Here is a 57,287-nt window from a genome sequence, read left to right on the forward strand (position 1 = left end):
TTGCTCCACCCGCGCCAATCGGCGTAAAACCCACTCGGACTCTAAACGCCGCTGGATGAAACTTCAGTGGCAGGTCAGAACAAAACCAATCGGATATGCACTCCTTTTCGAATTTCCGCTCATTCTTGCGTTCGGTAGCCCTTTGTCTGTTGGAGCGTAAGAGCTGAACGCGCTGCGGCCCCTGTGAGATATCGTAGTTTGATTGGTGTGCGGGGAAAGGCGGTAGAGCTCGCTCGCCACCAAGCTGCCCGATTTTGCTGCGCCATTTAGTCCGATCAGCACCGCGCGGCCGGCCTCAATTCCACCATAGGGAAGTTCTAGAGCGTTGCTTTAGTATCATATAGTTGTGTGAGTGATACTATGCTTCCCAAAGTTTTAGTCTTGCTTACGATTGTTCCTCATTTCCATCTCGCCCTGCAGAGCACGGTTTTCGAGTGGTTGGCTCCCGAGAACAGAATGGCGCGTTTGAGCGAAGGAATGCTAGCGGACGCGATGCCGAGCAACACCCTCTACAACGTCTTTCTGCTGACCGCGCTGATCCTCGCCTTCTTTTATCCGGATCCGCTGGTCGCCAGAAGCTTCGCCTGGTTCTGGCTGATGGCGTTTGTGATCGGTTCGGTCTGGAATGCTGTCACAAGTCGCATCGATGGTCGCTATCATGCATTTCTTGTGGCAGCGCTGAGCATCGGTCTGCTGGATCGCAGCCCAGAAGTGGCATCGGCCTTTTCCGTGTTCGGGCTCGCCTGCGTCATTGCCTCGGGTCTTCGCTGCGCATGGAATGACATGGAGCCCGGCGGTCTGATCAATTGCTCGATTCCTGCCGCCCTCGCGCTCGCGGCCGTGGTTGGCAGACTGTGACCACCTAAAATGCTTGCGCTGGCATCTCGGCAGCGGCCGGCTGCGGAAGCGTGGTGACGGGGCACATCAGCCGAGGCTGTGCTCGGCCAATCCTTTGATGAGCAGGTGGCAGGTGCCCCTCATCCATGCGTTGGCCTTGTCCGGAGCGACGCGTAGCCGCCCATAAAGATACTGTGCGGTGAGGCCCTGCATTGATGCGATGTAGACGCCGGCCCTGGCGACCACCAGGTTTGGCGCAATGCCCGTGCCGGCGAAGCCCACGACAAATATCTGCAGTGCCTCGGTGATCGCGGCCTCGAGCCGGGGGAATCTGACGCCGAGACTGGGGTAAGCGCCGGTCGCGAACAGAAATACGTTCCTGTTCTTGCGCCCAAACGTAAACACCGCGAGCCCCGCAGCCACCAGCATCGGTTCGCCGGGAGCCTCGTTGGCAACGGCTTTGCGCAGGTGCTGGATGAAATCCCGCCAAATTCTCTCCGCAACTTCGGCAAGGAGCGCCTCCTTGTCGGGGAAATGGCGATATATCGCGCGATGGTTCACGCCAGTATCCTGCGCGAGATCGCGCAGGGTTATCGAGCCGCCGCCATGCTCCTCGATCCTTCGGATCGCAGCTTTAATCAGCGCGTCCGGCAGATTGCCGTGGCGAAATGTGGCTCTCTTTGTTGCCGCTTTGCGGGGCATCTAAAGGTTTCTCGCGACTCCTAGTCTCCATTGGAGACTAAGTAATATTGTACAGCGACGCAAGCAAATTGCGGTGGCTAGCTACCGCCAAGCAAGAGAATGCATTCGCAAACCGACGTTTTTCTGCGGGAATTCGGCTCATTGACTAATGCCGTAGATGCGATGGAAACCGTATTGACTCGTCCCTGGTGATACTTATATGTCTCCATAGGAGACTTATAGTCAACTCGTTGTTAGCTGAACCAAGAGGAGATCAAACCCGCCCCCGCGCCTTCACGGAAAGAAGCGACTGATCGTTTTGCTCCAGATCGCAGGCTCCGAAGGCACAAGGTTTTGGGAAAAGTCTCCAATGGAGACAAGTGGTCGACGGTGCGCCAGATTCAGGAGGCGATTCGAGTGGATATTGTTGAAAACGAGCATGGCGTGATGTTTCCGCGCCTGATCCCGACGTCGGTTCTGGTCGTGTTCCTCGCAGGTCTGCTGCAGTGGATGCTGCCGCTGCCGTACGGTCTGTTCACTGACTTTGCGTCACCCGACGGCGTCGGCGTCGTATGTTTATTCTCCCTCGGTGCCCTGCTTGCGGCGGCCGGCATCGCGACCAGCTTTGCCGGATATCGGGCCCTGAGGCGACACCGCGCGGAGGTTGAACCACGGCAGCCGGTGACTGTCCTGGTGACCGATGGCATCTTCGCGTGGACTAGGAATCCCTGCTATCTCGGCTGGCTGGTTGCACTGTTCGGCCTCGCGCTGATGCTGATGCTGGATTGGCTGCTGATCCTGCTCGTGCCAACCTTGATCCTGCTGAACCTGGCGGTTGTCCGGTCGGAGGAACGGCATCTTCTAAAGCGGTTTGGCGGGACCTACGAAGTCTACCTGCGACGCGTTCCGCGCTATTGGTTTATCCACTGAGGAGCTGGTTCGTCCGCGCCAAAGCGACCCGCCAGCCCTGCTCTGGACGGTTCGCGGCACGGATGTCCTCAGCGGTCCACAACACGGTGTCTCTTCCGGATCGTGCCTAAAGTTAACAAAACCTTGCCTTTTAAGCCGCGGTAGCGCCGTGCGGCGCTGGCCCTCCCAATGCCGCGCACATCGGCGCGCTCAGCTGCCGTATGCCGAGAGCACGCGCGCGATTGCCCCCCAGGGCCTCCAGACGTAGTCTGCCTGCGCGGTGTGGTGCGAACCTGTTGCGGAACGCCTTGAGATTTCCGCGCGCACGCCGGTCCTCAATCGCGCCGATCGGCATTGCTAGGAACTCGGCTTCGATCAAGGCAGGGTACCGATCGTAGGCGTGCTTGCTCTTGTCACCAAGGCTGGTGTACTCGCTCTAATCCTTGAGGTAATCGATGAGTGAGCTGAGCGTTTCCGCGCTTTTCTTCGGCTTCGCCGCGACTGCCTCACTGTAGCGGCGAACGAGGTCTGTCGTGCCCCGGTCTGCATCGATGCGTGGACCTCCTTTCCAAGCGTACCATACGTTTTGACCGAACCATCACCGGGTGTTTGTGAGGCTGTTGACGCCTTTGAACGGCATCTGCATTGCCTTTCTGTCCCATTTGCGCGTTTCGGGGATCGGCCTCGGCATAATTCCGCGCCGACCCACTCGTTGAATGGCGGAAGCGATTGGCAGCCGGCGTAAGCTGAAGCCCGTTCTTTTGACATGCCGTGAGGCTTAACGCTTCCACTAAAGCCGTTCGAACGATGCCGAATTTCGGCAACCCTGTTCTTGGAAGACCCAGTTGTCGCTGCTCTTGTACCCGCGGACGTGGTAGGCGGCTTCATTGCCTGAATTCTTGAGAGGACAGCGGTTCATTTCCGGATTAGCGGCTTAGCCGATTAGACGATGTCTATCGAGCTCGCCACCTTTCGCGGTGTCCCGGACCGTTTCAGGTAGGCCGGTGAGGCCACTGCCGTCCGGCCGAAGTCCCCAGCTTTATGAGCCGATTCGCTTGAGTGTATTCATCGCGCCCTCCCGAAACGGCGATGGACGACGTCCTGCGCCGCCATTCCGGCGTCTGCGACCTCGTCACCAACGGCCGGATAATGCTGCCTCCTCGACGAGGGCGGCTCGACGATCCGCCGCTGCGAACGGCCTGGGCCTCTGGATCTCCGCATCGTTCACTGAATGCCGCGGCGGCTCGCTGACCATCCCGATCACCTTTCGAGCGGTGGTCCGCTGAAAAATCATGCCAAGACCGCCCATATGATGCATTCGACAAGCGGATATTGCGCGCAACCATACGACCAGCCAGAGCAAGATGGTCAATTCGATTCCATCCGGCTGCCTAATCCTCCTTGCAAGCGGCGGCGCATCGCCGCTGCCGTCTGATATTCCGGATGGCGCCGCCGGGCGGTTTTCCGGAGCTTCGGACGGATCGTCCCTGCTGAAGCCCCAGAGCTCCGTGGACGCATTGGTATTCACCAGCGATGAGGTGCAGGCTGGTACGTACAGCGCCGCCATGCATTTCCTGAAGTCCGTGAAGGCGGCAGGCACGAAGGATGCAAAGGCCGCCATGACCAAGATGAAAGAGCTACCGATCAGCGATTTCATGACGAGGGATCGAGCTATTCGTAATGATGGGCGCGTGATCAGGAACATGTACCTTCTTGCGACCAAAGATCCTTCCGATTCTAAGGGCGAGTGGGACCTTATGAAAGTCGTTACAACGATACCCGGCACGGACGCGTTTCGGCCGTTGGGCAGATAGCGAGTGCCCTTTGGCTGAGCGAAAGCATAGCTTGAGAGCTGTCTCACGCTCCGCTTCGTCCGATACAACAGAACCTGTTGAATCTGGACAACTCTGAAACGCGCGTCAGCACCTTGCTAGCCGAAACGAGGTAGCTTCTTGCCGGCGGGTCTCTTGGAAAGCGGGGGTGTCGTTCGGCGATCGAAAATCGAAGAGATGGCGCCGTACTGATGCTAGCGGCGGAGTCGCCGCGCGGTCTTCATGGCTGCTTGAGCCGCAGCCGGAGAGGCGAGAGACCTTATTAGAGACGACTTGACGCCGGCCACATGGTCTCGCATCAGCACCTCGGCGCGCCAAGGCTCGCGCCCAACGATCGCCTCGAAGATGCGATGGTGATCCTCGTGCCGGCGACGAACGTCCACTTCTTCAAAGGCCACGACGTTCCGCGGCGATGAGACCGGCACCTGCTGGCACAAATAGACCATGTCGTTGAGGAGTCGCGAGCCGGCGGAGGCGTGGATCGTGACGTGGAAACACGCATTGATCCGGCTGTACTCAGATCGATGCTCGTCGTTGATGTGCCCATTCCGAAGCAAATCGTCGCCGTCCCGGAGCGCCTGTTGTAAGGTCCCGATCTCGCTGACGTTAAGCCCGCGCTCGGCGCTGAGTCGCGCCGCAAGGCCCTCGAGCACGGCGCGAACTTCATAGGCGCTGATCACTTCGTCGATTGAGAATTCCCGCAGGGTGTAGCCGCGGTTTGGCGTGTAATCGAGCAACCCCTCCGATGCGAGCTTCTGAAGCGCCGCGCGGACGGGTGTGCGCGAGACGCCCAGCAGTGTCGTGAGCTTGACTTCGTGGAGGCGTTCGCCCGGTTCAAACTCGCCGGCAAGGATGGCAGCGCGAACTGCCTCGAGCACGGATTCGAACCGGGTGGAGGATGACGTTTCTGGGGCTGGCAGGGCGGCCATACGAAAAGGGTCCGAAACTTTGTTTGTACACAATCTAGCGAAACGTCAGTGCCTTTCAAGCGGCGTCTGTCGTTACATGTGAAGGCAATCTTGTGCATATTGGCATATTTCTGAGCCGATTGAATATGGATTGACCGTGCTCCGCACAAAACCAAAGCATAAAATGTATACATTATCTTTGACTCACCGCCAGAATGTATTGCAGAGTTGGGGGCACGCGAGTTTGTCTCCTGCCCAACAATCCGGATGCCAAGGAAGCGGCACATGAATCTCGGCGTCGACCACCCCAAGGCTGCGATCGTCGCGATCGATTTGCACCGCGGTCATCTGGATATGGACGTCGCGACCATGCCAACATCGCCGGAGGTTGCACAGCGGGTGATCGCGGCCAATAAGCGCCTGTTCGATTGGGCCCGTAGCGCCAAGATCCCGGTCATCCACCTGCTGACGCAGTATCGCGATGTCGCTGAAATCGCCTCCAATCCGTTCTGGCGAACTCGCGCTGAGGATCCCAAGGCGACGCGCAAGAATGTACTGCGGCACAATATCACCGGGATGCCAGGTGTTGCCATCATCCCGGACCTCTATGACACCGAACGGGACCTCGTCGTCGACACGAAGAAGCGCTACGATTGCTTTCTCGGCACCGATCTCGATTTCACGCTGCGCGCGCACGGCGTCAACACGCTGCTGGTCACGGGCGTCAATACCAACTCCTGCGTGCTCGCGACGACGACTGCGGCCAATGTGCGCGACTATGCAGTAATCGTAGTTAAGGATTGCGTTGAGACCATGGACGGTCCGGTGCTGCATGAGGCGGGCCTGCTCTGCATCCGCACCGCGTTTGGTTTCGTGCTCGACACCGGTGAAATTCAGCAACTCAGCCTCTTCGGCCCGGTCGTCAAAAGCGCCGCTTAGGAATCCGGGATGACGTCGTCTGCGTATGCTTCGGATCTTCCGGTTCCCGTCGTAGCGGCGGCTTCGCTGCCAATCGCAGGCTCGCCGCAGCGCTTTCCGGTACGCCGGATCTATTGCGTCGGCCGGAATTATGTCGAGCATATCCGCGAAATGAAGGAAGGCGACGAGCGCGACCCGCCTTTTTTCTTTCAGAAGCCGGCGGACGCACTCGTTGAAGACGGAGCTGTCGTGTCCTATCCGGCCGATACGGACGATTTTCAGTTCGAAATCGAGCTCGTGGTTGCGCTCGGCGCCGGCGGTTGCAAACTGTCGCGCAACAGTGCGCTGGAAAGCGTTTTTGGTTACGCGGTGGGCATCGACCTCACGCGCCGCGACCGGCAGCGCGAGATGCGCGCGAAGATGCTGCCATGGGAACGGGGGAAATCGTTCGACGCGTCAGCACCCTGCGGCGCCATTCATCGCGTTGCTGAAGTGGGGCATCCCGCGCGCGGTGCTATTACGCTCGACGTCAACGGGCGCGAACGGCAGCGCGGCGATCTTTCGCAGATGATCTGGAACGTGCCTGAGATCATCGCCAACCTGTCGTCGTCCTATCGCCTCGCGCCTGGTGACCTCGTGATGACGGGCACCCCAGCAGGCGTCGGGCCTCTATTGCCCGGCGATCAGGCCGCCGGAGCGGTCGAGAACGTCGGCAGAATTGCCATCACCATTGGAGCGCGCGAGACGTGAACGTGCTGCCAACCGACCGTCTGGCCTATTCGTCGATCGCGGACCGCCCGCAGCTGGTGCTTCCGGATGCTGCGCGCGTCGCCGTCTGGGTGATCGTCAATGTGGAGGAATGGGACCCGAAAGAAACGATGCCACGCACGGTGCTGACCCCGCCGGCCGGTGGCGCGCCGATGCCCGATATCCCGAACTGGGCCTGGCACGAATACGGCAATCGCGTCGGATTCTGGCGCATGCTCGATGTGCTGGACGGCTTCGGTATCAAGGCTGCTCTTGCCATCAATGGCAAGGCGATCGGCGCGTATGAGCCGATCGCGAAGGCGGCGCATGATCGCGGCTGGGAATTCATTGGTCACGGCTTTGGCCAGAAGAACATGCAGAAGGTCGCTGATGAGCGCGAGGATATCCGCAAGACGCGCGATGCGATCCGCGCCTTCACGAGCAAGAATCCGCGCGGCTGGCTGGGTCCCGGGCTGACCGAGACCTGGGAGACGCCAGATATCCTGGTGGAGGAAGGGTTCGACTACGTCTGCGACTGGGTGCTCGACGATGAGCCCGTGGTCCTGAAGACCCGCACGAAGCCGATCGTGAATGTGCCGTACACCCAGGAATGCAACGACGTGGCGATGATGCTGATCCAGCATCATAAGGCGTCGGAATACCGGGATCGTGCCATCGACCAGTTCGACCAGATCTATGCTGATGCAAAGACCTCATCCCGTATCATGGCGCTGGTGGTTCATCCTTACATCATGGGAGCGCCGCATCGGCTCAAATACTTCGCGGCCGCAATCGAGCATATCAAGCGTCATCCCGATGTGACGTTCTGGACCGGAGAGCAGATTTACGACTGGTACCTGTCGCAACGTCCGAACGCACTGAAGGATCAAGCTCCGGTATGATGGGGATCAACCTCTTTCAGATCCTGAACGGCCTGACCTTCGCGGCGCTGATCTTCATCGTCGCGTCCGGCTTCACCTTGATTTTCGGCTTGCTGCGCATCGTCAACCTCGCTCACGGAGCACTCTATCTGGTCGGAGGTCTCGCCGGCTATTCGGCGGCAAAGGCCAGCGGAAGTTTCGTGCTGGGAGCGTTGGCTGCAATGGCGCTGGTCGCAGCGCTGGGGGCGGTGCTCGACCGCGGCCTGCTGAGCTTCGTGCGCGGCGTCGAATTGCGCGAAGTGCTGCTCACACTCGGCGTCGCCTTCGTTCTCAACGACATCTCGCTCGTGATCTGGGGCGGAGACACGTTCTCGGTGCCAGTCCCGGAGGCCCTGAGAGGCGCCATGTGGATCGACGGCGTGATGTATCCGAAGTATCGCATCTTCGTTCTGGTTCTCGGCCTGCTGGTGTTTGCCGCGCTGTGGCTGCTCCTCAATAAGACGCGGCTCGGTGCGCTGATCCGCGCAGGTGTCGACGATCCCGAGATGGTCGAGGCCATGGGCATCAACATCCGGCGGGTCTTCCTGGGTACATTCATGCTCGGGGCGGCCCTGGCAGGCCTCGGCGGGGTGGTGGGTGGTGCCTTCCTGACTCTTTACCCGAGTGCCGACGCCGAGATCCTGGTGTTCTCGCTCGCGGTCGTCATCATTGGCGGACGCGGCAGCCTCGTGGGCGCTGCGCTCGGCGCGTTGCTGGTGGGACTCTTGAACGCGATCGGGCAGGTGATGTTTCCAGAACTCGCCTACTTCGTCATTTTCGGACCGATGGCGGTGCTCCTGGCGTTCCGGCCACTCGGCCTGTTCGGGAGGCCAGCGTGAGGTCGGCTCCGTTGACGCCGGCTGCATCGTCGCCGGCTCCCTTGCTCCGCCGGCCCCGCGCCGTCGGCTGGATCGCGATGGTGCTGCTGGCCCTCGGCGTCCTGCCTGCTGTCTTGCCGAGCTACCAGGTCTCTGTCGTCACGCAGGTCCTGATCTTCAGCGTCCTAGCGATGTCGATCGACATTCTCGCGGGTTTCGCGGGACGCACCTCGCTCGGTCATGGCGCAATTTTCGGCGTCTCCAGCTATGTCGCGATCTACTGGACCTCGACGCTTGGCGGCGACATTTGGATCGGCATCGCCCTCGGCATTCTGGCGGCAACGGCGCTTGCCGGCGTGTTCGCTGCGCTGGCCATCCGCACGTCAGGCGTCTATTTCCTGTTGCTGACGCTGGCGCTCGGCATGATCGTGTGGGGCGTCTGTTTGCGCTGGACGGCGGTCACCGGCGGCGAAAACGGGCTGCGCGGTGTCGGTCGTCCCGCTTTTATCGCAGACCATGCCAGCTTCTATTACGCCGTGCTGATCATTGTCGCGCCACTGACCTGGCTGATGTGGCGGCTCGTTCACTCGCCGTTCGGGCTGACCTTGCGCGGAATCCGCGATTCCGAGAGTCGTATGCGGAGCCTCGGCTACAACGTTCCGCTCCACCTGTTCGTGGCGTTCGTATTGTCCGGATTCTTCGCAGGCGTCGCCGGCGGCCTCTACGTCCTGTTCAACAATTTCGTCAGTCCCTCGACCGTGCAGCTGTCGCAGTCGGTCTCCGCGCTGCTGATGGCCATCACCGGCGGCGTCGGCACGTTGCTCGGTTCCTTCGTCGGAGCCGCCGCCATCATCGTCCTGGAAAACGCCATCAGCGCCTACACCGCGCGGTGGCTGAGCGTGCTCGGGATCGCCTTCGTGCTCATCATGATCTTCGCGCCGGAAGGCGTGGTCGGCCGTGCGCGCCTTCTGCTCGCACGGCGTCGTTCCCGTTCCTCGAAACCAAATCATTCCGGAGGTTAGACGATGGACCGTAGACGCTTCCTGAAAACGACCGGCCTTACGCTCGCGGCCGGTACCGGCGTTCTATCCGCCCCCTTCGTGGCGCGTGCCCAAGCGGCGCCGATCCGTATCGGCCTGATGGCGCCGCAGACCGGCGTCGTCGCGGCCGGCGGCCGCGAGATCATCGACGGCTTTTCGCTGTTTTGGGAGAGCGCAGGCAACGAGGCGAGCGGCCGCAAGGTCGAGATCATCGTCGAAGACGACGCCTCCAATCCGGACACGGCGCTGCAGAAGGCGCGACGCCTGGTCGAGCAGGCCAAGGTCGACATGCTCTTCGGCAATCTTCTGGCCAACACCGGCCTTGCCGTTGCCAACTACGTCAAGGGCAACGGGACGCCGTACTTCATTCCGGTGATCGCGGCCGACAATCTCACCCAGCGCGCCAGGATCAAGAACGTGATCCGCGCCGGCGGTTACAGCGCCAGCCAATTCTCGCGGCCTCTTGCGGACTGGGCGCTGAAGCAGGGCTACCGCAGGGTTGCGATGATCTCCCAGGACTACACGTTTGGCCACGAGCAGTGCGGCGGTTTCGCGCAGACTTTCACGGAAGGCGGCGGCACGGTGGTCGGCCAGTTCTGGCATCCGCTGAACACGTCCGATTTCAGCCCCTATCTCGGTCAGCTGGCGGGTGTGAAGGCCGACGTCGTGTTCGCGATGCAGACCGGCGCAGACGCCACGCGCTTGATCCAGCAATATGCGAGCTTCGGTCTGAAGGATCAGATACCCCTGCTGGGGTCGCAGAACGCGACCGACCAGTCCGTCATCCGGACGATGGGCGCCGAGTGCGAGGGGATCGTCACCTCAGCCCATTTTGCCGAGGGCGCCGATCTGCCGGCGACCCAGACGTTCGTCAAGACCTATTCCGACAAGTTCAGCAAGATCCCCTCGCTTTACGCCTTTTCGCATTATGTCGGCGCGATGTGGGTGGCCAAGGCGATCAACGCGATCAACGGCAAGGTCGAAGACCGCGATGTCTTCCTCGGCACCGTGCTCAAGACCGACCTTCCGGACAGTCCACTCGGCAAGCCGGTTCGCTTCGATGATTACGGCAATCCCGTCTACGACGTCGTCATCCGCAAGACCATGAAGAACAAGGACGGCAAATTCTGGAATGTCCCGATCGGGGGTTATCCGCAGGTGTCGCAGTTCTGGAAGTACGACCCCGCCACCTACATGAAGCAGCCGCCCTATTCGCGGGATTTCCAAGGCATCAAGAAGACCTGAGATCATCAAGGCGGCCGGCTCGCCGACCGCCACGGTCTGTCTGTTGACGAGAAAGCGCGTGCCGGACACCATCCTCAAGCTTGACCACGTCGGCGTCTCCTTCGATGCGTTGAAGGCGGTTGACGATGTGACCCTGCGAGTCAAGCGTGGCGAGCGACGAGCGATCATCGGCCCGAACGGCGCCGGCAAGACCACGCTGTTCAACGCCATCACGGGCGTGGTACCGCCGACGTCCGGCCGCATCGAATTCGATGGACGCGACGTTACGAGGATGCCGCCGCACCGCCGAGCCGCTTGCGGCATCAGCCGCACCTTCCAGATCACCAACCTGTTTCCGAGCCTGACCGTCGAGCAGAACATGCAGCTCGCGCTTTGCGGCCTGACGCCGCGCAAATTTTCGCTGCTTGGTTCGGGCGGGCTGACCGATACCGAACGCGGTCAGGCTGACCGCGCCCTCGGTTTGTCGCGGCTCGGTCCACGTGCAAGATCGCTGGTGAGCGAATTGTCGTATGGCGAGCAGCGCCAGCTCGAGATGGCGCTGGCGCTGGCGCCTAGTCCCCGGCTGCTCCTGCTCGATGAGCCCGCCGCCGGCCTCTCGCCAGCCGAGCGCGTCATCGTCGCCGACGTCATCCGCAGTCTCCCGGCGGAGATCACCATCGTTCTGATCGAGCACGATATGGACCTGGTGCTCTCCCTGGTGGACTGGGTGACCTGCCTCAACAACGGCCGGTTCCTGGCCGAGGGGGCACCGGCAGAGATCCGTGGTAACGCCGAGATCCAGGACGTTTATCTCGGCAAGGCACACCGTCATGCTTGAGATCCGCGATCTTCACAGTTTTTATGGCGAGGCCCACGTGGTGCAGGGCGCCTCGCTCACGGTGCGTGACCGCGAGGTGGTGGCGCTCCTGGGCCGCAACGGCATGGGCAAGACCAGCCTGATCCGCTCGGTGATGGGCTTGTCTGCGCCGCAGGTGCGCCGGGGCAGCGTGGAGTGGAAGGGCGAAGTCCTGACCGGGATGAAGTCGCACGAGATCGCGGGGCGCAAGATCGCGCTGGTGCCGCAAGGACGGCGGCTGTTTCCCTCGCTCACCGTCACCGAACATCTCACCATGATCAAGTCCGTCAGAGTTCGCGACGGCTGGACCGTCGATCGCGTCATGGAGCTGTTTCCGCGGCTGGCCGAGCGGTGCCATCACCGCGGCAACCAGCTCTCGGGCGGCGAGCGACAGATGCTCGCTGTGGCGCGCGCGCTGATGATCGACCCTGAGCTCATCCTGATGGACGAGCCCTCGGAAGGCCTGGCGCCCGTCATGGTCCAGCATCTGGAAGGCATCATCGCGCGGCTGAAGGAGGCGGGTCTGGCGATCCTGCTGGTCGAGCAGAACCTCTATAGCGCGCTTGCGGTCGCAGACCGCGTCTATGTCATTGAGACCGGCAAGATCGTCCACGAGGCGGATGCGTCGGCTCTGGTCGATAATCCCCAATCGCTCATACGCTTCCTCGGCGTGCACTGAGGCCCGACTGCATGAAGATCGATATCCACAGTCACGTCATCCCGGATCGCATCGTCAGCGCCATCGCCGCGGATCCCAAGCGCTTCCGCGCGCGCATCGAAGGCCATGGATCTGCGCGCAAGATCATTCATGACCAGGGCTATGTCTATCCCTTGTTCGATGAGTTTCGCCAGACAGAGGCCAAGCTTGCCGCCATGGATATCAAGGGCATCGACGTCTCCGTGATCTCGCCGGCGCCGCCGATGTTCTATTATTGGGCCGATGCCGATCTGGCGCTCGAAGTCGCCAGACTTGTCAATGATGGCGTGGCGGACATGGTCGGCGTCAAGCCCGCCCGATTGCGCGGCATGGCGACCGTGCCGATGCAACATCCGGATGCCGCCGTCGCCGAACTCGAGCGCGTCGTTCGCGCCTACGGCTTCAAGGCCGTGGAGATCGGCACGTCGATCGAAGGCGCGCAACTCGCCGAGGAGCGTTTTCGTCCGCTGCTGCGCCGCGCCAGCGAGCTCAACATCTTCGTATTTGCCCATCCTTATTATGTCGGGGCCAAGAGCGGGCTCGAAAACTACTATCTGACCAATCTCATCGGCAATCCGCTGGACACGACGGTGATGCTGGCCAATCTCATGTTCACCGGCCGGCTCGATGAACTGCCCGACCTGAAACTCGTCCTGGCGCATGGCGGCGGCTTTGCGCCCTACCAGATCGGGCGGCTCGTCCACGGACACGCGGTCCGCAGCGAAGCCAACGGCATCAGCAAATCCTCGCCCAAGGACCTGCTCAAGCGGATCTATTTCGACAGCCTCGTTTTCGAGCCGCAGGCGCTGCGTTACCTCATCGACCTCGTCGGCGCCGATCACGTCTGCATCGGAACCGATGCGCCCTTCGATATGGCTGATGCCGATCCCGGTGCGACGATTGAGGCGGTGCCGGCGATCACGCCGCTGGAGCGTCAATGCATCTGCTGCGGCACGGCGCTGAAGCTGCTGTGCGAAGGTTGAATGAAAGAGAGGAAGAGATGTCCGAGCCCGTCGGCAACAGTCTCCGCAACCGGCTGCCTTATGTCCCGATCCATCGCAGGCCGGCGCTCAAGCTGCCCAACGATGCGCGGGTGGCGGTGTGGACCATCGTCAATGTCGAGAACTGGAGTCCGAACGGTGCGATGCCCCGCGCAGTGCTGCCGCCGCCGATGGGACAGCCGCTGCTCCCTGACGTTCCCAACTGGGCCTGGCACGAATATGGGATGCGCGTCGGCTTCTGGCGCTTCCTGGAGGCGCTGGGCGGCCGGAATCTGAAGGCCACGTTCGCGCTGAACGGCTCCGTCTGCGAGCTTTATCGCGAAGCATGCGAGGCGGCGCGCGACGCGGGATGGGATTTCATGGGCCACGGCTTCGTGCAGAGGCCGATGCACAAGGTCGAGGATCAGAAAGCAGCGATCGCCGACACGATCGCGGCGGTCACGAAATTCACCGGGAGGCCGCCCCGCGGCTGGGAAAGCCCGGGCCTCACCGAGACCGACGAGACGCTGGACCTGCTGGCTGAAGCCGGCATCGAATATGTCGCCGATTGGGTGCTGGACGAGCAGCCGATCGCGCTGAAGACGCGCCACGGCGACATCATCTCTGTTCCCTACACGGTCGAGATCAATGACGTCGTCATCAGCGCGGTACAGCAGCAGCCGTCGGACGAGATCCTGCGTCGCGGCCGGGATCAATTCGACCGGCTCTATCTCGATGGCGCCAAGGCGCCGCGCGTCATGGCCATTTCCATCCACCCTTATCTGACGGGTGTGCCGCACCGTATCAAATATCTCGAGATGCTCTACGACTACATTCTCGGCCACGACGGTGTCGTGATGTGGACCGGGGCCGAGATCCTCGATTGGTACCGCTCGCAGGTGCCGGGATAGGACGGCGCCGCCGCGGGCGTGTCACGACAGGAAATCTTATCGACCGAATGAAAGCTTCCGGCTGCTCCAGCGGCGGGCAGTGCCCGCATCCCGGCAATTCACGAGAGGACGCGCCCGGGATCTTGTCCGCCAGCAACCGGCAGCGACGTCGGAAAGGCCCAGCTTGCCGAACTTCGCGCTGTACCGCAGCGCCATCCCGACCGCGACCGTGCCGCCGGCGCGTCGGGAGGTCAGCTCCGCCTTGCAGGCTCGACGATTTCCTTCGGACCGGATATCCCATTTGCAGTCAGGCACTGGCGTTCGCGGACTCGTATGAGCGTGACCGTCGCGCCTGCACGATTTCGATGATCGCAAACATGGTCATCACCACCAGCAGGACAACGACCGAGGCCGCGGCGATGACGGGGCTGACCTGCAGCAGGATGCCGTCCCACATCTGCTTGGGTAGGGTGGTCTTGATACCGCCGCCGACAAACAGCACCACCGTCAATTCCTCGAAGGATTGCAGGAAGCCGGTCACGAACCCCACCGCGAGTCCGCCGCTGACCAGCGGCAAGGTGACGCGCCAAAAGATGCGCAGCCGGTCTGCGCCAAGCGTTGATGCCGCGGCGTCGAGCTTCCAGTCATAGCCCTTGAAGGTTGCCAGCATCACCATGAACACGACGGGGATGGCAATGACTGTGTGGCCGATGATGATGCCCATGTCGCTTGCCACCAATGAGACGCGGGCAAACAAATAGAACAGCGCGATCGCGATCACGATCGAAGGGATCATCATCGGCGACAGGCACAGCAGGAAGACGGCGCTGCCCAGCCGCGTGCGTGTCCTGACGCTGCCGAGTGCGGCCAGCGATGCGATCACAAGCGTGATTGCGGCGGTCGCAAAGCCAATCGAGAACGAACGCACCGTCGCCGCGAGCCACAATGGCGATGCCAAGAATTGCGCGAACCAGCGGATGCTCCAGCTCGGCGGCGGGAACGACAGGAAAGTGGATCCCGTAAACGCCATCGGAATGAAGGCGATGATGGGCACGAGCAAGAGGGCGATCATGACCCCCGCATAGACTGACAACAGCGCCCCGCCGGGCAGGCCGCGGATATTGCGTTTCCAGAGCCCTTCGATCGCGCCACAAACCAAGCCGGCGAAGTTGACGAAGACAAGGCCCGCGCGCCGCACAAGGCCGTCCGGCCGCACCGGGCGTTCGCCGCCCGTGGTCGCGGTCGACAGGCCGAAGATCCGATCATACGCGAAGCAGGTCGCGACTGTGGACACCAGCAGAATAGTCGCGAGCGCGCTTCCGAGCTGCCAGTTCTGCAGCTCGTTGATCTGCAGGATGATCAGCTGTCCGATCATCGTGTCCCTGGCACCGCCGACCAGCGCCGGCGTGATGAAGAAGCCAAGCGAAGAGACCAGAACCAGCAGGCCGGCGGCAGCAACGCCGCGCATCGAGAGCTGGAAGAAGACCTGCCAGAAAGCGCGGGCGCTGTTGGCTCCGAGGGTCGATGCGGCCAACAGCAGACGCCGGTCGATCTGGTTCATCACCGGCAGCATGGTCACCACAGCGAGCGGCAGCAGCGTATGCACCATGGCGAAGATGACCGTCGTCCGGCTGAACAGAAGCTGGTCGCCGCCCTTCATGCCGACGGCGGCCATGGTCTTGGCGATGATGCCGTTGCGGCCGAGTAGGACGAGCCAGGAGAAATTCTTGATCAGCGCGCTGGTCCAGAACGGCAACAGCACGAACAACGCGGCGATGCGTTGTTGCCGCGGCGGCTTTTTCGACAGCCAGTAGGCTAGGGGATAGCCGAGCCCAACGCACAAGAGAGTGGTGCAGAGCGCGACCGAAAACGTCGTCGAGAGCACGGCGAGATAGGGGCCGCCATTCGCGATCCGCATATAGGCCGAGAACGTCAGCGCGCCGGATATCCTGTCGATGAAGCTCAATGACAGGATCTGCGCGGTCGGTAGCACGAGGATGAGCACCAGGAACGCAAGGGCGGGCAAAGCCAGCCACAACGGATCGAGTCTCAGCTTGCGACGCTCAGGCAGGTCGGAGATTCCGGGCGAAGCGAGCTCGGCCATCGGTCAGCGCCTTTGTTCAGTCCGTCGGTTGGGAATTGTCAGGCGCGTTTGGCTAGCCCTTGCGCGGCCGCGGCGACGTTGCGGTTCTCCGGCCGCGCCAGCCCAAGGTGCTCGCGCAGGGTTCGCCCTTCGTAGTCATGGCGGAACAGGCCGCGGCGCTGCAACTCGGGTACCACCTTCTCGACGAAATCGGTCATCGTACTCGGCAGCGCCACGAACGAGATCATGAAGCCGTCGCAGGCGCCGACTTCCAACCAGTGCTCCATGTCGTCGGCGATCTGTTGCACGGTACCGCAGAAATTGGCCTTGCTCCGATTGTAGCGTTTGGCGATATCGCGCAAGGTCAGGCCCTGGCGGATCATGCCGGCGATCTCATTGAAATAGGCCTGGTGATGGTTGGACGTCTTCGGGATGCAGTGCTCCGGCACGGGCTCGTCCAGGGGCAGGTCGGACAGATCGGTTTCGAGATCCTGGCCGAGCCGCATCACGCCGACATCGGGGTGGATCAGATCCTGCCAGCTTTCAAGCTTGTCGCGCGCTTCCTGCTCGCTCTCGCCGATCACCACCGAGATGCCCGAACAGATTTTCAGATCCTCCGGCCGCCGGCCGAACTTGGCCATCCGCCCCTTGAGGTCGGCATAGAAGCCCTTGGCACCATCAAGATTCCCGCTTGATCCGAAGACGACCTCGGCATGTTCGGCAGCGAAATCCCTGCCCGTATCGGACGCACCGGCCTGGATGATGACCGGTCGCCCCTGCGGCGATCGCTCGATGTTGAGGGCGCCATGGACCGTGAAATACTTGCCCTTGTGATCGACCAGATGCTGCTTCTCCGGGAGGAAGCTCTGGCAGGTCGCCTTGTCATAGACGAAGGCGCCGTCTTCCCAGCTGTCCCACAACGCTTCCACGACCTCAAGGAACTCCTTGGCCTTGGTGTAGCGATCGGCATGCGGTGGCAGCCGATCGAGGCCGAAATTGCGCGCCGCGTAGTCGTTCGCGGAGGTGACCACGTTCCAGGCGGCGCGGCCGTGCGAGATATGATCGAGAGACGAGAACAGCCGGGCGATGTTGTAGGGCTCGTAGAAGCTGGTGGAGGCGGTCGCACCGAGGCCGATGCGCGTTGTCGCGCCGGCCACGGCACACAGCAGCGTGATCGGCTCCAGTACGTTCATGAACAGCGGCGACCGACTCCAGACCTTGAGGTTTTCGGTCCGCGCTGCAGGCGTGTCGGCAATGAAGAAGAAGTCGAACTTGCCGCGCTCGGCCAGTTGCGCCATCTCGCGGTAGTAGTCGATATCGGTCGAGGCGTGCGGCCGGGCTTCGTCCATCAGCCAGGACGCTGCATGTGATCCGTTGGCGTGGACCAGCGCGCCGATCGCCATCTGCTTCTTCTTGCTCATGATCGTCCTTCACAGCCTCGTTCGTGTGATCGCCTCGCGGTGCGTCAGTTCTTGCCGCCCATCAGCAGCCATTCCTGGAAGCGCTCGGACACGGCCGCGTAGTTCTTGCCCCAATAGGCATAGTCCCGCACGGTGAGGCCGGCGAGGTTCTCCGGCAACGTCGGAAGCACTTTGGCGCGCTCCGGCGTGATGAACTTGTAGGCCTTGAGATTGCTTGGGCCGTTGGCGACGATGCTCGAATAGGCGGCCTGGCGCTCGGGCTGCATGCAGAACTTCACGAACTCGCGCGCCTGTTTCAGCTTTGGCGTGCCCCGCGGAATCGACCAGCCGTCGATCGAGTAGAGACCTTTCCAGACGATGTTGACGGGCGCACCGGCATCGATGGCGGCGAAGGCGCGCGCCGACCAGGTGTCGGCCATGTCGACTTCGCCGCTTTGCAGGATCTGGGTGTTCTGCGCGCCGGCGGTCCACCACACCGCGACCTCGGAGCGGATCTTGTCCAGCATCTTGAAGGCGCGGTCGATGTCGAGCGGATAGAGGTCCTTTGGCGCCACGCCGTCGGCGAGCAGCGCCGATTCCAGCACGCCCTTGGGGTTGCGGTACAGGCCGCGGCGGCCCGGAAACTTGGTCGTGTTCCAGAAGTCGGACCAGCCGGCAGGCTGCTCCTTCTTATAGACGTCGGTGCGGTAGGCCATGACGATGCCATAGGCCGAGAAGCCAAACCAGTTCGGCATCAGTGCGCCCGGAATCAGCTCATCGTCAGGGCCCTTGGTCATATCGAGCGGTTCGAGATAATTCTTGTCCTGGGTCAGGCGGAGCACGTCGTCTGGAGTCACCATGCAGACGTCCCAGAGCTTGCTGCCGGTGTCGACAATGACCTTGAATTGCGTGACCGGATCAGATTCGTGGGCGACGCCTTCGACGCGTATGCCGGTGGCTTTTTCGAACGGATCGTAGAAGGCGGTCCGCAACGCCGCGCCTGGCGCGCCGCCGACATCGGCGACGGTGATCTGTTCGGCTGCGTTTGCCCGTCCGGTCCAAACCGATGGGAACGCGGCGCCCGCGGCAGTTGCGCCGGCGGCCTTCAGAAGCTTGCGTCGCGTGATGGGCGTGCTGGCAGACATTTCATTCTCCGTGATGCACTGCTCGGTGTCGAAGGACGGGATGAGTCGGTGCGGCGTCATGTTGCCGAAGCTGATGAATTGCTGCCGAGGGTACGGGCGTGATTACGGTCCCACCGAATGAAGACATCCTCACCGATCGCGACCGCCGGCAGCCCCGCACCGCGACGTACCGTCATCACTGTGTCGCTGCCGAGCCGGACGAGCAGCCGCGTCTCCGACCCTGCATAGATGCTCTCCTCGACGCAGCCGGCGAGCAACGCATCGTCCCTGTTGCAAAGCATGAGCTTTTCGGGGCGGACCACCAGCGCAGCCGACTGGCCGGCTTGCGCCTCACAATCATCGGGCAAAGGCAGGTTCCCATCGGCTGTATCGAGGCATCCCTGCGCCGTAATGACGCCGTGGATCAAATTGGAGGTGCCGATGAAATCGGCGACGAAGATGTTGGCTGGCCGCTCGTAGATATCGTCAGGCTTGCCGAGTTGCTCGATCTCGCCGTCATTCATCAGGCAGATGCGATCGGCCAGCGCCAGCGCTTCCTCCTGGTCATGTGTCACGAAGATGATGGTGGCGCCAGTCTCCCGATGCAGCCGCTTGATCTCGATGCGCATGCTGTCCCTGAGCTTCTTGTCGAGCGCCGACAGCGGCTCGTCCATCAGGATCAGCGACGGCCGGTAGACGAAGCAGCGCGCCAGCGCGACCCGCTGCTGCTGTCCGCCGGACAGGTCTCGGGGAAAGCGGTTGGCGAAGCCTGACAAACCCACCATAGCGAGCGCGGCCTCGGTCTTGATGCTGATCTCGGCTGCCGGCGTGCGGCGCATTTGCAGCGGGAACGCGATGTTCTCCTTGACCGTGAGATGTGGAAACAACGCATAGTTCTGGAATACCACGCCGATGTCGCGCTTGTTGGCGGGATTGCTGGTCTCGTCGCGGCCATCGATGATCAGCTGGCCGCCCGACGGCTCGACCAGGCCGCAGATGAGCTGAAGCAGCGTTGTCTTGCCGGAGCCTGATGGCCCGAGGATTGCGAGCAATTCGCCGGCAACGACTTTCAGTTCGATCGGCTTGAGCACCATGGCGGCGCCATAGGCTTTCGAGACACCACGGACGTGGAGCTTGACCTGGGGCTCGGGCTGACCGCCGGATGTCGGGATGGAACTGCGGTTCGAGGCAGGGGAGCCTATGCTTCCGTCGTTCTCGAAGCGTGCCGATCGCCACAACATCCGAAACACCTCACTGTGGCGGCCTCGAAGGGGCGGGGATACGCGGATCGCATCCATCACAGATCCTGTCAGTCAACGTCGACAAAGTAAGCCTTCCGACGCCGCGCAGTGTAAATTACGAAAACCGGGTCCTTTGCTTAGACGAGGCCTAATCGATCGCGGTGAGGAATTATTGGGCGACCGATGATCAGAGATTGATCTTTGCGCCTGCGCCAGCGGCGATTCCTCGCGTCATAGCTTGGAAGTAATCAGCGGCGATAAATTTCTTATTTTACCCGTGACGTGGATTCCATAAATCTCGCCCACGTGACCCCGCATCTAGAGGGCGATAGATGATGAATTCCGCCGCGTCGTTGGACGAGCAGCAGCTTCGCATTGATCTTGCGGCTGCGTTCCGCATCATTGCCAAGCTCGGCATTCACGAAGCCGTCGCCAATCATTTCAGCGCTGCGGTCTCTGCCGACGGGCGGCGCTTCCTGATGAATCCGAAATGGCGTCACTTCTCCCGCATCAAGGCCAGCGATCTCGTTCTGTTTGATCTCGATGAGGGCGACTGCATCAAGGATCGCGCCGATGTCGATCCGACCGCGTGGTCCATTCACGGCCAGATGCACCGGCAGCTACCGCAGGCGCGGGTCGTGATGCACCTCCATCCGCCCTTCGCCACCACGATCGCCGCCCTTGCAGATCCCCAGATCAAACCGATCGACCAGAACACCGCGCGCTATTTCAACCGACTGGCCATCGACGACAGCTATGCCGGCATGGCCGACAGCGAACAGGAAGGCGCGCGCCTGGCCGGGCTGCTCGGCGACAAGTCGCGGCTGATGATGGGCAATCATGGCGTACTGGTGATCGCCAACACGGTCGGAGAGGCGTTCGACGACATCTATACGCTGGAGCGCGCCTGCCAAATCCTGGTGCAGGCGTACGCGACCGGACAGCCGCTCAAGGTCCTGCCTGACGCGATTGCCGAACACACGGCCCAGGACTGGGAGCAGATTACGGATTTCTCGATCGCGCATTTCGAGGAGATGAAGCGCTGTCTGGACGCCGAGGATCCATCCTATGCGCAATGATCCTGGCCGCGGCGCCGTCTCCGACTTTGGGTGGCCGCTGTCACGCTTCGGCTGTCGCTAAGCAGGGCGCCGGAAAGTTCTATTTTCTTTGCGGCTCGATGCGGGATAAGCGATCTGGCCCATCGCCGTCGGCAGGCGAGTCAGGAGCGAACATGATACGGACCGGAGAAGAATATAAGGCCTCCATTCGCGACAGTCGCGCCGTCTACATGAATGGTGAGAGGATCAAGGACGTCACCGTTCATGCCGCGTTCAAGCCGCTGGTCGACCTTCGGGCCCGGATCTACGACCTGCAGCATGATCCGGCGACGCGGCACCTGATGACATATCGTGAGGATGGCGAGGTCCACGCGATCAACAACAAGCTTCCTTTCAACCAGCAGGACTGGTGGGACAAGCGCCGCGCCACCGATACGGTCCTGGAGGACGCCGGTGGTATCATCACGCGCGTCGGGGACGAGACGGTCGGTGAGATGTGGTCGCTGTTCGATGGGCAGGACGTGCTCAACGAGGTCGATCCGCAATTCTCCAAGAACATCCGCAGCCATATCCTGAAGGTACTGCATTCGGATCCGTTCCATGTGTCGGCAAATACGGATCCCAAGGGCGATCGTTCTAAGCCACCCCAGGACCAGGATCCCGACATGCTGCTGCACGTGGTCCGGGAAACCGACGCCGGCATCGTGGTGCGCGGCGCCAAATACGAGACGGCGGCGGCCTACGCCAACCAGGCCTTCACCAAACCGACCATCGCCAATTGGGGCGACGACGCCTATTCCGACTACGCGGTCGGCTTCATCTGCGATCTGCATTCGCCAAACCTCAAATTCATCTGCCGGACCGGCTTCGCCGGCCGGGCGTCGGCCGACGATTATCCGCTGTCGAACCGGTTCGACGAGGTCGACACGCTGGTCGTGTTCGATGATGTGCTGATCCCCTGGGAGAACGTGCTGTTCTATCGGCATACCAGGGCGGCCGCCTATATCCGCGCAACTCTGCACCGCTATTCGGCATTCGCATTCGTGCAGCGCAACCTGAAGCTCGCGGATATGCTGATCGGTGCGGCGCTGTTCAATGTCCGGCAAACGGGATTGGAAAGCCGGCAGGCGGTACAGGACAAGCTTTCGAAGCTGGCGATCTACCGCGAGGGCGTCAACGCGCATCTGACAGCGTCGATCGCGCTGCCCGAGCGGAGTCCCGGCGGCCTGATGATGCCCAACCAGTCGTTGCTCTATACCGGACGGGTGCTGGCATGCTCGCAGCTTCACGAGATGATGCACACCGCTCGCGAATTGTGCGGCGGGCAGATTTGCGTGACACCCGACAAGGCGGCCTTCGAGGATGCAGAGACGGGCCCTTGGCTCGAGAAGTTCTACACTGTCAACGAGAATTGGGTGGCCGATGATCGGCGGCGGCTGCTCGCCTTCGCGCGCGATCTCCTGAATTCGGATTATGGCGGTCACCGGCTGACCTTCCAGCTGTTCGCGCAATCCGCTCCTTTTGCCCATCTCGCTGCCGTCTATCGCAATTTCGATTGGGATGGTCCGCTGGATTTCGTCCGCAAGTCGGCGGGGCTGTCGGACAAGGTCTTGAAAGAGAAGGTAGGCCGGACCGGCGACCGCGCGGTCAGCCAATGGTTCGGACAAATCCGGGACGCCGCTGAATAGCGGGCAAGGGAGGGACCTGGCGTGTCAGCTATCACCATGCCAACGGCAGCCGCGCCGGATATCCGGGGACAATTTCTCGAAGGCATGAGCCGGGCCGCATTCTGCGTCAACGTGGTGACGACGAATGGGCGGGCAGGACGCGCCGGCGTCACCGTCTCGGCGATGTCGTCGGTGTCCGCCGACGGCACCAGTCCGACCGTCCTGGTCTGCATCCATCACCAGAGCAAGACGGCGGCGGCGATCGTCGAGAACGGCGTGTTCTGCATCAACATCCTGCGCCACGATCGATCCGACCTGGCGGACCATTTCGGCGGCCGCAGCAAATTCGGCGACGGCGACAAGTTCGCCTATTGCGCCTGGGACGAGGGGCACACCGGCGCGCCGCGTCTGACGGATGCCGTGGTCGCTTTCGACTGCCGGGTGCTGTCGTCCGAACGCATCGGCACCCATCACATCTTCATCGGCGAGGTCGGCGCAGTCACAATGGGGTCGGGGCAGGCCTTGATCTATGCCGATCGGGCCTATGGCCGGGCCCATCCCATCGCCGTGCCGCCCAAATGAGCATCTTTTACGATATCAGGACCCGTCGATGACCCATACCCGCATTCGCAAATTCAACACCAGGGACACCTATCCCGAGCAGAAGCTCGATAATGATCTGTGCCAGGTCGTGGTTGCCAAGGGCAGCATGGTGTTCGTGCGCGGCCAGATCGGCCAGAAGCTCGACACCGCAGAGAATGTCGCGATCGGCGATCCCGTCGGCCAGACTGAGCAGGCGATGCAGAATATCCGCACGTTGCTGAAAGAGGCCGGTGCAGAACTCGGCGATATCTGCAAGATCACCATTTACATCACCGACCCGCGTTACCGCGAGGCGGTCTATCGCAAGATCGGTGAGCATCTCAAAGGCGTGTTCCCTGTCTCGACCGGCATCGTTGTCTCGGCGCTCGCGCGGCCGGAATGGCTGGTCGAGGTCGACGTGACTGCGGTCATCCCCGATGGCAGGTGAGGCGGCATGACTTTTTCCCTGACGGCCAAGTGTCCGGACACCGGGATGTTCGGCATGGTGATCTCGTCCTCGTCTCCGGCCGTCGCGGCGCGCTGCGTCCATCTGCGGGCCAGGGTCGGGGCGGTGGCGAGTCAGAACATCACTGATCCAGTGTTGGGGCAGATCGGTCTCGATCTCCTGGCGCGCGGCTTGAGCGCGACCGAGGTCCGCGACGCGCTGGTCGCCTCGACGCCCTTCATCGCCTACCGACAGCTCGTGGTGTTGGATGCGCGCGGACGGATGACCGCGTATTCCGGCAGCAACACGCTCGGCATTCACGCAACGCATGAGGGTGAAGGCGCGATCGCCGCGGGAAATATGCTTGCCAACACGGGTGTTCCGGCCGCGATGATCCAGGCTTATGCGGCCGGCGCCGGCAAGCCGTTTGCCGAGCGATTGTTGTCGGCCCTTGCGGCCGGGCTGGAGCAGGGCGGCGAGGCGGGGCCGGTGCATTCGGCGGGCATCTGCGTGGTGCGTGACGTATCCTGGCCGATCGTGGACCTTCGGGTCGATTGGAGCGATCGGCCGATCGCGGCGCTGCGCGAGCTCTGGGCGGTCTACGAGCCGCAATTGGAAGCCTATGTTGATCGGGCGAGAGATCCGGCCCGGGCACCGGGCTTCGGCGTCGCGGGCGATGACCGGATCTGACCGGCGGATCTCGCGTTGCCATCAGCCTGATCCTGCTATGATGCGGCGCGCGGCATGACCGTCGCGGTCCGACGCAAGGTGCGAGCAGGAGCAGATGCGATATACGCTACGCCAGATCGAATATTTCATCGCCACAGCGGAGACGGGAAGCATCACCCTTGCGTCGGAGCGGGTCAACATCTCGCAGCCGTCGATCTCGACCGCGATCGCCCATCTGGAGGAAGAGCTTGGAACCCAGCTGTTCGTGCGCCGACACGCGCAAGGGCTGTCGCTGACATCGGCCGGACGGGTCCTGCTGGTGGAAGCGAAGCGGCTGATCGAGCAGGCCGAGAATGTCTATTCCGTCGCCTCCGAGGTGGGAGAGCGGGTCCGCGGCCAACTGTCACTCGGCAGTCTGGTGACGCTGGCGCCGATGGTGATGCCGGAACTGTCGCATTCATTCACCTCGACCTATCCGGAATCGCGCATCATCCAGACGGTTGCCGACCATGAGCAATTGCTCGAGCGCCTGCTGCGCGCCGAGCTCGACGTCGCCATCACCTATGATCTCCTGATCCCGGACGAGTTCGAGTTTCTGCCGTTGGCCAGCTTGCCGCCGCATGTCGTAGTCAGCGAGGCCGGCCCGCTGGCGCGACATTCCGCGGTCAGCCTGCAGGAGCTGGCGCGCGAGCCGCTGATCCTGTTGGACCTGCCGATCAGCCGTGAATATTTCCTCAGCATGTTCATCAAGGAAGGCCTGGAACCAAATATCGTTTCGCGCTCCACGCATCAGGACGTGATCCGGACCATGGTTGCCAACGGCTATGGCTACACGCTAGCGAATGTCCGGCCGCGCTGCGAGGTCGCGCTAGACGGACGGCGCGTCGTTCGGGTGCGGCTGTCCGGCGATCACAGGCCGATGGTGATGGGCGTGCTGACGCTGGCGCAAGGCCGCAAATCCCGGTTGGTCGACATGTTCGAACAGCATTGCCGACGTTTCGTCTCGGACGCGTATATCCCGGGCATGGTGGCGCCCGTAATGGAGCGCCGCACCTTCCGGGGGCTGGTGGAGGGCGACGAGAGCCGACCGGACGAGAGCGCCCCGGGCTGAACTGTCGGCGCGCTATTAGTCGCGCGGCGCATATCGAAATCCGCGGATGCTCATCGCATTTTTCGATTTCGCAACTCCTGCGCCGTCCACTACGGTCTGAGCGCTCGTTTGCACGCGCTCGGCCGGCATGCGTCCTGCATATCGGCCGGTATGTCGAGCGGTCGAGAGATGCCGGGCGCATCTGCCGGAGGTGAACGCATCCATGACGATCGTCTATTTCCTCAATGGTCCGAATGCCAATCTCTACGGGCTGGACCGCAGCGGCACCTACGGCCGCGAAAGCTTCGCCTCGATCAGGCAGCGCTGTGAAGATTACGCCGCGTCATTGAACCTGAGACTTGAGTTCCGTCAGTCGAACCATGAGGGCGTACTGGTCGACTGGATCCAGGAGGCGAGGGAGAAGGCCGCGGGCCTCATCATCAATGCCGCCGGCCTCACCTATACATCGGTCGCGATTCTCGACGCGCTGCTTGCATTCGAGGGACCCGTCATCGAGGCGCATATGAGCAACATCTGGAAGCGTGAGCCGTTTCGGCACCATTCCTATGTGTCGCGCGCTGCGACCGGCGTTGTCGCCGGCCTTGGTGCACTCGGCTATGAACTGGCGCTGACCGCGATCGCGCGGCTGATCGCGGAGCAGCCAGCTCAATGAGGCCGGAATTGATGGTGTTCTACAGCGCGCTCGACAGCTTCGAGGCGTGGCGCACGGCGTTAGCGGCAGAAGGTGTCGCGCTGCGTCAGGCTGATGACATCGAGGATGTCGGCGATGTCCGGCAGGCGCTGGTGTGGAAGCCGCCGCATGGCTTCTTCGCGCGCTTTCCCAATCTCGGGCTCGTGGTCAATCTTGGCGCCGGCGTTGACGCGCTGGTCGGGCGCGACGACCTGCCTGACGTACCGATCACCCGGCTGTCGGATCCGAAAATGGCGCGGATGATGGCCGGCTATGTGCTGTTCGCGGTGCTGCGTCATGCTCGCGACATTCCTGCCTTCGAGCGTGCGCAGCGTGAAGGCCTCTGGCATTACATCCATCCGCGCGATCCGGAGACGATCAGCGTCGGCGTGCTCGGCCTCGGCGAACTCGGCCTGGCAGCGGCGACGGAATGCGCGCGGCAGGGCTTCCGCGTGCACGGCTGGTCGAGTTCGCAAAAAAGCATTGACGGCATCGAGACCTCGGCCGGGCCGGATGCGCTCGAAGCGGTGCTGAAGCAGAGTGACATCCTCGTCTGCATGCTGCCGCAGACCGCAGCGACGCGCGGGTTGCTGGCCGCCGGTCGGCTCGCGCAGATGAAGCGCGGCGCGGCCTTTGTCAACGTCTCGCGCGGCAGCATCGTCGATGAACCCGCACTGGTCGAGGCCCTGCGAAGCGGCCACATTGCCGAGGCGACGCTGGACGTGTTCGCGACCGAGCCGTTGCCGCCGGAGAGCCCGCTCTGGCGCATGGAAAATGTGCTGATCACGCCGCATCTGGCCTCGGTCGCGCTGCCCGGATCGGCCGCACGGCAGATCGGCGAGAATATCCGCCGGCTTCGCGCCGGTGAGCCGCTGCTGGGCCAGGTCGATCCGCGTCGGGGCTATTGAGCGCACCACGATCCAGGACGCGGCGGCTCGTCAACGACGCGGGACTGCCGCCCTCCTCGCGTTTTCCTATCCATCTCCCAAGATAAAAATATTTTCCTTATGCCGTCTGCTCCGGCATCATTTTTGGCAATGGAACAGGAGCCGATCGATGATCCGCACGGGCGACGAGTACAAGCAGGGCATTCGCGACGGTCGCGAAGTCTGGATCGACGGCGAGCGGGTCAAGGACGTCACCACCCATCCGGCCCTGAAACCGATCATCGACATCAAGGCCCGCATGTACGACATGGCGCACGAAGAGCGCTACAGCGGCGATCTGAGCTATGTCGAGGGCAATCAGCGGCATTCGATCTTCTATCGGCCACCGCAGGCGCAGAGGGACTGGTACGACAAGATCAAGGCTCTCGACCATTTCATGAAGGACATTCGGGGCGTCGTCACCCGGGTCGGCGACGAGACCATCGGCGAGATGTGGTCGCTGACCGACGGCCGTGACGTGCTCGCCGAGATCGATCCGCGATTCGCGCCCAATATCGACCGTCACATACGTGCCGTCGTCGAGAAGGACGTCTTTCACGTCTCGGCCAACACCGATCCTAAAGGAGACCGTTCCCTGCCGCCGCAGCAGCAGGACCCGGACATGATGGTCCATGTCACGCGGGAAACTGACGCCGGCATCATCATTCGCGGCGCCAAATACGAGACGGCGGCAGCCTATGCCGACCAAGCCTATCTGAAGCCGACGGTGGGTGCCTGGTCCACCGAGAAGCTGTCCGATTATGCGGTAGGCTGCATCGTCAGGATGGGCGCGCCCGGTGTCAAGCATATCTGCCGGAGCGGCTTCGCTGGCCGCGGCAATCCGCAGGATTATCCGCTCGCCAACCGGTTCGACGAGGTCGAGGCGCTGGTCGTGTTCGACGACGTCTTGATCCCATGGGAAGATGTATTCTTCTATCGTCACACCCGTGCCGCGCAGTTCGTGCGCTCGACCTTGCATCGCTATTCGGCATTCCCCTATGTGCTGCGCCTGCTGTACGTCGCCGATATGATGATCGGCGCGGCGATGTGGAATGCGAGACAGACCGGCCTCGACAAGCTGCAGTCCGTGCGCGAGAAGCTCGCCGATCTCGTCTGCTACCGCGAAGGCATCAACGCGCATCTCACCGCATCGATCGCGATGGCCGAGAAGAGCCCCGGCGGCCTGCTGATGCCACAGCAGTCGATGCTTTATGCGGGGCGTGTCTTCGCTTGTTCGCAATTGCCGACGATGATGCATGTCGCGCGCGAGCTGTGCGGCGGCCAAATCTGTATCACGCCCAATGTGAATGCGTTCGATGCCAAGGGAAGCGGGGAGTGGATGAACAAGTTCTATTCCCTCAACGATCACTGGCAGGCAGATGACCGTCGCAAGCTGCTCGCCTTCGCGCGCGACCTTCTGAACTCGGACTATGCCGGCCATCGCCTGACCTTCGTGCAGTTCGCCCAGGCACCGCACTTCAATCACCTCGCGGCCGTCTACAACAGCTTCGACTTCTCCGGTCCGCTGGATTTCGTGAAGAAGTCGGCCGGCCTGTCCGATCGTATCGACGGAAAGACATCATGATCGGCGTGCCGCAGCAGACGCCACATTGCTGCTCGAACAGGCACATGTGCGCGTGGCGCGTTCGTCATCCTGTTATGGGCCGATAAGTCGATGCCGCGAATATCCGGTGGAGAGAGCTAGCACCCCAGGAATTCTGCTCAAGCTGACGACGTCCTGACTGATCGAAAGTCGCTGCGACCGCAGCGCGCGCATTGGTCCTCCTGTGGGAGGAGCAGTGCGCCTGGTCGCGCAATTCTTCTTTGCTTTCAATTGTTTATGCGTCGCGATGGCATGTTGCTTGCTTTGAAGACGATGTCGAAATTGTTGTGAGGGGTCGAGATGAAGCACGTCCTGAAGCACTCCATGATGGTGCTGTTGTCGATGCTGGCCATCGGCGAAATGATGCCTGCGGCCGCGGCTGAAGAGAAACTCGTCGTCAGCACCTGGGGCGGCAGCTTTCGCGATTTGATCGACGAGTCGATCGCAAAGAAATTCACGGCGGAGACCGGCGTTAAAGTCGAGTATGTCACTGGTGGCACCATGGACCGGCTCAATCAGGCCAAGCTTGCTGCCGGCAAGCCGGAAAGTGACATCACGTTCACGACCGCTCATGTCGGTTGGCTCTACGCCAATGACAATCTGTTCGAGAAGCTCGATCTCACGAAAATGGCGAACGCGACGCATCTGGTCGAACAGGCCAAGATCAGCCCCTATCACGTCGGTGTCTGGGCCTACGTCTACACGATCGGGTATCTGCCCGATCATTTGCCCAAAGGCGTCAGCTTCGACAGTTGGGAAGGGCTTTGGAACCCAGCGTTGAAAGGCATGATCTCGTCGCCGGATTTCGATCCGAGCCACATCATCGCCGTCGCCGCCAGACTCTCCGGCGCCGATGCCGCGCATTGGGAGGCAGGCGAGGACAAGCTCAAGGCGCTGAAGCCGAACTACAAGGCGTTCTATACCAACGATGCCAACAGCCAGCAGATGTTCGCCACGGGGGAGACCCCAGTGCAGGTCGTGCTGTCGATGAACGCCTATTACATGCGCGACCAGGGTGTGCCGATCAAGCTCGTGATCCCCAAGGAGGGCGCAGTGCTCGGCGTCGACACGATGGGAATCATGAAGGGAACCACCAAGACGGAGCTCGCCTACAAGTTCCTGAACATCGCCCTCGATCCGGCGGTGCAGGCGCAGATCGCCGATCTCAAGAAAGGCAGCCCCGTGGTCGATAACGCCAAGCTCGCGCCGGAAGTCGCTGCGCTCCCGGGTGTGTTCACGACCCCGGATCAGTGGGCGCGCCAGACCCTGATCATCGACAGCAAGCTGCGCGCCGAGAAGACCGCCGAATGGCGAAAATGGTTCGCCGAGAACATCATGACTCCGTGACAACCCTCAGCGGCCCGGAAAACGACCGGGCCGCGCTTCCGAACGCCGAGTTCGCCATGAACAAACGCCCATTCTTGGGGTGGTTCGTCTCGCCCGCCGGGTTGGTCGCACTGGGGTTAGCGGCTGCGATGGCGGCCGTCTTTCAGTACAGTATTCGCGCCTACATTCCGGGCTCGCTCGGGGTCGGCGGGTTTACCCTGCAGAACTTCGCCGCCATGCTGCGGCCACTCTATGCGCTTGCGTTCTGGAATACGATCTTACTGTGCTTCGAGACGGCGGCGTTCGCGCTGATCCTGGCCTATCCGTTGGCCTACGCGCTGGTCCGCACGAAACGCCGGGCGCTGCGCTCTTTCATCCTGATCACGGCAGTGACACCGCTGTTCCTAGGCGAAGTCGTGCGGACTTATTCCTGGATGATCGTGCTCGGCAACAACGGCTTCCTGAATACATTGCTCATGAAGCTCGGCCTCGCCAGTCGTCCGGTGCAGATGATGTTCTCGACCGCAGGTGTGGTCGCTGCGCTTGTTCACGTGACGATGCCCATCATGGTCATCATGTTGGCCGCCGGCCTGTCGCATATTGACCGGAGCTATGAGAAGGCCGCCGAGAGTCTTGGGGCGGGCTCCGTCCGGACCTTTTTCACGATTACGCTGCCGCTCTCGATGCCCGGCATCATCGCCGGTTTCTCCACCGCCTTCGCCTGGACGTTCAGCGCCTTTGCGACGCCGCAGTTGATCGGCGGCGGGAGGGTGAGCACGGTATCGACCTTGATCTATCAGCTTGGCTTCGCCTCGTTCAACTTCCCGTTCGCGGCGAGCCTGTCCGTCATCGGCCTTGCATTGTCGCTGGCCGTCATCGCGCTGCTGAAGCGGGCGATCCGGCCGCTCGAACGGCTGGCGAGCGCGACGTGAAAGATTCTCCTGCTGCAACCATGTTGCGATGGTCAGGGCGTCTGTTGGTTGCAGCTATCCTCCTGTTCGTCCTGTTGCCGGGTCTCGTGGTGGCCGTGACGGCCTTCAACGATCGCGCTATCCTGGCTTTCCCGCCGCAGGCTTGGTCGCTGCGCTGGTTCTGGCGAGCGCTGTCCTACGACGATTTCGGTCGGGGCTTCTGGAACGGCCTGACGGTGACCACGTGGGCATCGAGCATCGCGCTAGTCGTCGGAGCCGCCTTCGCCCTTGCGATCCATCGTTACAATTTCGTCCTCAAGCCTTTGCTCAATGGCATCCTACTGTCGCCGCTGATCATCCCGCACTACACGATCGGGCTCGGCGTGCTGATTCTCGCCTCGCAAACCGGCGCCGGGCGCGGTTTCTCGCTTGTCATCCTGACCCATGTGGTTCTGGTGCTGCCTTTCGTGATGCGCAGCACCTTTATCTCGCTGGAGAATCTCGACAGCCGTCTCGAGCTTGCGGCCTCTAGTCTCGGTGCCACGCCGGGCCGTATCCTCGTCACCGTGACCATCCCGCTGCTGCTGCCGGGCCTGTTGAGCGGTTGGCTGTTCGCCGCGATCCTATCGTTCAACGAATTCACCGCCACCTTGTTCGTCAGCAGCCAAGCGACGCAGACCTTGCCGGTGGCGATGTACAACTACGTGCGGGAGTTCGCGGATCCGACGCTGGCCGCACTGTCGGTGATCTATATCGCCGTCACCGCATTGTTGCTGAGCGTTGCCAATATCTGTCTGGGGCTCGGGAAGATCCTCGATGTTGATGCACACTGATCGCAAAGGCGCTGCCGCACAGAGCATAACAGGGGGCGTGGGCCGGCCGGCGGTACAACTAGACGGTGTCACGAAACGCTTCGGCGAGTCCGTGGCGCTGCACGAGGCCTGGCTCAAGATTGACCGAAGCGAGTTCATGACGCTGCTCGGACCGTCTGGCTGCGGCAAGACAACGCTGTTGAACCTCGTGGCCGGCTTTCTCGAAGCCGACAATGGCGAGATCTTCATCGAGGGGGCGCTGGTGACCGAGACGCCCGCGCACCAGCGCGAGATCGGCATCGTGTTCCAGAACTATGCGCTGTTCCCTCATATGAGCGTCGCCAACAACATCGCCTACGGGCTGAAGAGCCGCGGCGTCGGAAAGAAGGAGATCGCACGCCGAGTCGACGAGGCGCTGGCCCTGGTCAAGCTGACCGGCCTTGGCAGCCGCAAGCCGCGGCAATTGTCCGGCGGGCAGCAGCAGCGCGTCGCGCTGGCGCGTGCGCTGGTGATCAGGCCCAAAGTGCTGCTGCTCGATGAACCGTTCTCGGCGCTGGACAAGAATCTCCGCGGCTCGATGCAGGTCGAGCTGAAGCAGATCCAGCGCGAGCTGGGCGTTACCACGATCTTCGTGACGCACGACCAAAGCGAGGCGCTATCCATGTCGGACCGTATCGCCGTGATGTCCGCCGGACGGATACGTCAGATCGCTCCGCCCGACGAGATCTATCGCCGTCCGGCGGACCGTTTCGTCGCGTCTTTCGTCGGCGATGCCAACATTCTCGCGGGTCGTCTCGTCGCACGGCGCGGCGATGCCGCCATAGTTTCGGTGGGCAACGTCCGCCTCGACGTGCCGGCCGCACCTATTGCGCAAATGACCGTCGGCGACGTCGTGGATGTCTTTGTCCGGCCTGAGCATCTTCTCGTCAGTTCGCGCGATGCGCCTGGGTCGCTGCCAGGAACCGTCACGACGCAGGTGTTTCAGGGCGACCATGTCGATCTCTATGTCGCGGTCTCCGGCGTCGCGCGCAAACCCGTTTTGCTGCGTGCACCCGGTATCGCCGCCTTGTCGTCTTGCCCCGTCGCAGCTGATGTCGGGCTGATCGTCAGTTCCGACGACGTCGTGGCATTTCCGCCGGAATAGCCGCGGTGCAAGATGATCGGCTCTTCCGCGGGACGAAGCCGGATGCGGAAGCTCGGGTGGTGCGCCCAGGGCGGGAAGACACCCTGGCCTGGGAGGCCGATCAGCCAATCTGGATCAGAGGCACCCCTGGAGAGAGTAGCCTCTCGCTCGGAGATGACCTGCATCTGGCCTAAACGGCCACCGCTTCATGATGTCGGTATTGCTTTTCTAGGACTTGAACCCGTCCTGTGACCAAGTCGGCGTCTAAGCAGACGATTGAAGAAAGTGTCGTATGACCTTGCGCACTAAGCCACGGCTTGAAAAAGCAATTTGAGATGGTTGCAGATAACTCACTCGCCGTCCCGGTCTAACCGCTGGGACGGATTCCGGGAATCAGGGATCGCGACGGCCCAGGTTTGGCTGCGCGCAGCGCTATCGTTGGCGTTCATCGAGAGTGAAGGATGGACCTTCTCTCGACAGAACCTTGGCTTTACTACGAATCTGAGATTCGGACGTTCGAATCGTTCCGGGCGCGCCAGTTCGGTACAGAACTGGGCACGCCAAAACCAGCCGTTTTTGCGCTTGAAGCGGCGACGAGCGTGCGCACCAGTACGCTTTTCGATCCCATGATGCGCAGTTCTTTCTGATCGACTTCGACCCGTTGGGCGAGCGCGCGAAGGTGATCGCGGCGGTAGCCGCCGCCATCGGTCCGCAGGCGCTTGCGGGCTGTCCTGGCAAACGTCTTGAGACCCTGCGGTGTGATAGCCGGTCCGGCTCGTTCGATCGCATCCTCGGCCCTCTCTGCGTCAAGGCGGGCCTGGTCGCGCGTGGCCTTCAGTTCAGCGATGCGGTCCTTCAGCATGGGGTCGGAGAGATCGGCGACACCGTTCTCGATGGCGTCGTAAAGCCGCTTGAGTTTGGCGTCTGCCTCGGCCGCCCGCTTGCGCAATTCGGCGATGTGCGACTTTCGTCGCTCGGCGCGCTCGCTGCGGCGATCGAGTACGTGTGACAAAAGCTGCTCAAGACGCTTGGGCTGTAACAAACGTTGCTCGATGTACTCCGCGACGAGGTTATCGAGTTTTTCCATCGGGACGGTGCGACCCGGACAGCCGGTCTCGCCCTGGCGAGCTTTGGTGCAGCAGGTGTAGTAGCGGTAACGGCCGCTCTTGCCGGTGCGCAGCGTCATTGCTCCACCGCAAGCAGCGCAAAAGCAGATGCCGGTAAGGAGCGTGGGGCCACTGACGACCCTTGGCGCGACCATCGCCGGACTGCGGCTCTTGAGCAGCATCTGGACGACCTCAAATTCATCTTTGTCGACGATTGCCGGCACCGCCATTTCCACGATTTCAGTCTCCGCCTTGCGCTCGCGGGTCTTCCAGAACTTGGTATTGAAAACGGTGCCGGCCGATGTAGGTCGTTCGGGTCAGCACCTTATGGACGGCATCGACACCCCAACAGCCGCCGTCGCGGGTGCGGATACCGATGGCATTGAGGTGCGTGGCGATAGATTTGACGCCCATCGGCCCCGAACTTCCGCTGCCCTCGCGCGCCAGGCGGAAGATCAGGCGCACGGTCTCGGGTCGATCTCCAAGGTCTTCTTGGTCCGGTGTCCGCGTTGCTCAGATGCCTCGATGATCCGATAGCCGATCGGCGGTAAGGCCCCATTCCAGAAGCCTTGCCGCGCGTTCTCCTTCATGGCCCTCAGCGTGTGCTTGGCGTTCTCCTTGGACTGATACTCGTCGAACAGCGCCATGATCTGCCGGATCATGTTGCTCATGGGATCGTCGCCGAGCTCCTGGGTGATCGACACCAGCCGGACGCCGGCCTTGGCGAGGCGGCGGACGTAGAACTCGAGCTGGAACTGGTCGCGGAAGAAGCGACTAAAGCTGTGGACCAGGATCACATCGAACGCCGGCGGCTTGATGGTCGCCGCGTCGATCATGCGCTGGAATTCCGGCCGCCGATCGTCGGTCGCGGACAGGCCTGGCTCGACATAGTCGGCGACAATTTCCCAACCCCGGGATGCGCAGTATCCCTTGGCCTGGCGGCGCTGATCCGGGATGGAGAGATCGTTATCGGCCTGCCTTCCGGTTGAGACACGCAGGTACAGAGCAGCACGAATCGGCTTAGTCATGGCGATCTCCAAACCTTTGGGGGTCAGTGGCGGGTCGAAAACAATTCGTCGAACAGGTCGCCGCACCAGGCCTCGAACACTTCGATCTCGGCCTCGGTGATCGGGACCTCGTCGGGCCAATCGTCGGTCACGGTCCACTCCGACCGCTCCCTCCTTGCCGGCCGCCCCCTTCGTCGAACTGACGGCCGCAGATAATCGTAGAGATCGTCGGGCAACGGTCCAAGCTGCCGGGTTCGTCTCTGTCGAGATTTTTTATGAGCCATGGCGCCTCGCGAAGCGCAGACTCAATCCAGAGAACGGCGCAAATTTGTTCGCCGCAGCGGGAGCGGCATATCGCTCGCGCCGAGCCATCGGCGCATGGCCGACACACGCCGGGCCGGCCGGCGCTGGTCAAGGCCGCCAGCCGGCGGAGCCGGGCGCGCGCAGCGCGAGCCTTGACCGGCGTCGGCTGGTCCGGCAGCGCCTTTCTAGACCCAACGGCGCGGTGAGACCAAATCGGGCCGCGTCGCTAGCACATTGTGCTGACATGTTGAGCGCAAAGGAGAACTCCAATTCTTGCAAGGTACGTCCATGCCAGAAAAGTTGCGATAAGTCTCTGCGCTGTCACACGATCGACCGCGGCGCACCTTGGGCGCTTTATCCTGCTATCAAGCGGTCGATATCTCACGCCTCGCCAGTTCTGCGAAATTCTTCGACAAGTTGCGATCAGGAAAAATCGGGAAGTGCATCACGAGAGCAGATTGCGTGCCGGTTTCGTGCAGTCAATATGCAGGCTCTTTGGTGATGGCACCTGCCTCCGAGTCGATCGATGCCATCGTCCGGAGCCACCGTGGTTACGCGGATGATTTGCAATTCGGGTGCAAAGGCGACGAGTAAACCGGTCCCGATTGGATGTGAGAATGTCTGGTGTCGTGGATAACGGACCGTAAAGCAGAGGTCGCAAAATCGACGAGAAGACCCGGAGAAGACATCAGAGAGAGAACGTGATAAGAAATATCAGCTATCGCTACGATCATTTGCAGCCCAAAACGCGCTGTCAGCGCGACTTTCATGGATGAACAGACGACTGTCCAAGCCCGCATCTGTGCCGCTTGGATCGATTTACTCCGATGGAACCGAGGCGCCGAAGGGCACCCCGATCAGTATTACGCCCTGAACGTCGAGAACGTCCGAGGCCAAGGCGAGGAATTCGAACTGCACGTCACGTTTCGCGCTGGTCGAACGTATTGCTGCTGCGAAGCCTTATGCCATACCGGCGTCTTCACTGAGCAACGGTGGCGGGAACTGCGGTTAGCTCTTGCCGCCCATGGCGTCGAGCCTCAAGAACCGCTTGTGGTGCGGATTTGCGCTCGGCTCGAAGCAGGCTCGCGATTGCATTACGGGAGGAGCAATGAGCTTGAGCCAGAGGTGTCCGACAAGGGTCCCTGGACGTTGACGGTGCGCGAGCAATCCCCGTGATCCCAATTCATCACGAATGTTCTCGCTACGCCCGCTTATGTGCCTTCTCGTCTTTCCCGGAGGCCACTCGGGATTTTCGCTGTTGAGGGATTAACCGAACCACCCAACGACATCGGGGATCCAAGAGGCGTAGTGCTGGATCGCAGAGCATCCCAGACTTGCCAATTGGAGCGTATCGCCGGCTATGGAATCATAGTGCCACAGCGAAACTATAGTGCCCATCTTCAGCCGTGGCGCGCCATTTCGACGCTGTTTCTCGAGCAGGTCGCATCGACGCAAATGACCGAGCCGCTCCCCACGTCAGGCAGCCAATTTCTGGCCCCACTTATAGCGGAACTGCGCCGACGCATCGTGGGCGATAGGTTTGCCGTGGCCGAACCCTGCAGCATCGAAAGAAAGACTGGCAAGTTTGCGCTGGCTCGCACGACCCTGCTCCAGACTCTCGAAGCCGACGGGATCGCCGAGGCCCATGAGGTTCGTGCACACATCGCCCGCAAACAGCATGCGTCCCGGATGCCACAGCAGTGCAACGTGTCCCGCGCAATGCCCAGGGGTGTGAATAACTTCGATGCCGCCGGCGATGGGCAGTATTTCCCTGTCAGTCAAAGGCTGGTCGATCGCAACAGGCTCCATTCGCTCGTCGGGATCGAAGAAAAGCCTGCACAGCACTTGCCCCAACAGACCAGGTGCCGGCCTCATAGGTCGAAAGGGGCCTCCACTCTCGGCGACGGGGATATCGAGCGGGTGCATGTAGGTCCTCGCACCGGTTTTCCGCACGATCGCGGCGGCGCTGCCGATATGATCAGGGTGGCCGTGAGTGAAAACCAGATGCCTGAGCTGGTCTGCCGAACGGCCGATCCCGTCGATCGCTCCGAAAACGGCTGCCTCCTTGGCCGGGAACCCGGCGTCGATCAGTGCCAATCCGTCGTCGCCCTCGATCAGAAAGGCGTTTGCCATCCCCATTGGGACAACATGCACGCGGTTGATCACACGTTTTGCGCCCATGGGTGGAACTCCTTGCATCGCCTACGGTGTAAAACGCGCAAGGCTGCCCGTCAGTTTCTGGCACATCGCGTCGATCTCGAAATTGAGCGACAGGCCGCGATCGAAGGATAGGAGGACCACACCCACGAAATCGGGAGGACAGTCGCCGATGAAGCGTGGCGCAAGATCGCAGGCCGTCGCAGTATCACCAATTGGAGCGCGTAGTAGGCCGGCGGATCATAGCGCCACAGCCAAACAATAGTGCCCATCTTCATCGATCGTGGCGCGCCATTTGCTGCTGTTTTCATTCGGTTTTCGCGGGGCGCGCTTGGCTAGTGCACCGAGTGCTACCGTAAGCGTTACCTCAGGGCTTCCGCGACATCGATCAGCGCGTCACGACTCTAACGTGGAACATCCTGGCATTCGGATAGACTTCCAGCGCATCGTAACGACTTCGGTTCCAAAGGCGTCTGCGAGCTATTGAACGACGACGCTCCGCAACCGGCAATCACGGTCGAAAGCGGTGCGCGGTGGCTCGCCGTCTATGACAACGCTCCGTCTTGTCTTGGAATAGCGCAGCCTTCACGCGCGCACTTTTCACTACCCAGCAGCGACCGGCCCATGCGTCGATGTCCGAACATGCGTGGTACCGTCGCCTTTTGTTTCTCCGCTAGTGCCAAGAATTGTGCCGCGAGTGCGCACACCGCGTCGCCGTCAAACGCCGCCGTTCATGCGCACGCTTGGGTCTGCGACGTTTCGGGTGGGGCCTTTCAACTTCACAACTACCAGGCCCAGCGCCAGGCCGCTTGGCCTTGAGGAGGCCCAACGCAACGTCGGGAGTCCCCGCAGCGTTCGACGGAGCCGCGGCGGAACGCGGACGGAGCCTGGATCAAGCTTCCGAAGCGCAAGAAGACCGAGGTCTTGGAAGCCTTCGCCGCCCACAAAGACGGAATGACCGCCGGTCATCTCGCCAAGCGCGGCTCAAGCACCCGGTCAATCCCCGGTCACGGCCCAAGCGGCTAGGCGGCGCGCGACAGCTCCAGTTCGGCCGCCGGCCAATCGACCGCCTTCCGACCGAAGGCGAATGGCGATGTCCCCTCATCGGCAATCGAATCCATCGTCCGATCAAGAAATCGCCCAAACGGCACAGTCCCGCGGACGGTCCGGCTCGAACTGAGGAGGGAGACGAACCCCAATGCCATCAGCAGCACGCCGAGCCAGCTTGCCATCGGCCCCCGCTGGTCCTCTTCGGGCATGGGAATAGCGACCGGCGTCGCCCGTGGTGAAGAGGCGGCGACTGCGTCGCTGGCGGCCGGCGCGCCAGCCAGAAGCGCCTCCACATCGACCTGGGGCGGCATGAGACGGTCTGGCGTGAGCCGATCGATCGGTGGCATGACCGCCGCGGCCTGCATAGGGGGGACGGAAGCGGCGTCGGCCACTCTGGGCTCGGGCGCGGGTGGCGTCGGCTGGGGCGTTTCCGTTCGTGCGGAGCGCAGCAGTTCCGCGCGCGCATCGACGACGGCCTTCCGCTTGCGCAGCGCGACATCGTTCTCTTCGGCGGCGACATGCCGCTTCGCGGGGTGATGATGAACCGTCGTCCTCACCGTCGCGATGCCCTCTGCGGCTTGAAACCAGCATTTGCGGTGGCCATCGAAACGATAAACCCAGTGCCGGCCATCGGGCGTCGACTTGCCGGGTTGCGGCAAACACTCCTCCTCGGCGGGAGCCTGGGCGATGGAGGCTTCCGCGGGAGCAACTTGATCGAACAAGGCGGCGAAGGAATTCGAAGATGCAGGCGAGGTCGAGAGACCAAAAAGAAGGAGAAAAGCGGCGAACCAAAATCGCAAATGACCGGACATGGAAACCTCCGGTGTTACGCCCCGCCCATGCATGACGTTTGGCTGAGATCTGGGTCGCAATGCGGCTCAAATCTGGCAATGCGGGGATTTGTCATGGCGCGGAACCGGGCTCAGGACTAATCGAATCTGGGTGCGGAAGAAGCCGCTCACGAGAGACAGGCTTCATGCGCAACTTGCGCGGAAAGACGACAAATGACGCCGCGGCACTTTGGCTCCCGCCAGCTTACGCGTCCTCGCCGTGCTTTGCGGTCGACTGCTGAGCTCCGGACCGAAATTGGTTGCAAGTTCTTCGACGATCCCGTGGAGCATTCAAGCCGCGAGCGGATCCGTCATTGTCCGTTCCAAATGCCTGTACCGCGCGATTTGGACTTCATGCTCTCTCTGGTGCTCGGGTCATAACTGTTCTCACGCCAGACTTACGCGGAGATCGGCCGGCGGTCTGCGGCGTGATCGCGGTCGAGTAGTCCGGCACAGAGTAACTCCGTCAGCACCGCCGTTGCGAAAGGGAGCGCAAGCGAGCCTAAGCAAGTTGCCCTTGGATGGCTCTGGGTCGGTTACTCGCTATGCCGGTTCCCCCGTGAACCCGGCACCTGCCGGAGCGGCTGGTTTGGCGCAAAGCAGCCATTCGACCTGACTCACATTTTTCAAGCGGGCCAGATGCAGACTTATGCGCTGCAACAAACAATGCTCCTGTTGGACGAGCACGCAGTCGCGGTGAGATGGTGAGGCTGAGCGCCCTGGCGGTCTCGAGATTGATCACCAATTCGAACTTGGTGGGGACATCTGCCGGCAGATCACTCGTCGCTGAGCCTTTGATGATTTTGTCGAAATAGTACGCGCCTCGCCGAAAGCATTCGCGAAGATCGACACCGCAGCTCAACCGGCCGCCATCGGCGTGTTCCCGATAACCGTAGAGAGCTGGTACCCGAGCAGTTGAACCCGGTTAGGTTTCCACAGCCGCCGATATCCTGTATTCTTCGTGCGTCAATCAACGCTGTTGCGTCTCAAAAAGGGAGCTGCGGCTAAAATGCATGCGATGAAAGCGATCGCCATCATCGTGGTCCTGCTCCTGGCCGTCGTGAACGCTCTGGAATTGCTGCCGGCAGCGAGCGCATTTCAACCGTATCTATCGGGTGGAGCTGTGGCGCTGAGCCTTATCGCGCTGATGGCAATCCTGGTCGCGCGCGGCAGGTCACGGGATAATCGAAGTGCGGCCGCTGAGGCCGCCCGACCGATGCCCGTTTCGACTCGTGCAAACCAGGCAGACGCCGAGATCGTGAGCTTTTTGGCGATGCTGCAGGCAAGAGGCCGGCTGGTCGATTTTCTGATGGACGACATCAACGCGCACAATGATGCACAGGTTGGGGCAGCCGCGCGCGTGGTCCATGCCGGATGCAAGACCGCCCTGCTGGAGCACTTCCGAATCTCCCCCGTGCGCGCAGAGAGCGAGGGATCGACCGTGCAGGTCGCCGCTGGCTATTCGCCGGACGAGTACCGATTGCTGGGCAAGATCAGCGGCCCGGCGCCGTTCTCGGGAGTGCTTGTCCACCACGGCTGGAAAACGGATGCGGTGAATCTACCCCGCGTTTTGCCGAGCTCGACCCATCGACTTCCAGCAATCGCTCCAGCGGAGGTGGAGCTGAGATAAGCGGGCTCGCATCGGCCAGCTGCCGGTCGGATCACGTACAACCGGTGCTTTCCATCACGTGCGGCTATTGACGCAAATTGACAGCACGACAACCAGGATAACCTCGGTCATGAGCGCTCGTTTCAGCCTTGCTATCGATCTCGGCACCAGCAATAGCGCAGTCGCGATCGCCGATCTCGAGAGTGGTGAGACCAGGATCATCGAAATCGCGCAGACCCTAGGACCAAATCAGATCGGCGAGATGCCGACACTGCCGTCAGCCATCTATATTCCGCACTCCGAGGAGTTCCCGGCGAGTTCGTTTCCGCTGCCGTGGAACGATGCCGGGGAGCGCGCGATCATTGGCCAGTTTGCGCGCGAGCGGGGGGCGCTCGTGCCTGATCGCCTCGTGACCTCCGCCAAATCCTGGCTGTCCAGCCCGCATATCGATCCGAAGCAGCCGATACTGCCCTGGCGATCCGACATCGCGGAAGAGAAGCTCTCGCCATTCGAATGCTCACGGCTTTACCTCCAACATCTCAGGGACGCGTTCCTGCATGCCGAACGGGGGCAGGGGCGGGAGTGGGATCTCTCGGAAGGCGAGATCGTTGTAACCGTTCCTGCCTCGTTCGATGAGATCGCAAGAAGCCTTACCGCCGAGGCCGCCAAGGCTGCGGGGCTTGAGGACGTCACACTGCTCGAGGAGCCACAGGCTGCATTCTACGCCTGGATGGCGCAGATGCGCAGAGAATGGCGAAACCTGATTGCTGATGGCGACATCGTGCTGGTCTGCGATGTTGGTGGCGGGACAGCCGATTTCAGCTTGATCGCGGTCACAGATGTCGAAGGCCGCCTGGAACTTGAGCGTGTCAGCGTCGGCGAGCACATTCTGTTAGGTGGCGACAATATGGATTTGGCGCTCGCATATGCGCTCAACGCCAAGCTCGAGGCTGCTGGCAAACTGCTGGACTCCTGGCAGTTCCTGGCGCTCGTGCATGCCGCCTCCAAAGCCAAGATCGTTCTGTTTGATGATGACGGGTTGACGCAGGCGCCCATCGTGGTCCCCTCGCGCGGCTCCAGCCTGCTTGCCAACACTGTCTCAACGACTCTCGACCGCGAGACGCTGAAGCAGGTTGTTGTCGACGGTTTTTTCGCCAGAACCGGCCTTGACGACCTGCCGCGTGAGAGCCGTATGGCAGGGCTGCAGGAATTCGGTCTGCCCTATGCTTCCGATCCGGTCGTCAGCAAGCATATCGCCCGGTTTCTCGCTCAGAGCCTGCAGAACGTGAAGGCAAGCGAAAAGCTTGCGGCTCTGGTGGGAGCATCGGCTGGCACGCAGGTGCTGATGCCGACCGCCGTCTTGTTCAATGGTGGTGTTTTCAAAGCCGCGCCAATCCGTACCCGGGTGCTGGATCTGCTTGCGTCCTGGAATGGGGGCCAGCCGGTCCGCGAATTGCAGGGTTTCGAACCAGACCTGGCCGTCGCACGCGGCGGCGCGATCTACGGACGTCTCCGCGCCACGGGCAAGGGCATGCGCATCAAGGCCGGCGCGGCGCGATCCTATTACATCGGCCTGGAAACGTCGATGCCCGCCATTCCGGGCTACAAGCCGCCGCTGAAGGCATTGTGCGTTGTCCCGCAGGGGATGCAGGAAGGGACGGAACTGCTGATCGAAGGACGCGAGTTCGGCCTTGTCACGGGCCGCACGGCGGAGTTTCGGTTTTTCTCCTCCTCGGTACGAAGCGGCGATACGCCGGGACAGATACTCCCCGACGCCGAGCGTGAGCTTGATGATGCTGGCCTGCTCGAAGTCGCGATCCCAGCACTGGACGGCCCGATGGGGCAGGTGGTGCCGGTCCGCGTCAGCCCCGTCGTCACCGAACTTGGCATCCTCGAGCTTTGGATGAGGCACACGAACTCCGATCGCCGATGGAAGGTTGAGTTCCAGGTCCGCACGGAATAGGGGCCGGATCGCCTCTGGAGACAATTCTTGACGAAAGACCGCGCGCGCTTCGCCATTGGTATTGATCTCGGCACGACCAACTCCGCACTCGCATTCGCGCCGCTGGTCGGCGAGGGGACGCCGAAGGTCCTTCTCGTCCCGCAATGGGAAGGCCTGGCGAGTCTGACCGAGAAGCCAACGCTTCCTTCGTTCCTGTACCTGCCGGAGGAAGCGGTCGAAACACACTTGCGCGGTGACGTAGTCGGGACCGGGCAATGGATCGTCGGCCTTTTAGCACGCATGAAGGCAAGCGAAGCGGCCGGACGGGTCGTCCATTCCGCGAAGTCGTGGCTTTGCCATCACGCCGCCGACCGGTCGGCACCCTTTCTGCCATGGGGATCGACGGTTCTGGCACGTGAGCAGAAAATCTCACCGGTACGCGCCTCGGCACTGATTCTGAACTACCTGCGGGCGATCTGGAACAGCCGGTTTGCCCAAGCCGGGTTTGCGTTCGATGATCAGGACATCACGGTCACGGTCCCGGCTTCCTTCGATGCGGCGGCGCAGCGGCTGACGATTGCCGCCGCCGAGGAAGCGGGCTTCCCCGGCGATGTCCGACTGCTCGAAGAGCCGCAGGCCGCATTCTATTGCTGGCTGGAAAGCCACGACCCAGCGCGCGAATTATGGCAGCAGTCCGACAACGGCGATGCAGCGCTGCGACACGTGTTGGTCATCGATATCGGCGGCGGCACCTCGGATTTCAGCATTTTTGAAGTTCGCCTGCTCGAGCAGATGCCGGACCCTGAGATCAGGCGTATCGCGGTGAGCGAGCATACGCTGCTCGGCGGCGACAATATCGACCTTGCCCTCGCTCATTCCCTCGAGCCGCGGCTTGCCGGGCCGGGCGGCCAGCTTTCCGGCCCACAATGGGATCAGCTCGTCGCCGCCTGCCGTCATCTGAAAGAGCACGCGCTGGCCGCTACGGGTCCACCGGATGAGCGGTTCGTTGTTGCACTGGCCGGTCGCGGGTCGGGGATGGTCGGCGGCTCGCAGACGGCGACGGTCATGCGGGCGGAAATCGAGAACCTATTGCTGGACGGATTTTTCCCCTTGTGCGACGCGGCGGCGCGGCCATACCGGACGCAGGCGGCACTGAGGGAATGGGGTCTTCCTTATCCTGCCGACAGCGCGATAACCCGGCACCTTGCCGAATTCCTCAACGATCGCCCGCGCATTGATGCCGTCCTGTTCAACGGAGGATCCGTCCGACCGTCCCTCCTGCGCCAAAGACTCCGCGAGCAAATCGGACGCTGGCAGCACGGCTTCGTACCGCAGGTGCTGGAGAATGAGGAACCGGATCTGGCGGTGGCGCGCGGAGCCGCACGGTTTGGTGCCCTTCTTCACCACCGTTCGGGGCGCATCGCCGCTGGGGCCGCCGCTGCGATCTTTCTCGAAGTGGAGGGGATACAGGCAGCGAATCGCCAGAGTGTGCGTCCGCCCCTCGTATGCGTTCTTCCTCAGGATGCAGCGCCGTCTCAGCTTTTTGAGATCGCTGACCTTGGGCTTAAGCTCCGCACTGATCGGCTGGTGCGCTTCCAGGCTTATTCCTCAACCCGAAAGAGCGTCAGCCGGGCCGGAGAGATCGTTTCCTGGTCGGAAGGCGAATTTCACCCGTTGCCCCCGCTCCAGACCATCGTCAAGACGGCTGAGCTATCCGGTCTGGAAGCGGGCGGGATGTTGCCCGTCGGTCTGACGGCGCAGATGAACGCACTGGGGCTGCTGCACATCTCGTGTGTCAGCGCCGACCCCGCCGTCCAGCAGTCCTGGCCGCTGGAATTCAACATGCGCCAGCACGTCCAAGGCGTCGCGGGCGCGCCCAGTGCGGGGCGGGCGCGGAAAGCAAACGTTTCGATTGAACCGAATGCGTCACCGGACGCGTTGGAAACGGCACGCAGGCAGATCGGGGTCGCGTTCACCCAGCCTGCTAATAACAGCAAAAAGAACAAGATTACTGCTGCCACGATCCTCAAGGGTATGGAAAGCATCCTCGCGTCTGTGCGAGGTGAATGGAACGGGCCCCTGCTGCGCGCCCTTTGGCCTGCGCTCGAGGAGCGGCGGGACGATCGACGACGTTCGGCAGACCACGAAGAGGCATGGCTCATCATGGCTGGATTCCTGCTGCGCCCGGGCTTCGGCGTTGTCCGGGACGACCTTCGTATCGATGCCCTGTGGCGGGTACACGATGAGGGCCCGTGTTTTCCCGGTCGGCGCATCAAAAGCCAGGAATACATCCTCTTGCGCCGGGTGGCGGGCGGCCTCACGCGCGAACGCCAGATCAGGCTTATGGCCGGAGAGATCGACAGGATCCGCAGCGGCAAGGCGCCCGACGAACTCGTGCGCCTGGCTGGATCCCTGGAACTGATCCACCACGACACCAAGGCGGAACTGGTGCGTTGCTTCTGCGATATCGCGGTGACGCTTGCACGGGCCAAGCGGCACTGCGTTCCTTACCTCGCGGCGCTCGGGCTCCTGCTCAACCGAACTCCGCTCTACGCAGGGCCGGAGACTGTCGTATCGCCCGATCTCGTCGAGCAGGCGTACCAGGCTTTCCAGCACTTCGATTGGAGGACGCCCGAGTTGGTCGACCTGCAGATTCTGTTCCTTCGCGCCGCGCGCGTCGTCGGCGATCGGAACCTGGATCTACCCGTGACTGTGCGCGGCCTGATTGCCAGCAAGCTTGAGAAATCCGGCGTTCCTCCGTCGCAGACCGCAAAAATCAAAGGGTTCGTTCCGATCGGCCGATCAGACCGGGCCAGTCTATACGACGATTCACTCCCTCCCGGTCTGATCCTAGTCGAATAGCCTGCGAAAGCCGCGCCGCTATCGGCCATGGCATTGCGGGATGCAAGAAAGTTTGGTCTTCTTTGTTCGTAGTGTAGAGGTCTTGCAATAGCTACCCTTGGCGAGTCATTTTTGCTGCGGATCGCGGTCACGAACTTTTCGACGAGGGTTTCGTGTGAGCGAGCTTCTTGGCTCGCTCTAGATCGACGACTTCCATGAGGGCAGATTGGTCGCCTAGCAGGCGGCCTCTAATTTGGTCCAGCGCCGGCTTGGGCGGCCTCGGCGGCAAGGCCAACTTCTCGCGCTAAGACAGGGGCCAGACGGGACAGCTGACGTCAACCGAGATACTGTCCAGCGATAGCGATGAACGCCGGCAAGCCTGGGCGGCCAACCAATCGGACCAACATGTCCTCGAGTTCTAACGCCAGTATCGCCAGGAAAGCTCGCACGAGGGCCGAGGCGGATTTTGCCACTTGGCTTATGATGGCCAAGCTCGGTGGTTTCGATGACCTTCCACCAAACGCGCAGAGCTTTCTGACTGACTATCGAACCCGCCTCGAGACGATGACCGAGGCCGAGTCCACGGCCCTTGCTGTTCGCGAGGTCTACTGCGCTTATTACAACGAGATAGGAGCCGTCGGCGCGGCGCCGGAGCCAAAGCCTCGCACAGTAACGACAGCGGGCAAAGTCGGGAGAAGGCCTAAACCTCAGCCCAGTCTCTCGGCTGCGCGCCACTCGACGAGTCCAATGATCCGAAAATCGCTACCGGCACTGCTGATTTTCGCCTGCATGGTGGCGTTGATCGTCGGATATATAATCTTGACGCAGTAATACCGCGGAATTGTGTGCGGGAGAGAAAAAATACCGCTCACAGCGACCGCGCGAAACCTGGGCGGGGCGCGCCAAACTTCTCTGCCGTGCTCCTCCGCTCTATCAGCGCCCCCCATCGCATGTGACTTTCACATCGATTGAACGCGAAGTCCGCTTCTCTACCAACAGCGACCAAATTTGCGGACGTCGCGCACTTCGCATTTGAGCCATGAGCGGACTCAGTGCATCAGTTCTGTTTCAGGAATTCCAGGAGCGCATTGTTCACGTCTTTGGCGCGCTCTTGCTGAGTCCAATGACCGCACCTTTCAAGACTATTGTCTTGCGAAGCAAGGGCACGAATTGTTTCAGGCTAGGGACGAGATGGCTCCAACTCGGCGATCTGTAAACCCCGTCTCGATCGCCAACGACATAGAGTGCCGGGACCTGAACCTTTGCGCCAGACCATGGTGCGAGCAGTTCCCAATTCCGATCAACGTTGCGATACCAATTCAAACCTCCCCCAAAGCCGGTGCGCTTGAACTCCTCGACGTAAAATTCGATGTCGTTGTCCGTGAGCCACGTCGGCAATGATTGGGTTGTAGGCTTCCCATCAAGCCACCCCCCCCTCACTAGGAAGCATCGCGAGCGACGCAGGATCTTCAATCGGCGCATCGCCGGACAGAGCAAACAACGTTGTCTTGATTGCGTTGTGGACGTCTTTTTCGAGTTCTGCCTCGGCAACGCCCGGCGTCTGGAAATACAGTTGATAGAAGCGCTGCTTTTCGGTCCTCGGCATGACGGTGCTTGGTCGGTTGGGACCACGCACCTGAAATGGCACGCTCAAGCCAACGACGGCCCTAAATCGATCCGGTCTGAACAGAGCGCAGCGCCAAGCGACCAGCGCTCCCAAATCATGTCCGACAACGACTGCTTGATCCGTGTCGATCGCGTCGAGCAATCCGACCATGTCTCCGGTCAAATGCAATAGAGTGTATCGATCGATCGCATCCGGTTTGTCCGTCTGCCCGTACCCACGCATGTCGGACGCGATGGCGCGATATCCGGCGGCAGCGAGCGCTTCCAATTGGTGCCGCCACGAATACCAGCACTCCGGAAAGCCATGGCAGAGAAGCACGGTGGGGCCGCTCCCTGCTTCGGCCAGGTGCATTCGAATGCCATTTGTCTCGATAAATCGATGCGACATCGTCATCGCCAACCTCCGTAAGATCATTGATCTGATAGCTAATGAGTCACATTGTGAGCTCCAGCGACAACCGAAGTGGCTCCGCCGACACCCAGTCGAACGGCGGACCGCCAAAACGACATGCTCTACGAATTTATTTTCGAGCCCGCACCGCGCCTCCGGCAGCATCGGCGCGAGGTCGGCTTCGCGTCATTTTTCGGCGGATTTAGTAGGGCCTGTCGGCAGGTCGATGTCCGCTTCTGCCCATAAGCGCCGCGCCGGGACTGGCCGGGAGCGTGCGGTTGACCAAACCCCTGTGATTTGAACTCGCAAGCTGGGGCTCAAATTATTCGCGACGAACTTGCCGATCGCGAATGGACTGCCATCAAGCCGGTGCTCCCCGAACAAGAAACGTGGCGTTCCTCGGGTGAACGACCGACGTGTCCTCAATGGCATTTGAGCAACGTGCGGCTCGCACCAGGGTTAAGCTTCGACGAGGATGAGATGCCCTCTGCTTCAGCGCAGCAGTATCTGCTCGTCCCACGATGCCGTCATTGCGTCATTTTTGATATCGACGCAGCTCGGCGATTTGCCCGACAGGCGCGCCGCGCAAACACCTGTCCAGCCCTCTCGCAAAAAAATATTCCTGTTTCGTGTTTTCGGAAATCGTGCATACTCCGCGTGTCCCGCTTCTCCCAGGAGGCGCGCATCGCGATCGTCACGAACGTTGAAGCGGGATGCGATGGGTGCATAAAAGCATATTCCTGTTGCTGCCGGACGGGCGAGAGGCCTGTCCGAACCTGCTGGGCCCTAATAGGCCCTAGTTTCACATGGCGCTCGTGCGGGCCGGTCGCGGTGCCCTCTGGCTGGCGCTCTACGGCCCTTCCTGCGGCCTCGCCCATGATGCCTTGCGCCGCCGCTCCCGGTGCGTATCCGCGTTTCAGCGGCCGTCGCCAGCGTATTGTGAGGGGGCGCTGGATGACTTTTGCCGCACGATTGATGCGGCGCGCACGCCTGATGGCGTCTCGCCGAAGCGTCGGCGGAACGAGCGATTGAAATGAGAAAGGTCACCAAAGCCAACTGCAAACGCGATATCAATGATAGCCAAATGCAGATAGTGCGGGTCAGCCAACATCGCGAAGGCGCGTTCAAGCCGACACCCTGCAAGGTGCTCGGTGAACGACTTTCCGGTCCCTTCGAGCAATTTTTGCACGTATCGCCGCGACATACCGAGCGTTCCGGCAACATTGTCCAGATCGAATTTGGGATCGCCGAAGCGTTGCGCGACCTCCGCCAGGATCGCCTGCAGCTTGGCTGCCTTCACTCCCCGCTCCGTAACGATGTTTGCAGCTTCGGCGGTCGGCCCGAGCGTCGCGGCCACGAGATCGAGGAGATGTACGCCGATGGTGGAGGCCAGTTTTGATGACGGAGGTTCTTTGAAGAATGCGAGCGACCGCGCGTAGCGGCCGAGCAGTCTAAGCGCCGGTCCGCGATGTACCGGCCGACCTGAAAGATCTTCCGGCTGCGCAACCAGAGACCTCAGGGCAGCAGCCTGCACGGTCACGAATTTGACGCTGCCACCACGCGGCCCAAATACTCGCAGCGGCCTTCCCCGGTCAATCAAACAAGCGGAGCCGGCATCATAGACATGTTCCTGGCCAGCATTTGCAAATTGGACCGGCCCAGCCTCGACGATGTTCAGCCCGAATTGGTCACGACTATCCTGCCTGTAACGGATGAACTCCACCGGCGTGGTGACAATGCTACAAACGCCAATCGCGCCGAGGGACAAGTAGGTGACGTCGATACGCGGGCGGCCACCGCTGTGATCTATCACGTCCAAGGTAAGGTTCAGCCGCGCAAACTCCTCACGGAACGTGGAGAACCGAGCGCGCTCCGGCAGCATCTCGGTCGACCATCGCAAAAGGGCAGATGACGTTGGCATGCCCGGCCTCCCGTTTCGGTGCTCAACCACGCAAGAACGACTGAGCCACCCGACAGAGATCTGTAAATTCCTCGAATGACGCCAAGACGTCTCAAAATGAGACTATATCGGACTGCGCTTCGGTGCAGGTGTGAGGTGGATTACAAGGTAGGACTTCAAGAAAATGACGAGGAATTTCCCGTCAGGCTTTCGATGCTGACACGATTCGCATCGAGGTTGCGATGATGCGCGAAATGGCGTGACTGCACGAAGAGATTTCCGCTTAACGGCTACGAGAAGATTGCAGATCATTCGGTAGATGATTGAGGCCTCACTGCGGCCAATCCTTGCAGAGAGTGATGCCGATCATGATTAGCGGGCCGATTGCGACCGCCACCGGGCAGATAAAGGGCAACTCTTCCAGCACGCTGATGAAGGACCGCCCGGAAGCCGAGAGTTCTCTTCATATGCGCAAAGCGCCAGCCTGCCACGCCCATCGGACATCTCCGTTTGGCCCCGAGCAGCGGTGGTCTGATACTCATCGCGAAATTGGGACGAGCCATTACCAGTTCGGGTGTTCCGTAAAGCAAGGTGAAGGAACCCTTTAGCTCGTGGGGACGCGCGTTACCGGAGAATGATCCGCAGCGATTGCCGTCGTGATAGGCCACGCGGCTTTGATTGGACACCGCGCACACCGGGGTCGTTCATGTGATCCGAGGCTATTGTTTGGCTAGGAATATCGCCGCATGTGGAACTGGATGATGCTTGGGCTGGAAAGCAACCGCGTGATCGGCCTGCGGATGGCGAAGCTGATGCGCGGCGGCAAAGCCGCTCAACGTGAAGCCCAACTGATGGTGAGTGAGAAACTCTTTGCGGCGGCGAAGGCCGGTAAAAGCCTGATGGCTGGAGCATCCGGAGACAAGATTGTTGCGCAGTATCGAAGGAAGGTGGCGGCCAACGCCAAACGGCTCAGCCGCAAACAAACACGTCGCAAGCGAAAATCGCGCTGATCCTTCGACGGTGGGGCTTACTTGCTCTGGTGCTTGAGCGCCCACAGCGGGCAGGCTTCGTACTCGTAGGGGTCGTCACCGGTCGGCGACTGGATCAGCTTCGCCCGCTGCCCTCAGAATGGGGGCAATGTCTGCATCCCCAGATGTCAAGCAGGCCGGACCGAACACGTCGAACGGTGGATTTTGAGCCGCCGTCGAAGCCATGCCCGCAGCGCGAGCCTGTCGAGCCGCAGCGCCGCCGCCACGAACATTTCGAAAAACCGGTGGCGCTGCGCCGCATTGAGCCGCGCCCAGCCTTGCATCGTCGCCTCGGTCAGATCAGTGCGCCGCACAATCGTGAGGCTAGCACAGTGCACTGGGCGCGCTGACGTCTGCTACGCCCCACAAAGCGGCACGAACCGAACATCGCGGAAGGACCGAGTTGGGCCACTTCCGGACTCATGCATCGCAGCAAATTGCTGCGTGTTCGATCAGTCGTCGGGCACAAGGCGCGCCGGTCTCATTCGGGCAGTCTCGCTTTCCGAAGGCCCTCAATTAGCAGCTTCGAGCGTGATTGCCCGCCACGAGCGATGAACGCAGATATCGGCTGTCGTCGCTCGAAGGCGCAGATCTACTGAACCGCGCCGCCAAGAGCGGCGCGCCGATCGAGCAGGCTGCAAGATTCGTCTTGCAGACGTCAGGGCCGGGGGACCGAAGCCTTGACGGGCGGCTCCGGAGACCGATGCGGCCAGTCAGCGCTTCGTGGTCACCCAACCCATGAACGCACCGGCCGCATCCGCCCCGATCGCAATGCGCCCGAAATCGGGTACGTCGAACGGCTGCCGGACGATCCTGCCGCCATTTCGCTCGATCTCGGCAACGCGCCGGTCGACATCGTCGACTTCGAGATAGCTCAGCCAGTGCGGCGGATCGCCATCGGGAACTATTCCGCGCATGTCAAGGATGCCGGCCACCGGCTTGCCCTCCGCCTTGGCGATCCAGTAGGTGCGGTCCCGGTTCGGCATCGGCACGCCTTCGAACGCCCAGCCGACAGTCGCGGCATAGAACGCCTTGGCCGCCTCGACTTTCCGCGTATAGAGCTCATTCCAGACGAAGATTCCGTGAGTCATGGCGTCCTCCGTGTCATTGGGCTTGACCAGCGCCGCCGGCGAAACCGAATCTGAGCAAATTCGACAGCGCGCACCCAGAGGACGAACGAGATCTCGCAAGCCCGACAGCGGGCATCAAATCTTGCCCTTCGCCCAGACTCCATCTAATCGCGCAGGCGAGCGCGGCAATAGACGCCAGGTCAGCTCAGGGTCCATTTGCTGACGTGCCTAACGGATCCGTCCAGGTCTCTTTCTAACCGCGAAGCGGACATCGCATCCTAATTCGACACCGGATCTTCCTTTTCGCCGCGCGCGACAATGATCAGGGTGCTATTTGGCAGCGAGCGTTGCAGCGCTTTGGCTTCGTCCCATGGCGCGCGGAGCCAGGCATCGCGCTCGTCCGCGGTGGTCAGGATCGCCGGCATAGCTTTCGGGTGCACGCGGCCGACTTCGGCGTTCGGTTCGCAGGTCAGAAAGCCGTACAGGTCGCAGGCGATCTCGCCCTCCTTGGCCTTGCGCACGCTAGTCCAGGTAGTCCATAGGCCGGCGAAGCAGAGCAGGGGCCGGCTCTCGTCGAGGGCGAACCAGACGGGCACCTTCTTGCCGTCAATCGTGTCGTATTCGCTGAACGACGTGAACGGCACCAGGCAGCGGTTAGCAGGCGACAGCCAGCGCTTCCAGTGCGCGCTGTTGACATTGCGGATGTTGGTGACGCCGCTGTCCGGCTCCATGCGCAAGAGCTGCTTGAAGTCGACGGCCTTGCCTTTGGCCTCGAGCTTCTCGGCGCGCTTCTTCGTCGCCTGGAACAGCGCTTGCTGCGTTGAGGGCATGCCCCAGCGGGCCATCACCAGCTCGCGGGAGCTCTCGCCATTGCGGACGATCGGTGCTGAATAGTCGGGAAAGATCCCGGGCAGGGAGGGGAGGTTGCCGGTGCGATCCTGGCCGGCATCCACGCCGAACAGCCGCCGGATCGCGTCGGCGTTCTTGGTCATCGAATAGAGATTGCAGATGTGGACGGCCCCCCACTTGTCAGGATTGTAGCAGACTTCTGACCAGATCGCTTGCTATCAGATGTCCGGCCTGTTTGCGCGGACAAAGTCCGCTGGCCAAGATGGTGTTCGCTACGCACGCTCCAAGCACATAGGCGACACTCGTGGTGCCAGTGTAATCTTCGGAAGCTCGCGCGTATCGACCGATCGGTTCTTCCATCTACTGCGTCCTGCAAGTTCGTGGGCAATCCGCCGAGCAACCTCGCTCGCGGTCCGATCTCAGATCAAGTCGGCATGGCTGCTACCGGGTGGTAGTACACGCCGCCCGATATCATCAAGCGCCAAGCGATGCGGGCAAACTTGTTGGCCAATGCCACCGCAACCAACTTCGGCGGCTTTCGCTCCAGCAGTGAGGCGAGCCATGGTGTGGGCTTATGACGCCCTTTTCGGATATGCCTCAGCAGCGCCGTGGCACCGACAATCAACGTCGATCGCAGTACAGAATCTCCAGCCTTCGTGATGCCGCCGAATCTTTGCCGGCCGCCAGTTGAATGATCCTTGGGTGTCAGTCCGAGCCATGCCGCAAAGTCGCGACCCGATCTGAACGTCTCCGGCGGCGGTGCCTTCATGCTGAGCATCGACGACCCAATCGGACCGATGCCGGGAATTGTCGCAATACGCCTGCTGATGTCATCCTCGCGATGCCACTTCATCAGCTTGGCCTCGATCTTAGCCAGGCGGGCTTCAACCGCGGCATACTCGTCTGCCTGAAAGCGGAAGAGATCCCGCGCCATTTCCGGCAGGCTATCGTCTTCCAGCACGCGTTTGATGAGTGCGGCTACGTTCTGCCGGCCGGCGGGGCCGACGATACCAAACTCAGCGGCATAGCTTCTGAAAGCATTGGAGAGCTGAGACTTCACGCTGACCAAGCGTTCTCGCACGGTCATCAACATGCAGGCCGCTTGCCGCTCCTTCGATTTCACCGGTACGAACCGCATGCTGGGCCGGGTGACCGCCTCGCACAGCGCCTCGGCGTCGGCCGCGTCGTTCTTGCCGCGCTTCACGTAGGCCTTCACATACTGAGGTGGGATTAGCTTTACCTCATGTCCAAACGATTGCAACAGGCGCCCCCAATGGTGGGAGCTACCGCAGGACTCTATGGCAACGAGAACTGGCGGAAGTCGCTCGAAGTAGCGGATCATCTCGGCTCGCCGAAACTGGCGCCGAACGACCACCACCTCATTCTCATCAACACCGTGAAGCTGGAATACCGACTTCGAAGTATCCATGCCGATACGAACGGGAATATTCATTAGACTTTCCTCTCATCTTCCGTGACGCGAGAGCGCCATCAAACCGTGGAGATGAGAGGCCGTCCACACCAGCACATGACAGCTCGTTTCGCCGGACCTCTTGGACGCCGGTTAGCGCGGCATCGGCTTAATGCCGACCCATTTCCTGGTCCGCAATTGCGCATCTCATGATTGGAAGAGGCACGCCGAACGCAAACTCCGGGCCCGTGCAAGATCAGCGCCGAGGAAGACCTCCGGCTCTACCAGACGGTTTGGGTCGGGCGTGCTAACTGGACCCGATCGGCGGCCATGCGGGCCGGCGAGCCATTGAGACAAGGTTATCGGTCCCTGACGTCCGACGCGGCGATGTCGGCGAGGGTTTTCCAGAACCTGCCGTATGTGCCCATCAGGTTGCTGGCGAACTTCGTCGAGACGTCGAGGATCTCAAGCGGCGAGCGCATCGCGGCGATGTTGGCAACCAGGTCGAGGTTGTCCCGCCTCATCTCCACCAACAGCGTCTGGCAGGCTTTCATGCCGACGATCGCCTGCGGGAGTGTGTCCATCGCCGGCGAGCGAACGGCCGATCCTACTTCGTCCGTCGCTGTCCATTTTGCTTCCTCTGCTTCCGCACGAACTCCGACAGGCGCAGCGAGGACCGGCTCGGGCCTGGCGAGATGAGGAGGGAGCAGCGGCTGGGCTTCGAGTTCGGCAGGTGGGACCGGCGGCAGTTTCAGTTCGGTCTCCTGGCCGGAGACCTTGGGCAGCTTCGTTTCCGTCGTCGGAGCCGCCTGAAGTTCATGTCCTTCCGAGGTTGCGAGATTGACGGCAGGAATCGCGGGCCTGCGCGCCGCTGCGGAGTCGGCCGCATTGGGTTTCGCCGAAGCCGGATGACGGGACTTACCTGATTTCCGCTTGCTCATTGGGGTCCTCCGTGGCCTTTGCCGGCGCGTGGCCGCACATTCCAATCTTCTCAGGGAGAATTGTTTCCCTTGGTGACGCGAAGGCTCTCCTCGTTGAAGGGAAAGCGTAGCTCTCTAAGGCGGAGTCTGCTCCGCTCATTTGTTTGCCTCTTAACGTTCGCCCGGCCACCAGATCGAGGGTAGATCAGATGCCGAGATCTTGGTCCCGCGGAGACAGACGAGCACGCTCCGCTTATACGGATAGCCGCGCAGTTGCGAGCAATCCTTGCAGCGCATGTAGCGCTCGAGCTCGTGGATTGGCGTTGTCTTGGCCGGCGGACAACGTCGAGCGCAACGGTCTGATTGGTGTCGCAGCCGAGGCAGCGGACCTCCAGGTAGCCATAACCCGCATTCAATGCGTCACCGAGCGTCGGCGACGGTTGGGCCGGCCCCTTGTAGCCGAGCATGCGCTTATTCCAGGCCTCGCAGGCCAGGCAGTCGGCTTCCTGCCGCGCGAGTGCGGCACGCTCCGCTGCCATCCGGATCTCGGTGCCGTACAGCCTCTCGCGCGATTTCGTGCCCATGCGCCTATTGATTCCCGACCAAGGCCGGGAAGAGAAGCCGCTATTTCTGGGGATCGGAACCGGACAATGGCACAAGGCCGTCAGCACATGATACCTTGATCTCGCTTGAGGGTTGCGCTTGGTTAGCGCGGAGAGGCTGGGGTTGATGCGCTCATTATTTGCTGTTCTTTTGATTCTGCCGCTTGGCGGATGTTTCCAGTCCGCTGCGGAACGCCAAGCCGAAATCGCCGCCAAGGACGACATGGAGTGCCGGAGTTACGGCGCGCAGCCGGGATCGCCAGCCTATGTCCATTGCCGGGCCACCCGTGCGTGAGCCCACGAAGCGGGGGGCAACCAGAGCGGCCGAGCCCCCGCCGCAGGTGAAGATCTACGGCGATCCGCCGCCGCCGGTGCCAAACATGCTGCCCGAGCATCATAATTGCGTAACGACCTACAACCCTGTGATGCGATCGTCCTACACGAGCTGCACCTAGCGCCTTGGGCCCGAAGATGCCCTGGAGCTTTTCGCGGGCCTGGGTGCAAACGGCATTTGTCCAGCGGAGCCGGCCAAGTGCGATCGCCAGATCAAACCCGGCCTGTATTCCGCCTTTGCGACGAGCGCGAGCCCGCACCGGTGCGGAACTGTTGCGGAATCTGCTGCGTTTGGTTCTCGAAAAGGAGGATCACATGGCAAAGAAGGCGAAGAAGCAGACGTCGCGTGGACGCAAACAGGACCGTGCTCGGGTCGCTGGTGGGCAGGACCACGAGGTGCGCTACAAGGCGAAAAGACAGGGCGTTCGGCAAGTGACGTGAAAAAGGCTGTCAAGAAACTCGGCAATAGCCGTAAGAAAGTCGAGCGGAGCCTTGCCGGTGAGGCCAGCGCCGGAATTCACCTGGTCGTGGCTCGCTAAAGAGAGCGCGGCGCGGAGGGCCCAGACAGATCGCTAGCGCTCTGTTGTTCGCCCGCCTGGCGTAATGGAGCAAGCTTCACGCGGGCAGAAACAGGTTCGGGCGTTATGTCGCGGCAGCGAGCACAACGAAATTGGACTCGATTGCCGTCGATGGCGGCAACTGCCATCGGCCAGAAGCCGCACTTGGCGCAGGATGTTAGGACTTGGTTGGTGAAAACATACCGGGCCTCTTGTCGCCTTGGTCTCCCCAGCACGTCAACAGCAAATAGCGCTTCGTTCCAGTCCCGTTCGCGCTCCGTTTGCATCTCCACCGACCTTTTCGCTTTGATTTCACGAGAGATTTCGTGTTTCGGACTACCTCGACATAGTGGGATCGCCAGTTCGATCCATGTAGTGCCCACCATCCTCTTCAATGACTTAGGCGCCTTTTGCTGGGCGTGGGCTGCCTAAGGCTGTGGCCAGCCAGATCCAACGCGTTCAACTGAGGAAGATGGAGAAGGCGCTTACGCAGGCTGTTGCATTTCTGGATCAAGCCGCCTGTCGAATTGGTGCTCCTTCCGTCTCATGAGCGGCCAGGCCAATCTGGTGGCCAAGCGAAGCTCGCCGGGCTGCGCCAGGGCCGAACCAGCCTCGCAGAGCCTGATCTTCCATAAGCGATCTTCCCACGGCCGCAAACACAGCGCTACTAATAGCTTGTTGTTGCCGGCGCAGGTGGTCTTTGAGAAGCTTATGCCGAGTGATGTAGCCAGCGTTAACGCCGGGAAT

General features: G+C 61.6%; 50 protein-coding genes and 3 pseudogenes (1 of these 53 running past the window's edge). 32 read left to right on the forward strand and 21 right to left on the reverse strand.

Going from position 1 to position 57,287, the window contains the following annotated elements:
- The first annotated feature begins 360 nt into the window (after positions 1-360).
- Positions 361-858: a DUF1304 family protein gene (locus ACQR1W_RS38205; RefSeq protein ID WP_434855598.1), complete on the forward strand. Its 498-nt coding sequence runs from the start codon at positions 361-363 to the stop codon at positions 856-858.
- 66 nt (positions 859-924) lie between these two features.
- Here ACQR1W_RS38205 and ACQR1W_RS38210 read toward each other — a convergent pair whose 3' ends face one another.
- Positions 925-1,539: a TetR/AcrR family transcriptional regulator gene (locus ACQR1W_RS38210; RefSeq protein WP_434855599.1), complete on the reverse strand. Its 615-nt coding sequence runs from the start codon at positions 1,537-1,539 to the stop codon at positions 925-927.
- A gap of 333 nt (positions 1,540-1,872) precedes the next feature.
- Here ACQR1W_RS38210 and ACQR1W_RS38215 point away from each other — a divergent pair, with 333 nt between their 5' ends.
- A complete protein-coding gene (locus tag ACQR1W_RS38215; RefSeq protein WP_434855600.1) occupies positions 1,873-2,448 on the forward strand; it encodes a methyltransferase family protein in 576 nt (191 codons plus the stop codon).
- 1,111 nt (positions 2,449-3,559) lie between these two features.
- Here the strand turns inward: ACQR1W_RS38215 and ACQR1W_RS38220 are convergent.
- Positions 3,560-4,084: a hypothetical protein gene (locus ACQR1W_RS38220; protein ID WP_434855723.1), complete on the reverse strand. Its 525-nt coding sequence runs from the start codon at positions 4,082-4,084 to the stop codon at positions 3,560-3,562.
- Between ACQR1W_RS38220 and ACQR1W_RS38225 the strand changes: the two genes are divergently transcribed.
- Positions 3,993-4,241, forward strand: a complete 249-nt coding sequence (locus tag ACQR1W_RS38225) for a hypothetical protein (protein ID WP_434855712.1) — start codon at positions 3,993-3,995, stop codon at positions 4,239-4,241. The genes ACQR1W_RS38220 and ACQR1W_RS38225 overlap by 92 nt on opposite strands.
- Positions 4,242-4,453: 212 nt before the next feature.
- On the opposite strand, the gene ACQR1W_RS38230 is transcribed toward ACQR1W_RS38225, so the two are convergent.
- On the reverse strand, positions 4,454-5,188 hold the full coding sequence (locus ACQR1W_RS38230; RefSeq protein WP_434855601.1) for a GntR family transcriptional regulator: 735 nt from the start codon (positions 5,186-5,188) through the stop codon (positions 4,454-4,456).
- A gap of 264 nt (positions 5,189-5,452) precedes the next feature.
- Here ACQR1W_RS38230 and ACQR1W_RS38235 point away from each other — a divergent pair, with 264 nt between their 5' ends.
- Genes ACQR1W_RS38235 through ACQR1W_RS38280 form a run of 10 tightly spaced genes read left to right on the forward strand, consistent with a single transcriptional unit; the run spans position 5,453 to position 14,278 of the window.
- The gene (locus ACQR1W_RS38235; RefSeq protein ID WP_434855602.1) at positions 5,453-6,106 is read left to right on the forward strand and encodes a cysteine hydrolase family protein; all 654 of its coding nucleotides are present in this window, start codon (positions 5,453-5,455) and stop codon (positions 6,104-6,106) included.
- A 9-nt stretch (positions 6,107-6,115) separates the two neighbouring features.
- Entirely contained in the window at positions 6,116-6,835 is a 720-nt protein-coding gene (locus ACQR1W_RS38240; protein WP_434855603.1) for a fumarylacetoacetate hydrolase family protein, read from the forward strand.
- On the forward strand, positions 6,832-7,734 hold the full coding sequence (locus ACQR1W_RS38245; protein WP_434855604.1) for a polysaccharide deacetylase family protein: 903 nt from the start codon (positions 6,832-6,834) through the stop codon (positions 7,732-7,734). Before ACQR1W_RS38240 ends, ACQR1W_RS38245 begins: the two co-directional genes overlap by 4 nt.
- Positions 7,731-8,591, forward strand: coding sequence for a branched-chain amino acid ABC transporter permease (locus ACQR1W_RS38250; RefSeq protein WP_434855605.1), 861 nt, complete (start codon positions 7,731-7,733; stop codon positions 8,589-8,591). The genes ACQR1W_RS38245 and ACQR1W_RS38250 overlap by 4 nt, the downstream gene beginning before the upstream one ends.
- Positions 8,588-9,592 carry a branched-chain amino acid ABC transporter permease gene (locus ACQR1W_RS38255; RefSeq protein WP_434855606.1) on the forward strand — a complete coding sequence of 335 codons (1,005 nt, stop codon included), beginning with the start codon at positions 8,588-8,590 and terminating at the stop codon, positions 9,590-9,592. The genes ACQR1W_RS38250 and ACQR1W_RS38255 overlap by 4 nt, the downstream gene beginning before the upstream one ends.
- Before the next feature lie 3 nt (positions 9,593-9,595).
- Complete coding sequence (locus tag ACQR1W_RS38260) at positions 9,596-10,855, forward strand: ABC transporter substrate-binding protein (protein WP_434855607.1); 1,260 nt, start codon at positions 9,596-9,598, stop codon at positions 10,853-10,855.
- A gap of 58 nt (positions 10,856-10,913) precedes the next feature.
- Complete coding sequence (locus ACQR1W_RS38265; RefSeq protein ID WP_434855608.1) at positions 10,914-11,672, forward strand: ABC transporter ATP-binding protein; 759 nt, start codon at positions 10,914-10,916, stop codon at positions 11,670-11,672.
- Positions 11,665-12,369, forward strand: coding sequence for an ABC transporter ATP-binding protein (locus ACQR1W_RS38270; RefSeq protein ID WP_434855609.1), 705 nt, complete (start codon positions 11,665-11,667; stop codon positions 12,367-12,369). Before ACQR1W_RS38265 ends, ACQR1W_RS38270 begins: the two co-directional genes overlap by 8 nt.
- A gap of 11 nt (positions 12,370-12,380) precedes the next feature.
- The gene (locus tag ACQR1W_RS38275) at positions 12,381-13,370 is read left to right on the forward strand and encodes an amidohydrolase family protein (protein ID WP_434855610.1); all 990 of its coding nucleotides are present in this window, start codon (positions 12,381-12,383) and stop codon (positions 13,368-13,370) included.
- 17 nt (positions 13,371-13,387) lie between these two features.
- Positions 13,388-14,278 carry a polysaccharide deacetylase family protein gene (locus ACQR1W_RS38280; protein ID WP_434855611.1) on the forward strand — a complete coding sequence of 297 codons (891 nt, stop codon included), beginning with the start codon at positions 13,388-13,390 and terminating at the stop codon, positions 14,276-14,278.
- Positions 14,279-14,564: 286 nt separating this feature from the next.
- Here the strand turns inward: ACQR1W_RS38280 and ACQR1W_RS38285 are convergent, their stop codons facing one another.
- From ACQR1W_RS38285 to ACQR1W_RS38300, 4 genes are read right to left on the reverse strand one after another with little or no spacing between them, the layout of a single operon-like run.
- On the reverse strand, positions 14,565-16,361 hold the full coding sequence (locus tag ACQR1W_RS38285; RefSeq protein WP_434855612.1) for an ABC transporter permease subunit: 1,797 nt from the start codon (positions 16,359-16,361) through the stop codon (positions 14,565-14,567).
- 38 nt (positions 16,362-16,399) lie between these two features.
- Positions 16,400-17,761, reverse strand: a complete 1,362-nt coding sequence (locus tag ACQR1W_RS38290; protein WP_434855613.1) for an LLM class flavin-dependent oxidoreductase — start codon at positions 17,759-17,761, stop codon at positions 16,400-16,402.
- A 44-nt stretch (positions 17,762-17,805) separates the two neighbouring features.
- Positions 17,806-18,885, reverse strand: coding sequence for an ABC transporter substrate-binding protein (locus tag ACQR1W_RS38295; RefSeq protein ID WP_434855614.1), 1,080 nt, complete (start codon positions 18,883-18,885; stop codon positions 17,806-17,808).
- A gap of 56 nt (positions 18,886-18,941) precedes the next feature.
- Positions 18,942-20,105: an ABC transporter ATP-binding protein gene (locus tag ACQR1W_RS38300; protein WP_434855615.1), complete on the reverse strand. Its 1,164-nt coding sequence runs from the start codon at positions 20,103-20,105 to the stop codon at positions 18,942-18,944.
- A 332-nt stretch (positions 20,106-20,437) separates the two neighbouring features.
- On the opposite strand from ACQR1W_RS38300, the gene ACQR1W_RS38305 reads away from it, so the two are divergent.
- The 13 genes from ACQR1W_RS38305 (at position 20,438) to ACQR1W_RS38365 (ending at position 33,029) form a co-directional block, all read left to right on the forward strand.
- Positions 20,438-21,184: a class II aldolase and adducin N-terminal domain-containing protein gene (locus ACQR1W_RS38305; RefSeq protein WP_434855616.1), complete on the forward strand. Its 747-nt coding sequence runs from the start codon at positions 20,438-20,440 to the stop codon at positions 21,182-21,184.
- A gap of 152 nt (positions 21,185-21,336) precedes the next feature.
- Positions 21,337-22,851 (forward strand): 4-hydroxyphenylacetate 3-hydroxylase family protein, encoded by a 1,515-nt coding sequence (locus ACQR1W_RS38310; protein WP_434855617.1) that lies wholly within the window; start codon positions 21,337-21,339, stop codon positions 22,849-22,851.
- 21 nt (positions 22,852-22,872) lie between these two features.
- Positions 22,873-23,412 (forward strand): flavin reductase family protein, encoded by a 540-nt coding sequence (locus ACQR1W_RS38315; protein ID WP_434855618.1) that lies wholly within the window; start codon positions 22,873-22,875, stop codon positions 23,410-23,412.
- Between the two features lie 28 nt (positions 23,413-23,440).
- Positions 23,441-23,860 carry a RidA family protein gene (locus ACQR1W_RS38320; RefSeq protein ID WP_434855619.1) on the forward strand — a complete coding sequence of 140 codons (420 nt, stop codon included), beginning with the start codon at positions 23,441-23,443 and terminating at the stop codon, positions 23,858-23,860.
- Positions 23,861-23,866: 6 nt separating this feature from the next.
- Positions 23,867-24,547 (forward strand): DUF1028 domain-containing protein, encoded by a 681-nt coding sequence (locus ACQR1W_RS38325; RefSeq protein ID WP_434855620.1) that lies wholly within the window; start codon positions 23,867-23,869, stop codon positions 24,545-24,547.
- Positions 24,548-24,641: 94 nt separating this feature from the next.
- On the forward strand, positions 24,642-25,637 hold the full coding sequence (locus tag ACQR1W_RS38330; protein WP_434855621.1) for a LysR family transcriptional regulator: 996 nt from the start codon (positions 24,642-24,644) through the stop codon (positions 25,635-25,637).
- A gap of 202 nt (positions 25,638-25,839) precedes the next feature.
- Positions 25,840-26,289: a type II 3-dehydroquinate dehydratase gene (locus tag ACQR1W_RS38335; RefSeq protein WP_434855622.1), complete on the forward strand. Its 450-nt coding sequence runs from the start codon at positions 25,840-25,842 to the stop codon at positions 26,287-26,289.
- Positions 26,286-27,215 (forward strand): 2-hydroxyacid dehydrogenase, encoded by a 930-nt coding sequence (locus ACQR1W_RS38340; RefSeq protein ID WP_434855623.1) that lies wholly within the window; start codon positions 26,286-26,288, stop codon positions 27,213-27,215. The genes ACQR1W_RS38335 and ACQR1W_RS38340 overlap by 4 nt, the downstream gene beginning before the upstream one ends.
- Before the next feature lie 148 nt (positions 27,216-27,363).
- Positions 27,364-28,818, forward strand: coding sequence for a 4-hydroxyphenylacetate 3-hydroxylase family protein (locus ACQR1W_RS38345; protein ID WP_434855624.1), 1,455 nt, complete (start codon positions 27,364-27,366; stop codon positions 28,816-28,818).
- Positions 28,819-29,136: 318 nt separating this feature from the next.
- Entirely contained in the window at positions 29,137-30,183 is a 1,047-nt protein-coding gene (locus ACQR1W_RS38350) for an ABC transporter substrate-binding protein (protein ID WP_434855625.1), read from the forward strand.
- 56 nt (positions 30,184-30,239) lie between these two features.
- Positions 30,240-31,094 (forward strand): ABC transporter permease, encoded by an 855-nt coding sequence (locus ACQR1W_RS38355; protein WP_434855626.1) that lies wholly within the window; start codon positions 30,240-30,242, stop codon positions 31,092-31,094.
- Complete coding sequence (locus ACQR1W_RS38360; protein WP_434855627.1) at positions 31,091-31,906, forward strand: ABC transporter permease; 816 nt, start codon at positions 31,091-31,093, stop codon at positions 31,904-31,906. Before ACQR1W_RS38355 ends, ACQR1W_RS38360 begins: the two co-directional genes overlap by 4 nt.
- Positions 31,890-33,029 (forward strand): ABC transporter ATP-binding protein, encoded by a 1,140-nt coding sequence (locus ACQR1W_RS38365; RefSeq protein ID WP_434855628.1) that lies wholly within the window; start codon positions 31,890-31,892, stop codon positions 33,027-33,029. Before ACQR1W_RS38360 ends, ACQR1W_RS38365 begins: the two co-directional genes overlap by 17 nt.
- A gap of 472 nt (positions 33,030-33,501) precedes the next feature.
- Here the strand turns inward: ACQR1W_RS38365 and ACQR1W_RS38370 are convergent, their stop codons facing one another.
- From ACQR1W_RS38370 to ACQR1W_RS38390, 5 genes are all read right to left on the reverse strand, one after another.
- Positions 33,502-34,344 (reverse strand): recombinase zinc beta ribbon domain-containing protein, encoded by an 843-nt coding sequence (locus ACQR1W_RS38370; RefSeq protein ID WP_434855713.1) that lies wholly within the window; start codon positions 34,342-34,344, stop codon positions 33,502-33,504.
- 10 nt (positions 34,345-34,354) lie between these two features.
- Complete coding sequence (locus ACQR1W_RS38375) at positions 34,355-34,579, reverse strand: recombinase family protein (RefSeq protein ID WP_434855629.1); 225 nt, start codon at positions 34,577-34,579, stop codon at positions 34,355-34,357.
- Positions 34,570-35,142, reverse strand: coding sequence for a recombinase family protein (locus ACQR1W_RS38380; protein ID WP_434855630.1), 573 nt, complete (start codon positions 35,140-35,142; stop codon positions 34,570-34,572). Before ACQR1W_RS38380 ends, ACQR1W_RS38375 begins: the two co-directional genes overlap by 10 nt.
- Before the next feature lie 1,758 nt (positions 35,143-36,900).
- Positions 36,901-37,605, reverse strand: coding sequence for an MBL fold metallo-hydrolase (locus ACQR1W_RS38385; RefSeq protein ID WP_434855631.1), 705 nt, complete (start codon positions 37,603-37,605; stop codon positions 36,901-36,903).
- Between the two features lie 998 nt (positions 37,606-38,603).
- Positions 38,604-39,443, reverse strand: a complete 840-nt coding sequence (locus tag ACQR1W_RS38390) for a hypothetical protein (RefSeq protein WP_434855632.1) — start codon at positions 39,441-39,443, stop codon at positions 38,604-38,606.
- A 1,027-nt stretch (positions 39,444-40,470) separates the two neighbouring features.
- Here ACQR1W_RS38390 and ACQR1W_RS38395 point away from each other — a divergent pair.
- From ACQR1W_RS38395 to ACQR1W_RS38405, 3 genes are read left to right on the forward strand one after another with little or no spacing between them, the layout of a single operon-like run.
- Positions 40,471-41,091: a DUF2760 domain-containing protein gene (locus tag ACQR1W_RS38395; RefSeq protein ID WP_434855633.1), complete on the forward strand. Its 621-nt coding sequence runs from the start codon at positions 40,471-40,473 to the stop codon at positions 41,089-41,091.
- Between the two features lie 58 nt (positions 41,092-41,149).
- Complete coding sequence (locus ACQR1W_RS38400) at positions 41,150-43,033, forward strand: Hsp70 family protein (protein ID WP_434855634.1); 1,884 nt, start codon at positions 41,150-41,152, stop codon at positions 43,031-43,033.
- Between the two features lie 27 nt (positions 43,034-43,060).
- Positions 43,061-45,874 (forward strand): Hsp70 family protein, encoded by a 2,814-nt coding sequence (locus tag ACQR1W_RS38405; protein ID WP_434855635.1) that lies wholly within the window; start codon positions 43,061-43,063, stop codon positions 45,872-45,874.
- Positions 45,875-47,273: 1,399 nt separating this feature from the next.
- On the opposite strand, the gene ACQR1W_RS38410 is transcribed toward ACQR1W_RS38405, so the two are convergent.
- Positions 47,274-47,873, reverse strand: coding sequence for an alpha/beta fold hydrolase (locus tag ACQR1W_RS38410; protein WP_434855636.1), 600 nt, complete (start codon positions 47,871-47,873; stop codon positions 47,274-47,276).
- 321 nt (positions 47,874-48,194) lie between these two features.
- Here ACQR1W_RS38410 and ACQR1W_RS38415 point away from each other — a divergent pair.
- A pseudogene (locus ACQR1W_RS38415) lies at positions 48,195-48,303 on the forward strand (IS5/IS1182 family transposase); the annotation flags it as partial.
- A gap of 483 nt (positions 48,304-48,786) precedes the next feature.
- Here the strand turns inward: ACQR1W_RS38415 and ACQR1W_RS38420 are convergent.
- The gene (locus ACQR1W_RS38420) at positions 48,787-49,791 is read right to left on the reverse strand and encodes an AraC family transcriptional regulator (RefSeq protein WP_434855637.1); all 1,005 of its coding nucleotides are present in this window, start codon (positions 49,789-49,791) and stop codon (positions 48,787-48,789) included.
- A gap of 725 nt (positions 49,792-50,516) precedes the next feature.
- Here ACQR1W_RS38420 and ACQR1W_RS38425 point away from each other — a divergent pair.
- Positions 50,517-50,780: a hypothetical protein gene (locus ACQR1W_RS38425; protein ID WP_434855638.1), complete on the forward strand. Its 264-nt coding sequence runs from the start codon at positions 50,517-50,519 to the stop codon at positions 50,778-50,780.
- Between the two features lie 146 nt (positions 50,781-50,926).
- Here the strand turns inward: ACQR1W_RS38425 and ACQR1W_RS38430 are convergent, their stop codons facing one another.
- The 6 genes and pseudogenes from ACQR1W_RS38430 to ACQR1W_RS38455 all read right to left on the reverse strand — a co-directional run bounded on the left by ACQR1W_RS38430 (position 50,927) and on the right by ACQR1W_RS38455 (position 55,632).
- Entirely contained in the window at positions 50,927-51,082 is a 156-nt protein-coding gene (locus tag ACQR1W_RS38430) for a hypothetical protein (RefSeq protein ID WP_434855639.1), read from the reverse strand.
- A gap of 429 nt (positions 51,083-51,511) precedes the next feature.
- Positions 51,512-51,889, reverse strand: a complete 378-nt coding sequence (locus ACQR1W_RS38435) for a VOC family protein (RefSeq protein ID WP_434855640.1) — start codon at positions 51,887-51,889, stop codon at positions 51,512-51,514.
- A 257-nt stretch (positions 51,890-52,146) separates the two neighbouring features.
- Positions 52,147-52,878, reverse strand: a complete 732-nt coding sequence (locus ACQR1W_RS38440; protein ID WP_434855714.1) for an SOS response-associated peptidase — start codon at positions 52,876-52,878, stop codon at positions 52,147-52,149.
- Positions 52,879-53,141: 263 nt separating this feature from the next.
- Positions 53,142-54,170: an IS110 family transposase gene (locus ACQR1W_RS38445; RefSeq protein ID WP_434855641.1), complete on the reverse strand. Its 1,029-nt coding sequence runs from the start codon at positions 54,168-54,170 to the stop codon at positions 53,142-53,144.
- A 317-nt stretch (positions 54,171-54,487) separates the two neighbouring features.
- Positions 54,488-55,069: a hypothetical protein gene (locus ACQR1W_RS38450; protein ID WP_434855642.1), complete on the reverse strand. Its 582-nt coding sequence runs from the start codon at positions 55,067-55,069 to the stop codon at positions 54,488-54,490.
- A gap of 150 nt (positions 55,070-55,219) precedes the next feature.
- Positions 55,220-55,632 (reverse strand): annotated as a pseudogene (locus ACQR1W_RS38455) (hypothetical protein).
- A gap of 666 nt (positions 55,633-56,298) precedes the next feature.
- On the opposite strand from ACQR1W_RS38455, the pseudogene ACQR1W_RS38460 reads away from it, so the two are divergent.
- Positions 56,299-56,522: pseudogene (locus ACQR1W_RS38460) on the forward strand (DUF3606 domain-containing protein).
- Between the two features lie 528 nt (positions 56,523-57,050).
- Here ACQR1W_RS38460 and ACQR1W_RS38465 read toward each other — a convergent pair.
- On the reverse strand, positions 57,051-57,287 hold the 3' portion of the coding sequence (locus ACQR1W_RS38465; RefSeq protein ID WP_434855715.1) for an integrase arm-type DNA-binding domain-containing protein. 1,131 nt of this gene lie beyond the right edge of the window; 237 of the gene's 1,368 nt are visible here — the last part of the coding sequence; its start codon lies off the right edge, out of view; it ends in the stop codon at positions 57,051-57,053.

Origin of the sequence: Bradyrhizobium sp. HKCCYLS1011 (genome assembly GCF_051167795.1) — a bacterium.
Taxonomy (GTDB): Bacteria; Pseudomonadota; Alphaproteobacteria; order Rhizobiales; family Xanthobacteraceae; genus Bradyrhizobium.

What these genes read in the sequence shown, in the direction of transcription:
- ACQR1W_RS38205 (WP_434855598.1), top strand. Translation starts at nt 361, where the DNA reads ATGCTTCCCAAAGTTTTAGTCTTGCTTACGATTGTTCCTCATTTCCAT.
- ACQR1W_RS38210 (WP_434855599.1), bottom strand. Translation starts at nt 1,539, where the DNA reads ATGCCCCGCAAAGCGGCAACAAAGAGAGCCACATTTCGCCACGGCAAT.
- ACQR1W_RS38225 (WP_434855712.1), top strand. Translation starts at nt 3,993, where the DNA reads ATGCATTTCCTGAAGTCCGTGAAGGCGGCAGGCACGAAGGATGCAAAG.
- ACQR1W_RS38220 (WP_434855723.1), bottom strand. Translation starts at nt 4,084, where the DNA reads ATGAAATCGCTGATCGGTAGCTCTTTCATCTTGGTCATGGCGGCCTTT.
- ACQR1W_RS38230 (WP_434855601.1), bottom strand. Translation starts at nt 5,188, where the DNA reads ATGGCCGCCCTGCCAGCCCCAGAAACGTCATCCTCCACCCGGTTCGAA.
- ACQR1W_RS38235 (WP_434855602.1), top strand. Translation starts at nt 5,453, where the DNA reads ATGAATCTCGGCGTCGACCACCCCAAGGCTGCGATCGTCGCGATCGAT.
- ACQR1W_RS38240 (WP_434855603.1), top strand. Translation starts at nt 6,116, where the DNA reads ATGACGTCGTCTGCGTATGCTTCGGATCTTCCGGTTCCCGTCGTAGCG.
- ACQR1W_RS38250 (WP_434855605.1), top strand. Translation starts at nt 7,731, where the DNA reads ATGATGGGGATCAACCTCTTTCAGATCCTGAACGGCCTGACCTTCGCG.
- ACQR1W_RS38260 (WP_434855607.1), top strand. Translation starts at nt 9,596, where the DNA reads ATGGACCGTAGACGCTTCCTGAAAACGACCGGCCTTACGCTCGCGGCC.
- ACQR1W_RS38270 (WP_434855609.1), top strand. Translation starts at nt 11,665, where the DNA reads ATGCTTGAGATCCGCGATCTTCACAGTTTTTATGGCGAGGCCCACGTG.
- ACQR1W_RS38275 (WP_434855610.1), top strand. Translation starts at nt 12,381, where the DNA reads ATGAAGATCGATATCCACAGTCACGTCATCCCGGATCGCATCGTCAGC.
- ACQR1W_RS38280 (WP_434855611.1), top strand. Translation starts at nt 13,388, where the DNA reads ATGTCCGAGCCCGTCGGCAACAGTCTCCGCAACCGGCTGCCTTATGTC.
- ACQR1W_RS38285 (WP_434855612.1), bottom strand. Translation starts at nt 16,361, where the DNA reads ATGGCCGAGCTCGCTTCGCCCGGAATCTCCGACCTGCCTGAGCGTCGC.
- ACQR1W_RS38290 (WP_434855613.1), bottom strand. Translation starts at nt 17,761, where the DNA reads ATGAGCAAGAAGAAGCAGATGGCGATCGGCGCGCTGGTCCACGCCAAC.
- ACQR1W_RS38295 (WP_434855614.1), bottom strand. Translation starts at nt 18,885, where the DNA reads ATGTCTGCCAGCACGCCCATCACGCGACGCAAGCTTCTGAAGGCCGCC.
- ACQR1W_RS38300 (WP_434855615.1), bottom strand. Translation starts at nt 20,105, where the DNA reads ATGTTGTGGCGATCGGCACGCTTCGAGAACGACGGAAGCATAGGCTCC.
- ACQR1W_RS38305 (WP_434855616.1), top strand. Translation starts at nt 20,438, where the DNA reads ATGATGAATTCCGCCGCGTCGTTGGACGAGCAGCAGCTTCGCATTGAT.
- ACQR1W_RS38310 (WP_434855617.1), top strand. Translation starts at nt 21,337, where the DNA reads ATGATACGGACCGGAGAAGAATATAAGGCCTCCATTCGCGACAGTCGC.
- ACQR1W_RS38320 (WP_434855619.1), top strand. Translation starts at nt 23,441, where the DNA reads ATGACCCATACCCGCATTCGCAAATTCAACACCAGGGACACCTATCCC.
- ACQR1W_RS38325 (WP_434855620.1), top strand. Translation starts at nt 23,867, where the DNA reads ATGACTTTTTCCCTGACGGCCAAGTGTCCGGACACCGGGATGTTCGGC.
- ACQR1W_RS38330 (WP_434855621.1), top strand. Translation starts at nt 24,642, where the DNA reads ATGCGATATACGCTACGCCAGATCGAATATTTCATCGCCACAGCGGAG.
- ACQR1W_RS38335 (WP_434855622.1), top strand. Translation starts at nt 25,840, where the DNA reads ATGACGATCGTCTATTTCCTCAATGGTCCGAATGCCAATCTCTACGGG.
- ACQR1W_RS38340 (WP_434855623.1), top strand. Translation starts at nt 26,286, where the DNA reads ATGAGGCCGGAATTGATGGTGTTCTACAGCGCGCTCGACAGCTTCGAG.
- ACQR1W_RS38345 (WP_434855624.1), top strand. Translation starts at nt 27,364, where the DNA reads ATGATCCGCACGGGCGACGAGTACAAGCAGGGCATTCGCGACGGTCGC.
- ACQR1W_RS38350 (WP_434855625.1), top strand. Translation starts at nt 29,137, where the DNA reads ATGAAGCACGTCCTGAAGCACTCCATGATGGTGCTGTTGTCGATGCTG.
- ACQR1W_RS38355 (WP_434855626.1), top strand. Translation starts at nt 30,240, where the DNA reads ATGAACAAACGCCCATTCTTGGGGTGGTTCGTCTCGCCCGCCGGGTTG.
- ACQR1W_RS38365 (WP_434855628.1), top strand. Translation starts at nt 31,890, where the DNA reads ATGTTGATGCACACTGATCGCAAAGGCGCTGCCGCACAGAGCATAACA.
- ACQR1W_RS38370 (WP_434855713.1), bottom strand. Translation starts at nt 34,344, where the DNA reads ATGGCGGTGCCGGCAATCGTCGACAAAGATGAATTTGAGGTCGTCCAG.
- ACQR1W_RS38380 (WP_434855630.1), bottom strand. Translation starts at nt 35,142, where the DNA reads ATGACTAAGCCGATTCGTGCTGCTCTGTACCTGCGTGTCTCAACCGGA.
- ACQR1W_RS38385 (WP_434855631.1), bottom strand. Translation starts at nt 37,605, where the DNA reads ATGGGCGCAAAACGTGTGATCAACCGCGTGCATGTTGTCCCAATGGGG.
- ACQR1W_RS38390 (WP_434855632.1), bottom strand. Translation starts at nt 39,443, where the DNA reads ATGTCCGGTCATTTGCGATTTTGGTTCGCCGCTTTTCTCCTTCTTTTT.
- ACQR1W_RS38395 (WP_434855633.1), top strand. Translation starts at nt 40,471, where the DNA reads ATGCATGCGATGAAAGCGATCGCCATCATCGTGGTCCTGCTCCTGGCC.
- ACQR1W_RS38410 (WP_434855636.1), bottom strand. Translation starts at nt 47,873, where the DNA reads ATGACGATGTCGCATCGATTTATCGAGACAAATGGCATTCGAATGCAC.
- ACQR1W_RS38420 (WP_434855637.1), bottom strand. Translation starts at nt 49,791, where the DNA reads ATGCCAACGTCATCTGCCCTTTTGCGATGGTCGACCGAGATGCTGCCG.
- ACQR1W_RS38425 (WP_434855638.1), top strand. Translation starts at nt 50,517, where the DNA reads ATGTGGAACTGGATGATGCTTGGGCTGGAAAGCAACCGCGTGATCGGC.
- ACQR1W_RS38430 (WP_434855639.1), bottom strand. Translation starts at nt 51,082, where the DNA reads ATGCAAGGCTGGGCGCGGCTCAATGCGGCGCAGCGCCACCGGTTTTTC.
- ACQR1W_RS38435 (WP_434855640.1), bottom strand. Translation starts at nt 51,889, where the DNA reads ATGACTCACGGAATCTTCGTCTGGAATGAGCTCTATACGCGGAAAGTC.
- ACQR1W_RS38445 (WP_434855641.1), bottom strand. Translation starts at nt 54,170, where the DNA reads ATGAATATTCCCGTTCGTATCGGCATGGATACTTCGAAGTCGGTATTC.
- ACQR1W_RS38450 (WP_434855642.1), bottom strand. Translation starts at nt 55,069, where the DNA reads ATGAGCAAGCGGAAATCAGGTAAGTCCCGTCATCCGGCTTCGGCGAAA.